61 protein-coding genes and 1 tRNA gene (2 of these 62 running past the window's edge) are annotated in these 53,453 nt (G+C 69.6%); 39 read left to right on the top strand and 23 right to left on the bottom strand.

From position 1 onward, the window contains the following. The 4 genes from ACGFZQ_RS41005 to ACGFZQ_RS40990 all read right to left on the bottom strand — a co-directional run. A protein-coding gene (locus ACGFZQ_RS41005; protein ID WP_393844697.1) for a tyrosine-type recombinase/integrase crosses the window boundary here: on the bottom strand, nucleotides 1–705 show its 5' portion. Its footprint begins 354 nt before the window's first position; 705 of the gene's 1,059 nt are visible here — the first part of the coding sequence; it begins with the start codon at nucleotides 703–705; the stop codon falls past the left edge of the window. Continuing rightward, on the bottom strand, nucleotides 650–1,405 hold the full coding sequence (gene xerC / locus ACGFZQ_RS41000) for a tyrosine recombinase XerC (RefSeq protein ID WP_393844696.1): 756 nt from the start codon (nucleotides 1,403–1,405) through the stop codon (nucleotides 650–652). Before xerC ends, ACGFZQ_RS41005 begins: the two co-directional genes overlap by 56 nt. A gap of 11 nt (nucleotides 1,406–1,416) precedes the next feature. Beyond that, a complete protein-coding gene (locus ACGFZQ_RS40995) occupies nucleotides 1,417–1,716 on the bottom strand; it encodes a helix-turn-helix domain-containing protein (protein ID WP_393844695.1) in 300 nt (99 codons plus the stop codon). A gap of 151 nt (nucleotides 1,717–1,867) precedes the next feature. After that, entirely contained in the window at nucleotides 1,868–2,431 is a 564-nt protein-coding gene (locus ACGFZQ_RS40990; RefSeq protein ID WP_393844694.1) for a helix-turn-helix domain-containing protein, read from the bottom strand. A 290-nt stretch (nucleotides 2,432–2,721) separates the two neighbouring features. Here ACGFZQ_RS40990 and ACGFZQ_RS40985 point away from each other — a divergent pair, with 290 nt between their 5' ends. The 5 genes from ACGFZQ_RS40985 (at nucleotide 2,722) to ACGFZQ_RS40965 (ending at nucleotide 9,906) form a co-directional block, all read left to right on the top strand. Continuing rightward, nucleotides 2,722–4,236, top strand: a complete 1,515-nt coding sequence (locus ACGFZQ_RS40985; protein WP_393844693.1) for a DnaB-like helicase N-terminal domain-containing protein — start codon at nucleotides 2,722–2,724, stop codon at nucleotides 4,234–4,236. 294 nt (nucleotides 4,237–4,530) lie between these two features. Next, nucleotides 4,531–5,820, top strand: coding sequence for a hypothetical protein (locus tag ACGFZQ_RS40980; RefSeq protein ID WP_393844777.1), 1,290 nt, complete (start codon nucleotides 4,531–4,533; stop codon nucleotides 5,818–5,820). A 313-nt stretch (nucleotides 5,821–6,133) separates the two neighbouring features. Next, nucleotides 6,134–6,475, top strand: coding sequence for a plasmid mobilization relaxosome protein MobC (locus ACGFZQ_RS40975; RefSeq protein WP_393844692.1), 342 nt, complete (start codon nucleotides 6,134–6,136; stop codon nucleotides 6,473–6,475). Next, nucleotides 6,472–8,199, top strand: coding sequence for a relaxase/mobilization nuclease domain-containing protein (locus tag ACGFZQ_RS40970; RefSeq protein ID WP_393844691.1), 1,728 nt, complete (start codon nucleotides 6,472–6,474; stop codon nucleotides 8,197–8,199). The genes ACGFZQ_RS40975 and ACGFZQ_RS40970 overlap by 4 nt, the downstream gene beginning before the upstream one ends. A 657-nt stretch (nucleotides 8,200–8,856) precedes the next feature. Then, complete coding sequence (locus ACGFZQ_RS40965) at nucleotides 8,857–9,906, top strand: hypothetical protein (protein WP_390002882.1); 1,050 nt, start codon at nucleotides 8,857–8,859, stop codon at nucleotides 9,904–9,906. A 61-nt stretch (nucleotides 9,907–9,967) separates the two neighbouring features. On the opposite strand, the gene ACGFZQ_RS40960 is transcribed toward ACGFZQ_RS40965, so the two are convergent. Then, nucleotides 9,968–10,654, bottom strand: a complete 687-nt coding sequence (locus ACGFZQ_RS40960) for a DUF317 domain-containing protein (protein WP_393844690.1) — start codon at nucleotides 10,652–10,654, stop codon at nucleotides 9,968–9,970. 495 nt (nucleotides 10,655–11,149) lie between these two features. On the opposite strand from ACGFZQ_RS40960, the gene ACGFZQ_RS40955 reads away from it, so the two are divergent. The 9 genes from ACGFZQ_RS40955 to ACGFZQ_RS40915 all read left to right on the top strand — a co-directional run bounded on the left by ACGFZQ_RS40955 (nucleotide 11,150) and on the right by ACGFZQ_RS40915 (nucleotide 16,964). Next, a complete protein-coding gene (locus ACGFZQ_RS40955) occupies nucleotides 11,150–11,380 on the top strand; it encodes a hypothetical protein (RefSeq protein WP_067022411.1) in 231 nt (76 codons plus the stop codon). Next, nucleotides 11,358–11,870: a DUF6879 family protein gene (locus tag ACGFZQ_RS40950; RefSeq protein ID WP_390002886.1), complete on the top strand. Its 513-nt coding sequence runs from the start codon at nucleotides 11,358–11,360 to the stop codon at nucleotides 11,868–11,870. Before ACGFZQ_RS40955 ends, ACGFZQ_RS40950 begins: the two co-directional genes overlap by 23 nt. A 27-nt stretch (nucleotides 11,871–11,897) precedes the next feature. Beyond that, the gene (locus ACGFZQ_RS40945; RefSeq protein ID WP_393844689.1) at nucleotides 11,898–12,743 is read left to right on the top strand and encodes a helix-turn-helix domain-containing protein; all 846 of its coding nucleotides are present in this window, start codon (nucleotides 11,898–11,900) and stop codon (nucleotides 12,741–12,743) included. Nucleotides 12,744–12,953: 210 nt separating this feature from the next. Then, nucleotides 12,954–13,229 (top strand): hypothetical protein, encoded by a 276-nt coding sequence (locus tag ACGFZQ_RS40940; RefSeq protein ID WP_393844688.1) that lies wholly within the window; start codon nucleotides 12,954–12,956, stop codon nucleotides 13,227–13,229. Next, a complete protein-coding gene (locus ACGFZQ_RS40935) occupies nucleotides 13,226–13,768 on the top strand; it encodes an NUDIX hydrolase (protein ID WP_393844687.1) in 543 nt (180 codons plus the stop codon). Before ACGFZQ_RS40940 ends, ACGFZQ_RS40935 begins: the two co-directional genes overlap by 4 nt. 386 nt (nucleotides 13,769–14,154) lie before the next feature. Beyond that, entirely contained in the window at nucleotides 14,155–14,955 is an 801-nt protein-coding gene (gene dapF, locus ACGFZQ_RS40930; protein ID WP_390002894.1) for a diaminopimelate epimerase, read from the top strand. After that, nucleotides 14,952–16,043 (top strand): ATP-grasp domain-containing protein, encoded by a 1,092-nt coding sequence (locus ACGFZQ_RS40925; RefSeq protein WP_393844686.1) that lies wholly within the window; start codon nucleotides 14,952–14,954, stop codon nucleotides 16,041–16,043. Before dapF ends, ACGFZQ_RS40925 begins: the two co-directional genes overlap by 4 nt. A 37-nt stretch (nucleotides 16,044–16,080) precedes the next feature. Beyond that, complete coding sequence (locus tag ACGFZQ_RS40920) at nucleotides 16,081–16,602, top strand: C39 family peptidase (protein WP_393844685.1); 522 nt, start codon at nucleotides 16,081–16,083, stop codon at nucleotides 16,600–16,602. Continuing rightward, nucleotides 16,602–16,964 carry a glutamate ligase domain-containing protein gene (locus ACGFZQ_RS40915; RefSeq protein WP_393844684.1) on the top strand — a complete coding sequence of 121 codons (363 nt, stop codon included), beginning with the start codon at nucleotides 16,602–16,604 and terminating at the stop codon, nucleotides 16,962–16,964. The genes ACGFZQ_RS40920 and ACGFZQ_RS40915 overlap by 1 nt, the downstream gene beginning before the upstream one ends. Nucleotides 16,965–17,037: 73 nt before the next feature. On the opposite strand, the gene ACGFZQ_RS40910 is transcribed toward ACGFZQ_RS40915, so the two are convergent. The 5 genes from ACGFZQ_RS40910 to ACGFZQ_RS40890 form a co-directional block, all read right to left on the bottom strand. Beyond that, nucleotides 17,038–18,243, bottom strand: a complete 1,206-nt coding sequence (locus ACGFZQ_RS40910; RefSeq protein ID WP_393844683.1) for a hypothetical protein — start codon at nucleotides 18,241–18,243, stop codon at nucleotides 17,038–17,040. Between the two features lie 463 nt (nucleotides 18,244–18,706). Then, a complete protein-coding gene (locus ACGFZQ_RS40905; protein WP_390002902.1) occupies nucleotides 18,707–19,342 on the bottom strand; it encodes a hypothetical protein in 636 nt (211 codons plus the stop codon). Beyond that, nucleotides 19,329–19,742 (bottom strand): hypothetical protein, encoded by a 414-nt coding sequence (locus ACGFZQ_RS40900; RefSeq protein ID WP_390002904.1) that lies wholly within the window; start codon nucleotides 19,740–19,742, stop codon nucleotides 19,329–19,331. Before ACGFZQ_RS40900 ends, ACGFZQ_RS40905 begins: the two co-directional genes overlap by 14 nt. Nucleotides 19,743–20,659: 917 nt before the next feature. After that, the gene (locus ACGFZQ_RS40895) at nucleotides 20,660–20,920 is read right to left on the bottom strand and encodes a hypothetical protein (RefSeq protein WP_393844682.1); all 261 of its coding nucleotides are present in this window, start codon (nucleotides 20,918–20,920) and stop codon (nucleotides 20,660–20,662) included. Continuing rightward, nucleotides 20,917–21,291 (bottom strand): hypothetical protein, encoded by a 375-nt coding sequence (locus ACGFZQ_RS40890; RefSeq protein WP_393844681.1) that lies wholly within the window; start codon nucleotides 21,289–21,291, stop codon nucleotides 20,917–20,919. Before ACGFZQ_RS40890 ends, ACGFZQ_RS40895 begins: the two co-directional genes overlap by 4 nt. A gap of 577 nt (nucleotides 21,292–21,868) precedes the next feature. Between ACGFZQ_RS40890 and ACGFZQ_RS40885 the strand changes: the two genes are divergently transcribed. Both ACGFZQ_RS40885 and ACGFZQ_RS40880 read left to right on the top strand, forming a co-directional pair. Continuing rightward, nucleotides 21,869–22,147, top strand: coding sequence for a CopG family transcriptional regulator (locus ACGFZQ_RS40885; protein WP_079661300.1), 279 nt, complete (start codon nucleotides 21,869–21,871; stop codon nucleotides 22,145–22,147). Then, nucleotides 22,144–22,569, top strand: coding sequence for a hypothetical protein (locus ACGFZQ_RS40880; RefSeq protein ID WP_393844680.1), 426 nt, complete (start codon nucleotides 22,144–22,146; stop codon nucleotides 22,567–22,569). Before ACGFZQ_RS40885 ends, ACGFZQ_RS40880 begins: the two co-directional genes overlap by 4 nt. Nucleotides 22,570–23,069: 500 nt before the next feature. Here the strand turns inward: ACGFZQ_RS40880 and ACGFZQ_RS40875 are convergent, their stop codons facing one another. The 3 genes from ACGFZQ_RS40875 to ACGFZQ_RS40865 all read right to left on the bottom strand — a co-directional run bounded on the left by ACGFZQ_RS40875 (nucleotide 23,070) and on the right by ACGFZQ_RS40865 (nucleotide 24,154). Next, nucleotides 23,070–23,471: a DNA-binding protein gene (locus tag ACGFZQ_RS40875; protein WP_393844679.1), complete on the bottom strand. Its 402-nt coding sequence runs from the start codon at nucleotides 23,469–23,471 to the stop codon at nucleotides 23,070–23,072. Further along, entirely contained in the window at nucleotides 23,468–23,716 is a 249-nt protein-coding gene (locus ACGFZQ_RS40870) for a hypothetical protein (protein ID WP_393844678.1), read from the bottom strand. The genes ACGFZQ_RS40875 and ACGFZQ_RS40870 overlap by 4 nt, the downstream gene beginning before the upstream one ends. A gap of 99 nt (nucleotides 23,717–23,815) precedes the next feature. Further along, nucleotides 23,816–24,154 (bottom strand): hypothetical protein, encoded by a 339-nt coding sequence (locus ACGFZQ_RS40865; RefSeq protein WP_393844677.1) that lies wholly within the window; start codon nucleotides 24,152–24,154, stop codon nucleotides 23,816–23,818. A 262-nt stretch (nucleotides 24,155–24,416) separates the two neighbouring features. On the opposite strand from ACGFZQ_RS40865, the gene ACGFZQ_RS40860 reads away from it, so the two are divergent. The 4 genes from ACGFZQ_RS40860 to ACGFZQ_RS40845 all read left to right on the top strand — a co-directional run bounded on the left by ACGFZQ_RS40860 (nucleotide 24,417) and on the right by ACGFZQ_RS40845 (nucleotide 30,043). Further along, nucleotides 24,417–27,227, top strand: coding sequence for a DEAD/DEAH box helicase (locus ACGFZQ_RS40860; RefSeq protein WP_393844676.1), 2,811 nt, complete (start codon nucleotides 24,417–24,419; stop codon nucleotides 27,225–27,227). Next, the gene (locus tag ACGFZQ_RS40855; RefSeq protein ID WP_393844675.1) at nucleotides 27,224–27,946 is read left to right on the top strand and encodes an SWIM zinc finger family protein; all 723 of its coding nucleotides are present in this window, start codon (nucleotides 27,224–27,226) and stop codon (nucleotides 27,944–27,946) included. The genes ACGFZQ_RS40860 and ACGFZQ_RS40855 overlap by 4 nt, the downstream gene beginning before the upstream one ends. A 23-nt stretch (nucleotides 27,947–27,969) precedes the next feature. Then, the gene (locus ACGFZQ_RS40850; protein ID WP_393844674.1) at nucleotides 27,970–28,458 is read left to right on the top strand and encodes a hypothetical protein; all 489 of its coding nucleotides are present in this window, start codon (nucleotides 27,970–27,972) and stop codon (nucleotides 28,456–28,458) included. 163 nt (nucleotides 28,459–28,621) lie between these two features. Continuing rightward, nucleotides 28,622–30,043, top strand: coding sequence for an ATP-binding protein (locus ACGFZQ_RS40845; protein ID WP_393844673.1), 1,422 nt, complete (start codon nucleotides 28,622–28,624; stop codon nucleotides 30,041–30,043). Between the two features lie 186 nt (nucleotides 30,044–30,229). Here the strand turns inward: ACGFZQ_RS40845 and ACGFZQ_RS40840 are convergent, their stop codons facing one another. The 5 genes from ACGFZQ_RS40840 to ACGFZQ_RS40820 are packed head-to-tail and all read right to left on the bottom strand — an operon-like array spanning nucleotide 30,230 to nucleotide 36,166. Beyond that, nucleotides 30,230–32,110, bottom strand: coding sequence for a copper resistance CopC/CopD family protein (locus ACGFZQ_RS40840; protein ID WP_393844672.1), 1,881 nt, complete (start codon nucleotides 32,108–32,110; stop codon nucleotides 30,230–30,232). Between the two features lie 50 nt (nucleotides 32,111–32,160). Next, nucleotides 32,161–32,919 carry an SDR family NAD(P)-dependent oxidoreductase gene (locus ACGFZQ_RS40835; RefSeq protein ID WP_393844671.1) on the bottom strand — a complete coding sequence of 253 codons (759 nt, stop codon included), beginning with the start codon at nucleotides 32,917–32,919 and terminating at the stop codon, nucleotides 32,161–32,163. Continuing rightward, complete coding sequence (locus tag ACGFZQ_RS40830; protein ID WP_393844776.1) at nucleotides 32,916–33,389, bottom strand: cupin domain-containing protein; 474 nt, start codon at nucleotides 33,387–33,389, stop codon at nucleotides 32,916–32,918. Before ACGFZQ_RS40830 ends, ACGFZQ_RS40835 begins: the two co-directional genes overlap by 4 nt. Continuing rightward, complete coding sequence (locus ACGFZQ_RS40825; RefSeq protein WP_393844670.1) at nucleotides 33,376–33,975, bottom strand: GNAT family N-acetyltransferase; 600 nt, start codon at nucleotides 33,973–33,975, stop codon at nucleotides 33,376–33,378. Before ACGFZQ_RS40825 ends, ACGFZQ_RS40830 begins: the two co-directional genes overlap by 14 nt. After that, nucleotides 33,968–36,166, bottom strand: a complete 2,199-nt coding sequence (locus tag ACGFZQ_RS40820) for a penicillin acylase family protein (protein ID WP_393844669.1) — start codon at nucleotides 36,164–36,166, stop codon at nucleotides 33,968–33,970. The genes ACGFZQ_RS40825 and ACGFZQ_RS40820 overlap by 8 nt, the downstream gene beginning before the upstream one ends. Before the next feature lie 136 nt (nucleotides 36,167–36,302). Here ACGFZQ_RS40820 and ACGFZQ_RS40815 point away from each other — a divergent pair, with 136 nt between their 5' ends. The 4 genes from ACGFZQ_RS40815 (at nucleotide 36,303) to ACGFZQ_RS40800 (ending at nucleotide 38,360) form a co-directional block, all read left to right on the top strand. Further along, nucleotides 36,303–36,947: an HhH-GPD-type base excision DNA repair protein gene (locus ACGFZQ_RS40815; protein ID WP_393844668.1), complete on the top strand. Its 645-nt coding sequence runs from the start codon at nucleotides 36,303–36,305 to the stop codon at nucleotides 36,945–36,947. 78 nt (nucleotides 36,948–37,025) lie between these two features. Then, complete coding sequence (locus ACGFZQ_RS40810; protein ID WP_393844667.1) at nucleotides 37,026–37,730, top strand: HdeD family acid-resistance protein; 705 nt, start codon at nucleotides 37,026–37,028, stop codon at nucleotides 37,728–37,730. A 94-nt stretch (nucleotides 37,731–37,824) separates the two neighbouring features. After that, on the top strand, nucleotides 37,825–38,166 hold the full coding sequence (locus tag ACGFZQ_RS40805; protein WP_393844666.1) for a hypothetical protein: 342 nt from the start codon (nucleotides 37,825–37,827) through the stop codon (nucleotides 38,164–38,166). 59 nt (nucleotides 38,167–38,225) lie between these two features. Next, complete coding sequence (locus ACGFZQ_RS40800) at nucleotides 38,226–38,360, top strand: hypothetical protein (protein ID WP_393844665.1); 135 nt, start codon at nucleotides 38,226–38,228, stop codon at nucleotides 38,358–38,360. 45 nt (nucleotides 38,361–38,405) lie between these two features. On the opposite strand, the gene ACGFZQ_RS40795 is transcribed toward ACGFZQ_RS40800, so the two are convergent. Continuing rightward, the gene (locus tag ACGFZQ_RS40795) at nucleotides 38,406–39,965 is read right to left on the bottom strand and encodes a helicase HerA-like domain-containing protein (RefSeq protein WP_393844664.1); all 1,560 of its coding nucleotides are present in this window, start codon (nucleotides 39,963–39,965) and stop codon (nucleotides 38,406–38,408) included. Between the two features lie 115 nt (nucleotides 39,966–40,080). On the opposite strand from ACGFZQ_RS40795, the gene ACGFZQ_RS40790 reads away from it, so the two are divergent. Together ACGFZQ_RS40790 and ACGFZQ_RS40785 are read left to right on the top strand one after the other, a co-directional pair. After that, on the top strand, nucleotides 40,081–40,377 hold the full coding sequence (locus ACGFZQ_RS40790; protein WP_003999914.1) for a type II toxin-antitoxin system VapB family antitoxin: 297 nt from the start codon (nucleotides 40,081–40,083) through the stop codon (nucleotides 40,375–40,377). A gap of 138 nt (nucleotides 40,378–40,515) precedes the next feature. Then, nucleotides 40,516–41,169: a LytR C-terminal domain-containing protein gene (locus ACGFZQ_RS40785; protein ID WP_393844663.1), complete on the top strand. Its 654-nt coding sequence runs from the start codon at nucleotides 40,516–40,518 to the stop codon at nucleotides 41,167–41,169. Nucleotides 41,170–41,306: 137 nt separating this feature from the next. Here the strand turns inward: ACGFZQ_RS40785 and upp are convergent, their stop codons facing one another. After that, nucleotides 41,307–41,942 carry a uracil phosphoribosyltransferase gene (gene upp / locus ACGFZQ_RS40780; RefSeq protein ID WP_351695636.1) on the bottom strand — a complete coding sequence of 212 codons (636 nt, stop codon included), beginning with the start codon at nucleotides 41,940–41,942 and terminating at the stop codon, nucleotides 41,307–41,309. 117 nt (nucleotides 41,943–42,059) lie between these two features. On the opposite strand from upp, the gene ACGFZQ_RS40775 reads away from it, so the two are divergent. The 8 genes from ACGFZQ_RS40775 to ACGFZQ_RS40740 all read left to right on the top strand — a co-directional run bounded on the left by ACGFZQ_RS40775 (nucleotide 42,060) and on the right by ACGFZQ_RS40740 (nucleotide 47,166). Continuing rightward, nucleotides 42,060–42,275: a hypothetical protein gene (locus tag ACGFZQ_RS40775; RefSeq protein ID WP_393844662.1), complete on the top strand. Its 216-nt coding sequence runs from the start codon at nucleotides 42,060–42,062 to the stop codon at nucleotides 42,273–42,275. Nucleotides 42,276–42,636: 361 nt separating this feature from the next. Beyond that, nucleotides 42,637–43,176: a hypothetical protein gene (locus ACGFZQ_RS40770; protein ID WP_351744556.1), complete on the top strand. Its 540-nt coding sequence runs from the start codon at nucleotides 42,637–42,639 to the stop codon at nucleotides 43,174–43,176. Between the two features lie 56 nt (nucleotides 43,177–43,232). Next, nucleotides 43,233–43,664 carry a tRNA adenosine(34) deaminase TadA gene (gene tadA, locus ACGFZQ_RS40765; protein WP_351695640.1) on the top strand — a complete coding sequence of 144 codons (432 nt, stop codon included), beginning with the start codon at nucleotides 43,233–43,235 and terminating at the stop codon, nucleotides 43,662–43,664. A gap of 77 nt (nucleotides 43,665–43,741) precedes the next feature. Next, a tRNA-Ser gene (locus tag ACGFZQ_RS40760) sits at nucleotides 43,742–43,826 on the top strand. A 262-nt stretch (nucleotides 43,827–44,088) separates the two neighbouring features. Beyond that, on the top strand, nucleotides 44,089–44,265 hold the full coding sequence (locus ACGFZQ_RS40755) for a hypothetical protein (protein ID WP_351695642.1): 177 nt from the start codon (nucleotides 44,089–44,091) through the stop codon (nucleotides 44,263–44,265). Nucleotides 44,266–44,287: 22 nt separating this feature from the next. Beyond that, nucleotides 44,288–44,581 carry a Dabb family protein gene (locus tag ACGFZQ_RS40750; protein WP_393844661.1) on the top strand — a complete coding sequence of 98 codons (294 nt, stop codon included), beginning with the start codon at nucleotides 44,288–44,290 and terminating at the stop codon, nucleotides 44,579–44,581. Nucleotides 44,582–44,787: 206 nt separating this feature from the next. After that, nucleotides 44,788–45,717, top strand: coding sequence for an RNA polymerase sigma factor SigF (locus ACGFZQ_RS40745; RefSeq protein WP_393844775.1), 930 nt, complete (start codon nucleotides 44,788–44,790; stop codon nucleotides 45,715–45,717). A 534-nt stretch (nucleotides 45,718–46,251) separates the two neighbouring features. Continuing rightward, complete coding sequence (locus ACGFZQ_RS40740; protein ID WP_382543045.1) at nucleotides 46,252–47,166, top strand: RNA polymerase sigma factor SigF; 915 nt, start codon at nucleotides 46,252–46,254, stop codon at nucleotides 47,164–47,166. 163 nt (nucleotides 47,167–47,329) lie between these two features. On the opposite strand, the gene ACGFZQ_RS40735 is transcribed toward ACGFZQ_RS40740, so the two are convergent. Beyond that, the gene (locus tag ACGFZQ_RS40735; RefSeq protein WP_393844660.1) at nucleotides 47,330–47,680 is read right to left on the bottom strand and encodes a hypothetical protein; all 351 of its coding nucleotides are present in this window, start codon (nucleotides 47,678–47,680) and stop codon (nucleotides 47,330–47,332) included. A gap of 22 nt (nucleotides 47,681–47,702) precedes the next feature. Between ACGFZQ_RS40735 and ACGFZQ_RS40730 the strand changes: the two genes are divergently transcribed. Further along, a complete protein-coding gene (locus tag ACGFZQ_RS40730) occupies nucleotides 47,703–47,945 on the top strand; it encodes a hypothetical protein (protein ID WP_351744562.1) in 243 nt (80 codons plus the stop codon). Nucleotides 47,946–48,059: 114 nt separating this feature from the next. On the opposite strand, the gene ACGFZQ_RS40725 is transcribed toward ACGFZQ_RS40730, so the two are convergent. Beyond that, nucleotides 48,060–48,263: a hypothetical protein gene (locus ACGFZQ_RS40725; protein ID WP_351695652.1), complete on the bottom strand. Its 204-nt coding sequence runs from the start codon at nucleotides 48,261–48,263 to the stop codon at nucleotides 48,060–48,062. 194 nt (nucleotides 48,264–48,457) lie between these two features. Here ACGFZQ_RS40725 and ACGFZQ_RS40720 point away from each other — a divergent pair, with 194 nt between their 5' ends. From ACGFZQ_RS40720 to ACGFZQ_RS40705, 4 genes are all read left to right on the top strand, one after another. Beyond that, nucleotides 48,458–49,033 carry a MarR family winged helix-turn-helix transcriptional regulator gene (locus ACGFZQ_RS40720; RefSeq protein WP_393844659.1) on the top strand — a complete coding sequence of 192 codons (576 nt, stop codon included), beginning with the start codon at nucleotides 48,458–48,460 and terminating at the stop codon, nucleotides 49,031–49,033. Between the two features lie 20 nt (nucleotides 49,034–49,053). Then, entirely contained in the window at nucleotides 49,054–51,600 is a 2,547-nt protein-coding gene (locus ACGFZQ_RS40715; RefSeq protein WP_393844658.1) for an MFS transporter, read from the top strand. A gap of 111 nt (nucleotides 51,601–51,711) precedes the next feature. Continuing rightward, nucleotides 51,712–52,533 carry a YceI family protein gene (locus ACGFZQ_RS40710; protein WP_351744572.1) on the top strand — a complete coding sequence of 274 codons (822 nt, stop codon included), beginning with the start codon at nucleotides 51,712–51,714 and terminating at the stop codon, nucleotides 52,531–52,533. 58 nt (nucleotides 52,534–52,591) lie between these two features. Further along, nucleotides 52,592–53,065: a PPOX class F420-dependent oxidoreductase gene (locus tag ACGFZQ_RS40705; RefSeq protein WP_393844657.1), complete on the top strand. Its 474-nt coding sequence runs from the start codon at nucleotides 52,592–52,594 to the stop codon at nucleotides 53,063–53,065. Nucleotides 53,066–53,171: 106 nt separating this feature from the next. On the opposite strand, the gene ACGFZQ_RS40700 is transcribed toward ACGFZQ_RS40705, so the two are convergent. After that, nucleotides 53,172–53,453, bottom strand: partial view of a TetR/AcrR family transcriptional regulator gene (locus ACGFZQ_RS40700; protein ID WP_393844774.1) — the end only. 453 nt of this gene lie beyond the right edge of the window; only the last 282 of its 735 coding nucleotides appear in the window; its start codon lies beyond the right edge, outside the window — the gene reads right to left on this strand; it ends in the stop codon at nucleotides 53,172–53,174.

Genomic DNA, 53,453 nt, shown 5'->3' with positions numbered 1-53,453 from the left:
CTCCTCAACCTCGGCCGTCTGTCCGGGCCGTTCGGAGCGCCAGCGTTCTACGAGGAAGTCGGCGTGCCCACGATCGCGGAAGGGGATGAGGTACTCGCCGATGCGCGCGACGTACACCAACACCCCGGCGAGGGCCTGGAACGCGCCGGTGGCCTCCGCACCTCCGTCAGCGGTCATAGGCCACAGCAGTCCGCCGACCTTGGCGGCCGTGTCCCTCAGAACGCGGCCGGTCAGGTGCTGGTAACGGCGGCGCATCCGGGCGGAGTTGCCGGGCTCCCAGCCCATGATCCGGTCGACCACGGCATCGGGGACGCCGAGGATGAGCAGCACGGTCGCCGCAGTGTGGCGAGCGTCGTGGAGGCGGCCGTCGCGGACGCCTGCAGCCTTCAGCAGGTCCTTCCACCGGTGGTAATCGGTGTTGGGGTTGAGCGGCTCGCCGGTCGGCGAGGTGAACACGTACCCCTTCTCCACCCACAGGTCACGGGCGAGGGCTCGCTCCCGAGCCTGCTCCTCCTTGTGCTGCCGGAGCAGCTTCAGTAGTTCCTCGGGAACACCGATCGGACGCTTGCCCGCCTTGGACTTCGTTCCCTTGGTCTCCTTACGGATGTTGACCTTCTGCGGGCAGTACCCGGGCTTACGGCCGCAGCGATCACCGCAGCCGTGCTTGTAACGAGGCCGCAGACGGCTCTGCCGGACACGGATCACATCGGCATCGAAATGGACGTCCTCCCACGTCAGGCCGAAGGACCTCGCCCTGACGCAGGCCGAGCGCCAGGGCGATGACCCACCGGGCGGTGTTGCGGTGCTTCCTGGCTTCCAGCAGGAGGCGCTGGACCTCCTCGATCGTGTAGGGCTCGACCTCCTCTTCCTCCAGCTTCGGCGCCTTGGCGATCGAGGCGGGGTTGAGGGTGATGTGCCGCCGCCGTACAGCCTCGTTGAGGGAGGTGTTCAGGGTGCGGTGGGCCTGGTGCGCGGTGCCGGCGGCGCTGCCGGCCTCCTGCATCGTCTTGTAGAGCCGCTCGATGTGCTCGGGCTCGAGCTTCTCCAGACGATGGGCGCCCAGGCCGGGGATGAGGTGGCGGTAGACGGCGACTCGGTAGCCGTCGATCGTGTACTCGCCGACGCTCGGCGCGGCGATGTTCTCCACCCAGTGCGTGAGCCAGGTCTGCACCGTCCAGTGCTGTCCGGCCTTACGGACGCTGCCGGCGTCGCGCTGGCGTTCCAGCTCGCGTACGACCTTGGTGATCTCGGCGCGCGTCTTGCGGCTGGCGTGGCGGCGGTCCGGGCTGCCGTCGTCCTTGACGCCGACGGTGACGCGGCCGTGCCAACGGCCGTCCTTGCCGAGGTAGATGGTGGAGGCGCCGTTGGGCTGCCGGGACGTGCGGGGCTTCTTCGGCTGTGTCATGCGCGCCCCGCTCAGGCTGCGGCGCCGAAGTCCGTGGTCCGATAGCGGCGGGCTAGGAATTCTCCGACCGCCTCGGCGGGTATGCGGCGCAGGCTGCCGATCTTGACGGAGCGGATCTCGCCGGACGAGACGTACTCGTACATCTTCGTCCGACCGATGCCGAGGCGGCGGGCGGCCTCCTCGACGGTGAGCCCGACGAGGGTGGGGTCGCCGGGTACGTCGTCCCGCTCGGGCATCAGGGCACGCAGGGCACCCTCGGGGATGCCGAGCAACTGAGCGATCTGGGTTACGGGCAGGGGGAACTCGGGCAAGAGGGCTCCTCACCCGGTCACGTACGGAGCGCCAACTCCGGTCGGACCGGTCGTGATGGTGTGGGTGGTTGGGCGGTTGCGCAGACGCGCGAAGGTGCCGCGGTGGTGGGCCCTGGGTGTTCGCAGCACCGAGGGCCTGGCGGCGGGTGGGTTACTCGTCGACGTCAGCGTCGGCGGGGGCCTGCGGGTTGAAGGCGTCGCCGAGCCAGCGGATCAACCGGGAGCGGGCTCCCTTGTGGCGGTGGAAGTCGCCGTTGGAGGCAGCGTCCAGTTCGTGGGCGAGCAGATTGCGGACCATGGTGTCCTGGTCCGGGTTGGCCTTGGTGTACTCCCGGAGCTGGTCCTGGATCGCGTCCATGGACTTTCCGAGGGAACGCCATTCCTTCCACAGCTCGACGTACTCGCCGACCAGCCGACGGATGATCGGGTTGGCCATCTGCCCTGGCGGACTGGCCAGTTCGTCGAGGGTCATGTCGAAGACCTTGCAGAAGCCGAGCGCCTCGTCGGTGTTGACGCGTCGGCGCGGCTTGCCGCTCTCGATGCGCCAGATCGCGGACTGGCCGATGGGGTGGCCCGCCTCGGCCATCTTCTCGGCCAGGGTGACCGAGCTCCAGCCGCGCGCCTCGCGCTCCAGCTTCACGCGCTCGGCGATGTTGTCCTCGACCGGCGGCCGCGCGTTCGTGGCACTCGCGTCGTCGCCCTTGCCGCTGGTCATCTTCACCTCCTCGTCGTACGGGCCTGCCGTACAGCTGCGGCCTAGGGTGAACCAGTTAACATCATTTGGAAGCCGAATGCAACTAGACGTCTCCCGAATGCTCAGGGTAGACTTATGGCGTCCGGCGGTGAACGCGGCTGGACAAGCAGAAACCCCCGGTGCTGGAACACCGGGGGCGAAGCGGAAACCCTCACAACCGCCCAACCATGACGATCTGGACCGGTGGCCGGAGTTGGCGCTCCATGTGGCCTGCCGGGAGAGGAGTCCTATTGACCCAGAGTACGGGTCACATGCACGAGATGCCATCCCACTTCGGATACGGCCCCACGCCGTCTCCGGACGAGTCTGCGCAGGCTCCTTTCAACCTGGAGGCCGAGAGCGCGGTGCTCGGCGCCTGCATGCACGACAGCGACGTCATCGACACGGTCCGGCCCATCCTGGGCGACGACGCCTTCTATCGCCCCGCGCACGAGACTGTCTGGCGTGCGCTGCTCGCCCTGCATCGCGAGGGCAGGCCGACTGACCCGATCGTCCTCAGCGAGCTGCTCCAGGAGCAGGGGGATCTGAAGCGTGTCGGTGGAGCCGTCTACCTGCACCAGCTCGCCGGTGCGCTCTACGACGCCGGCAGCGCGGAGCACCACGCGGAGATCATCCGCAAGAAGGCCAACCTGCGTCGCCTGCTCGCCTCCGCCGTACGGACCGTCCAGCGCGCCCAGGAGCCGGGCGCCGACCCCGACGAGATCCGCAGCGAGATCGAAGCGGAGGTGCGCGCCGAACGCGAGCGCGCGCTCGCCTCGGGCCACGGCCGCCTGTCCCGCTTCGCCAAAGACGGATGGACCTTCGTCAAGGAGACCGGCGCGCACGCCGAACCTCTGTGGGGAACGCGCGACAAGACGGTCTGGGCACCGGGTGAGAGCCTGATGATCGTCGGCGCACCCGGGGTCGGCAAGACCACGCTGGCCCATCAGGTGGTCTTCGCCCGCCTCGGCCTGTCGGAGACGGTCCTGGAGATGCCGGTCGCCCCCAGTAGGCGGGTGCTCTACCTGGCCATGGACCGTCCCAAGCAGATCGCCAAGGCCATGGCCCGCCGGGTCTTCGACGCCGACGAGAAGATTCTGCGCGAGCGGCTCGTGGTCTGGGAGGGCCCGCTGCCGGCCACCCTCGACAAGGAGCCCGACCTCCTCGCCGACCTCGCCGCCGCCCACCGGGCCGACACCATCGTGATCGACAGCCTCAAGGACGCCGTGAGCACGATGGTCGACGACGGCCTCGCGGTCGCCTTCCACAACGCCCGCAATCGCGCCCTGCGAGGCGGCGTGGAGATCATGGAGCTGCACCACCAGCGCAAGGCCACCGCCGACGCCCCGCGCGGTCAACGCCCCAGCCTGGACCAGGTCTACGGCTCCACCTGGTACGTCTCCGGCGCAGGCAGCGTCCTGTTCGTCACCGGCAAGGCCGGCGACCCTGCCGTCACCCTGCACCACCTCAAGACCCCCACCGGGGAGGTCGGCCCGCTTGACGTCACCCACGACCACGTGCGCGGCACCACCACGGTCGACCCCACCAAGGACCCCGCCGTCCTGATCCGCAACGCCCCGAACGGGATGACCGCCCGAGACCTGGCAGTCGCCCTGCTCGGCGGGGGCGACCCCGACCGCGCCGACGTGGAGAAGGCGCGACGCCACCTGACCCGCCTCGTCGACAGCGGCCTGGCAACCAAGGCCGACGGGATCGCCGGAGGAGCCGGAGGCGGGCAGCAGACCCGCTACTACGCCTCCTCGCGCCACCTCACCGCCGTCGGCTGAGGCCCACAGGCCCTCGCAAAGCGATCACGCGACCGTGCACGCGGCCCACTCGCTCAGATGTCTCCGTGAAGCGCTCACAGCGCGCACGCTCATCGCGAAACCGCAGGTCAAGCGATCACGCGAGCGTCCACGCCGTACACGCGCCCAAGCGATCACGCGCGGGGCCCCCTTTAGAAGGGGCCCCGCGTGTACGCCCCCTCCGTGAACACCCCTCACTCCATCGCCTTCCTCCCCTTGGAGACCGTCTGTATGACCCTCGGCAACACCGCACACGTAAGCGCCGACAGCGGCACCATGTCGCTCCTGCCTCACTGGACCACCTCGTCGGCGGCCGGCGCAGTCCTGCCCCTCGTCGTGGCCCTGCTCGCTGGATGGCTGCTGCGCCGACGCAACCGGACGCCCGGTGTCGGGGAGCGCCGTGCCACCGCTGCCATCCCGGTCGCCGCCGTCGCCGCGATCGGCTGCACCGCCTACAGCGCGGACACCAGCTGGCGGTTCGCCGCCGACTACCTCGACATGGGCAGCGCAATCGAGCGCGCCGCGATGTTCGCCGCCGCCGAGCTCGCCCTGTTCGCCACCGCGCTGATGGCCCGGCAGAACCTCAACGGCCCGAAGCAGGCGCCCGGCCTGCCCGGCACCCTCACCTGGGTGATCACCGCCGTGCAGATCGTGCCCGCCTACGCCGAGTCCGGCCCGGTGGGCGGCACCGTGCGGGCCTTCGTCGGCCCGGTCCTGGCGGCGATGCTGTGGCACCTGGCCATGGGCATCGAACTGCGCAACCGCAGCCCGCACGCCGACTCCCACAGCCTGACCGCCGTCCTCGCCCGGCAGATGCGGGAACGGCTGCTGGCCCGCCTGGGGATCGCCGACCGGGACGCGGACGCCACCCGGATCATCCGCGAGCGCGCCCTCGACCGGGCCGTCACCCTGGTCCTCCGGGCAGAGGCCATGACGCCCGAACGGCGTGCCAAGGGGCGAGGCCGGCGCCTCACTCGCCGCCTGCACCAGGCACTGGAGCAGGCCGACGTCGACCGCGACAAGCGCCAGGACGAGCTGCTGCTGCGCAAGCTCGCCACCCGGCAACAGGCCCTCGTTTTGGCCTCCATTCCCCTGCCCCGGCGCTGGCCCGCCCTTACCGCGGGCACGCCGAGCGGCTCCACGCCTGCCCACCCGCGCGCCACAGCGACGAGGCGGGCAGAGAGTCCGGGCCGCCCGTCCGAGAGCGATGCGGGCGATGACACGGCCCACCGGTCTGCCCGCCCGGAGCCCGAACCCCGCCCGCACCGGCCCGCCCGCACCACCACGAGCCCGGAACCGAATCCGGGCGAGGAACCGCCGGATGCCAATCCGGGCAAGGCCGCACGGGCGAAGGCAAAGAAGCCAGGCCCCAAGCCGCGCGCGACACGAGCCGTCCTCACCGACTACGCCCATCGCATCCACGACGAGACCGGACGCCTCTCCCGCGACCTGCTGGAGGACACCGTTCGCGAGGACGGCTACAGCGTCGCCAGCGACACCGCCGGAGAGGTCGTCCGCACCGTCAAGGCCGAGCTGAAGGCCACTCGCGCCGGCCACCCCCACTGAACCCGCTCCCCCCCCCACAACGCCCAAGGAAGACCGTCGAATGCGCGACTCGCACCACGAACTGCCCGCCAGCCAAAGGGAGATGACCGCCCCAACCACCAGCCCAGCAAGTTGTCCCGGGAGCAATGCTCCCGGGATTCCCGCCCCGGGGGTGGCGGGAACAGCCCGGCGCCAGGGGGCACCGGACCGTCAGGCTGCGACCGAGGGCGGACCGCAGCAGGGAAGGGAACGGCAGGCCGAGTCCCTTGCGAAGAGACGTCAGCGCCCGCGTCAGCCGACATCGCGCAAGCGCCTGCACCAGCCCAGCTGCCGCATGAACGACGCCGAGTTCAAGCGCTTCACTGACGCCGCCGCCCACTGCCAGATGTCCAACGCCGCTTTCCTCGCCTACTCCGTCGACAAAGCCGCCCGCGACCTGACCCGCACCGCCGCCGAGATCGCCACCGAACGAGAGGTCATCGACGAGCTGTTCGCCGCCCGCCGGCACCTGGGCCGCATCCACGGCCTGTTCAACCAGGTCGCCAAGGCCCTCAACTCCGGCGCCGACGCACCCCACCCGGACGCTGCGGCCGAGGCCGTCGGCAGCGCGGCCCGCCGCATGGAGGACGCCGCCGACGCCCTGCTCGCCCACCGCGACGGCGGTGCCCCGGCGTGATCCCCAGCATCCACAAGCGCGGCAGCGAGACCATCGGGCTGATCCGCTACCTGTACGGCCCCGGCACCGAAGAGGAACACATCGATCCCCACCTGGTGGCCGCCTTCGACCCGCTCACCCCCGACCCCGGCCGCGACCCGAAGACCACCTACGAGCAGCTTCAGCGCCTGCTCGACCAGCCCGTCAACGCCCTGCCCGTCGGCAAGCGCCCCGAGAAGCACGTGTGGCATCTGTCGGTGCGGGCTGCCCCGGAGGATCCGATCCTGACCGACGAGGACTGGGCGGCCATCGCCCGCCGCATGGTCGCCGCCACCGGCATCGCCCCCGACGGCGACGAAGCCGCCTGCCGGTGGGCAGCCGTCCGCCATGCCGACGACCACATCCACATCATCGCCACCCTCGTCCGCGACGACGGCCGCCGGCCCCGCCTGCACAACGAGGCCCGCCGCGCCCAGGCCGAAGCCCGCCGCATCGAAGCCGACTACGACCTGCGCCGCGTCCCACCCGGGGACGGCACCGCCGCCAAGCGCCCCACCAGCGCCGAACTCCACAAGGCCGAACGTGAGGGCAGGGAACAACCGGCACGCGAGGAACTGCGGGAGACCGTACGGCGGGCAGTGGCGGGAGCGACGAGCGAGGAGGAGTTCTTCGACCGCCTGGCTGCTGCCGGCCTGCTGATCCGCAAGCGCGTCGCGCCCTCCGGCGACCTGCTCGGCTACAAGGTCGCCCTCCCGGACAACCGCAACGGCGAGAAGGAGCCGGTGTTCTACGCGGGCTCCACCCTCTCCCCCGACCTGTCCCTGCCCCGCGTCCGCAAACGCTTCTCCGGCGACAACGACGCTGCCGACCGAAGCGACAGGGCACCGTCCGACCGAGCCTCCGATCCCGCGCCAAGCGGTCCGGCTACTGCGCGGCGCCGGGCAGCCACGGCGGTATGGCAGGCGGTGCTGGTCGTCGGCGACGGTGAGGACGCGGCGGTGGCCGCGCACATCGCGGCGGCCGGGGAGGTCCTGGATGCGCTCGCCAAAACCTCCGCCGCCCACACCCGCACCGAACTGCGCGAGGCGGCCTTCGTGTTCGAGCGGGCCACCCGCTCCCACATCAAAGCCGAGCGCGGGCACGACCGCGCCCTGCGCCAAGCAGCCCGCGATCTCGTCTACAGCGGGCCGGCGCTCGGCCGCGGGGAAGACGGGGCGACCACGGCGATGGTGATCGACATGGCGTTCTTCCTCGTCACCGCCGCCGCTCACTGGCATGCGAAGAAGGGGCACGCTCAGCAGGCAGCCGCTGCCCGGGAGGCCGCCGAGCACTTGCGCGCCGCCTATCAGGCCGCTGCCAACGTCCCACTGGGCGTGCTGCACCAGCGGGGTCAGCGCCTGTCGCAGTCTCTGCGCCAGAGGCAGACCGTCCACCTGCGTCAGGCGGTGCCGGAGTTGGCGGATCAGGTTCTCACCGAACCGGGCTGGCACGCCCTGGCCGCCACGCTCGCCGACGCCGAGAGCGCCGGCCACGACCCGGCGGCGCTGCTGACCGAGGCTGCCGGGCGGCGGGAGCTGGGCACCGCCGGGTCGATCAGCGACGTGCTCGTGTGGCGGCTGCGACGCATGGCCGACCTGCCCGCCGACGCCACCCCGATGCCCAACCACACCACCGCTGCGGCGAAGGGCGCAACTACTGCCCGGCCCTCGCCCAGCCGACACGACGGGCCTCGCAACGCACGGTAATCCGGGTATACGCCGGTGACCCTCTGCCAAGGCAGAGGGTCACCGGTAAAGCGGGTGGTCAGGAGGCGGGGAAGGCCGTCTGGATCGACATGGACCTCCCTGCTCCGCTGGTCAACGACCCGACGGTGACTGCTTGGAGACCGCTACGCGTGGCCAACGCACGATGTTGTCTACTCCGAAAGCCGGCGCGGCAAGGCAAAGTCGGGCAGCTCGTCGCAGCGGTGTGGAGCCGGTGGACACCGGCTCCATGACCTTGGAGGCAGGGTGCCGTTGGCGCCCGGTTTCACTTTCGCTAACTTGCCGATCACGTGACTATTAAGGGGAAGCGTGATCATCGCATTCTTACGGGGGCTGGTCTCCCTTCCGATCGGGGTCGTCGGTTTATGGATCCCCGTCCTCACGACGCGATATCTGCGTGCCCGGACGGCTTCCATGGCGGCAGACGAGCCCGCACGCGCTGGTACACCGTGGGCCTGGGTCCTGGGGCTCCGAAACGGGCGAGTCCGCGAGGCAAATCGGGTCTACGTACGGAACCTGTGTGCCTACTACGATTGCTCGCACCGGGATCTGTGCCAACACCTTGTGGTCCACATACCGTCCAGCCCGGTTGAACTGCGTCGACGTGCGCTGAACCGTCGAGACTCCTCGGTTGGCCACATGCTCTACGCCGCGCGCCACGCTTGTACGCGTTTTGGCTTCGAGACGGAGGCCGTCGACTGGCAGGCGATAGCTGGCGCGCAGTTACCTCCCCCAGCCCTGCGGAACTACGCCCGCGAAGCGGTGGGTGCCGTCCTGTTCCTGGTCTCGTCTGGGCTGCTGACGTGGTATGTCACCAGTCCTTCGGCTCCGCACTGGCTCAGCTCGTCACCGGCATCCACCACTGCGTCCGACCGGGCGGGGGCTGCTGGCGTTGTTGTCGGCTTCTACGGCATCCTTGCGGTGTGGTGGCTTCGCCGTCGATGGACGGCGCGCTGGCGTGCATTCAGATACTCGGGAGCGGACGCCCCGGTGTTCGTCGGCCTCGGGCTCCTCTTCGCCACATCGGCCTTGGCCGGTGCCGAAGCCGGTCCTGAACGCGCTCGCTTGCTCAGGGACGTGCACCGCATGGGCGCAACACTTGCCAAGGCGGTCGTTGTGACCGGCCGTTGTGCGGCGGGCATGGCGCCCCACAGCCGGCACGTGAACGCGACGATGCATACCGACACCGGGTCGTTTGCCCTCGGATTCGCGACCAACCGAGGTCTCGACCGCGCCACGCGTGTCCGTCTGCGGGGCGCGATGGAACCGCACACGCGTCGAGTGGCCGATGCGTTGTTCGGCTTGGTGGAACAACTCACCACGGGCAAGCCCGATGCACCGAAGGACTTGGCCGCCGCCGCGCTGCACATCGTGCAGGCATGCGCTCATGGTCGCTACCTGGCGCTGCTACCCGAGGAGCAGCTCGGTGAGGACCCCGGGCGCGACCGCGTCGACGGCCGTCGTCTTGCCTTGGTCGTCCTTGGCAGCCTCGCCGTCGCAGCAGCAGTCAGTGCAGTCACAGTGCGCCTCATCGGCTCGTTCTTGCCTGCGTGGTTCGGATTCGCCGTCTTCGCTGCTGTGTTTGCCGCGGCCCTGTTGTTCACTTACGGGCAGAACGGGGCTGCCGCCCGCGTCGCTCTCGTCCGCGACACTCTTGCTGTGCTTCCCGGCGGGGGCGGGGCGCCGTAGTCGCGGACTGTCTTGGCCATCACAAGGGCACAAGTTCAGGGGTCCGTTAGGGCGTGGATCGTCAACTACGGCGGACGACTGTGAGCCGCCCCTCGGCGCTCTTGGGCACGATTCGGCGGGGCACCGGGACCCGTGAGGCAAGCGATGACGTGAACGCGGCCACCAGGCCGTTCGGAACGCTGGCGCTGAAGCTGGCACACCACAGGTACGGGGCGCCGAGCACGGGTTCCGCCCACGCCTGCCAGCCCACCAAGTCAGGGCGCGGGTCGGCGTCCTGGATGAGCGGTGGCATCAGCTCCAGGGAGACGCAGCCGGAGAGACCGGGGTCCGTGGCGGTGGTGTGGGGGCGATCCACGTCGCGGAGCCAGCCTTGGGCACTGAGCGCGTTGAGCACCGTCTCGGCCCCGCCGAAGTCGGTATCGGGTGCCTCACGGGCGTCGATCGCCGCGAGGAGATCGGCGAGCGCCTCGTACGGGACGCCAGTGGTGAAGTACGCGTTCCACTCCGTCATCGCCGAGGTGGCGTGCGGACGGGCGCTCAACTGCCAGGCAACAGGCAGTCCGCCCAGCTCGAACGGGTAGGCCGCGAGGATCCACTCGGCACCGCACAGGTCGTCCGGGCTCACATACAGCAGGGTGTGGCGGGAAGTGGGCCACATGCGCCAGCCAAGGCCGGCCAAGGTGTCGCCGATCCGCTCGGCGAGCGCATCGTCGTCACCGGACAAGTGGCGCGGCGTGACCCAGTACACCGGGTCCGGCGAATCGGGACGGGAAGGATCGCTGGGATGGTGGGGGTACAGGGGCGCCTCCGTGCACTCGGGAGAGGTTACTGACCGTCGTTGACCTGGTGTTTCGGAAGGTCGTCCACGTTGACATGCCAACCCGCAAAGCACCAATAGTTTCGGGATCTTCCCTGTCTGCCTCCGGCAAACTGGTGAATCGCCTAAGTGATCCGCACGCATGCGTCCGTGTGTCGACCAGAGAGTCCTCACTCGACGGGCGATTTCAGCCGTTTCCCAGCCTGGGACGGCACCTCTTCTCCCGGACTCAAGGAAGGACGGACAGCAATCGAATCCGGCCATCCCTGGGGGTGCTGCGGCCGGTCCGCTCTTCATCGCTCTGACCCCGGCCGCGTAAGGTCAACTTCCGTGCGCCTGGCAAGTTTCGGCAAGTTCCTCGCTCCAAGGCCCAGCCACGGGCAAGCTCTGGCACAGAGATCGTTACCGGCATCCGAGGAGGACATCATGGCCCTGCGTAAGCTCGGTAAGGACCCGGAGAGTCCCAGTGGCGGCTCCCCCACCATCTACCTCGACGAGGAGAAGGACAGCTACCTCGTGCAGGGGTTGAAGGTGGAGGACATCGAGCGCCTCGGGCAGATGGACATCCCCGGCCATGAGTCGGTGGTGGAGATCCCCCGGCGCATGGTGCAGTTCTTCCTGGAGGTGAAGAAGGTTGACGAGGACCCCGACGTTTGAGGAACTGTTCCGCGACTGCCAGAGGACGGCCGTCCATCTGGAGATGCGCGACGCCTACATGAAGTCGGACCGGGCCTTCATCGACTGGAAGGCCGGCATGACACTCGACCCGGCCGAGCGCTGGGGGGACTGGCACAGCATCGTCACGGAGGCGACCTCCCGAGGCGTCGAGGTCCGCCGGGCCCGAGTCGTCTCGACTCCCGTCAGCGAGTACATCCGCTTCGAGTACGACGTGACGGATGGACTGAACATCGCCGCCGGCGAAGACGTGCGCTGGCTCTCCCGGCGAAATGCAACGGGCCTCGCACTTCCGGGCAACGACTTCTGGCTCTTCGACTCCAGTCTCGTTCTCGTCAACCACTTCGACGGCGAAGGCGAAAACATGGAGGTGGAACTCACGGACGGCCCCGAGGTGGCAAAGCTCTGCGAGTCGGCCTTCGAGGCCGTATGGGCGCGGGCAACACCGCACGCAGAGTTCCAGCCGGCCTGACAGCCCGAACAGCAACGTCGCAGCGACATGACATCGCCATCTTCGAGCGTTCTGGAAGCCCGCAGGGCCCTTGGGAAACGCCTGAGCGAAATCCGGCTCGAAGCCGGGCTCACCAAGCGAGCGTTGGCCAGCAGCCTCGGCTGGCACGAGTCGAAGTGCTCGCGCTTCGAGAGCGGCACGCGTCCGCCCTCGGAGCGCGACCTTCGTGCGTGGGCCGCTGCTTGCGGCGCACAGAGCGCGGCCGAGGATCTCGTCTCGACAGCCCGCGGCATCGAGGGCATGTACGTCGAGTGGCGCCGGATGGAGCGCACCGGCCTGAAGCAGGCCCAGGAGTCAGTCCTCCCCTTGTGGGAACGCACCCAGCGCTTCCGTATCTACTCGCCGTGGCTCATTCCCGGCCCGGTGCAGACGGCCTCGTACATCACCGCACTGCTCACCTCTATTCGCGACCGCCGCGGCCTCATTGATGACGTGCCGGCGGCCGTCAAGGTGCGTGTGGAGAAGCAGCGAATCGTGTACGGCAATCACACCTTCGCGATCCTCCTTGAAGAGGGAGCACTCCGGAAGCGCATAGGCGGGACGGATGTAATGGCCGGCCAACTCGGCTATCTGCTCAGCGTTATGGCGCTGCCTTCGGTGAGTATCGGCATCATTCCTGAGGACGCCGACCGTTCCAGCCTCTGGCCCGTCGAGGGCTTCTTCCTGTACGACGACCACACCGTCCACGTCGAACTCGTTTCGGCCCACCTCGCCGTCACGCAGAAGCACGAACTTGCCATGTATGCCCAGACGTTCACGGATCTGGCCGAACTTGCCGTCTACGGCCCGGCGGCGCGCGAACTCATCACGGCAGCCATCGAATCCGTGGGGTGAATGCCGGGCAAGTTCCGGCACACTCGTAGAGCCCCTCCTGTCGCCCTTCTTAGCGTTACTGGCACGGCCGGAAACGCGTACTGAAGGGGCGAGACGGTGATCACTGTGGCAAGTAGTGGCAAGGCATCGAGAGCAACCGACAGCGCGGGTACCGAAGTTCTCCCAGTCGCCATCGAGACCATTTCGGAGAGCACCGAGGCAGCCCTCTCCATGCAGATGGCCACCTCCACCCGCAAGGACATGAACACATCCCTGCCGGAGATCATCGGACACCTCAACCTTCTACTCGGTGAGGATCTGGGGGCAGACGAGGACCAGGACGTGCGGGACCTGCTCCGCAAGGGATACCGACTCCTCGACCTGCAGAACCGGCCGACCGCGGAGACCCCGTCGTTCGGCGTCTTCATCTACCTCCGGGATGCCGCCGACGTCACGCGAAGGCTCCTGTGGATCTACACACAGCGCCACGGGCTCGGTGCCCCGTGAGTATCCGGGAGGACCAGATCGTCCGGGAGCTGTCCCACTACATCTACGAGCACCCTGACGAGCAGATGGCGCTGATGCCGGTGTACGACGCCGCCCGCGACCACGCACGGCGCGGAACCTGCACCCACAGCCGGCGCTGCCCCCTCGTGACGACGGGCGCGGTCGTCGTCGACGAACACAATCGCGTCCTGTCCCTGCGGCATGGAGGAGCCTTCGCCCTAGCCGAAGCAGAGCCGGAGGAACAGGACAACTCGCTCGGAGGTTCAGCCCTACGTCTACTGGCCGAGGCGGTCGGCATCCGGGACGTGTGGACGGAACCCGACAGCGATGGCCCCTTCCTGATCGACGTGACCAGAGCGGGGCACCACAGGTACGGCCCCCGCCTCCGGATCGGCTTCAGATACCTCTTCCGGGCCCACTCCGGCGCCATCGCTCCGATGGTGATCGAAGCCGGCGCAGCGGCCTGGATGCCCCTCGGGGAGATCGGTATCCCATCAGTCCGCGACCGCCTTCACGACCACCTGGTCGGCGCCCCGTGAGCCCCCGGAAGCAACAAGTCTGCTACGTGGCAAGCCTCTTGGCACTCGGCGGCTCGATCCTCCTTGCCATCTGGAGAGGCTGAATGTACAAGCACCGCACCACCGAACCGGCCTCCGTGCCTCCTCCCCTCGGCACCATCCCCGGTTACAGGCAACCAAGCGATGTCCACATAGGCGATTTCGTTTTCCTCGACGGGTCGTACCTGCGGGTCCGCGACATGAGGTCCGCAGGCACCGCGGGGCGCCGGGTCCTGATCTTCGACGGGCACTCCCCGTGGGTCATGAGGGAGTCGGCCACCACGTATCGGCCCGTCGAACTCCTCTGACCCGAAGCCCCATTCAGCCATCACGAGAACTGTCACCTCACGCCAGCGAGGAGCTTCGCCATGCGCTTCCGCAAGATCCACGGAGCGGGGAACGACTTCGTCCTGTTATCCGACCCCGCGCCGGACGGCGAGAAAAACTGGCCAAAGGAGGCCGAGCGCCTCTGCGCCAGACGAACCGGCGTAGGCGCGGACGGCCTCGTCATCAGCAGCCTGATCAGCATCAGCCCGGTCGTCCTCGAAGTCGGCTGCTTCAACGCTGACGGCTCGATCGCGACGATGTGCGGTAACGCTCTGCGGTGTACTGCCTGGGCCGCCCACCACGACCACGGCTTCCGCGAGATGAGCCTCCGCATGGCGGGGGTGATGCACGAGGCGATCGTGAGCGATGACTCCGTGTGGGTCACCGCCGAGGTCGGCGCGGTCCACCCCCGACGCGTTCAGACCATCATCAACGGCAAGCCCACTTGGTTCGACAGCGCCCACACCGGCACCGAACACGTCGTCGCCATCGTGGACGACGTGGACGCCATCGACGCGGTACTCGTCGGACGCCTCATCCGCCACCACGCCGACCTTGCCCCGCTGGGGACGAACGTCAACTTCGTAGAGGCCGCCGGCAGGCAAGCGCTGAAGATCCGCACCTACGAGCGCGGCGTCGAGGCGGAAACTCTGTCATGCGGGAGCGGAGCCGTCGCGGCCGTAGTCATCGCCACCCTGCGCGGACTCGTATCGCCGCGTGCCGTCACCGTCCACAACCGCGCCGGGGAGCCGCTCACGGTCCGGCCACATCCCGACCGGCCGAAGTGGACCCACTGGGTCGGCGGACCGGTCACCAACACCTTCGAAGGGGTCCTCGCATGACTCAGTTCCTCGGCTCCAGCTCTGGCCTCGCGGTACAGGAAGCCGCCCAGGACCTTCGCGCCTGGCAGCGCGACCACGAGGGCCTCGGTGTCGCCCTCGTCTACGGGCCGGTGTCAGCAGAGGACCGGCTCTACCATTCGAAGTGCCCCGTGGATCAGCGTTCCGTGACTGCCCTGTCCGAGGCTCTCGACGACATCGGTGCCCGCTGGAAAGTGCTGAACCCCTGCGAGCCGGACTTCATCACGGAGTTGGCCGGGTACGACGTGGCCCTCTCGAACCTTCACGGCCCGTACGGGGAAGACGGGAGGCTGCAGGGCCTGCTCGACTACCTGCGCGTGCCGTACTGCGGCAGCGGAGTCGCAGCGTCCGCGGTGGCCGCCGACAAGATCCTGTGCAAACGCGTGATGCTGAGCCTCGGCATCCCCACGCCGGGATGGTGGGTGTGGTCCGGCGGCCCGATGCACTGGAACGGGCAGGCAGCGATGGTCAAACCGCCCTTCGGCGGCTCCAGCGTGGGCATGAGCCTGGTACGCGAACAGGCGGACCTTCCCAGGGCGCTGGCGGACGCTGCCGGCGAGGAAGGCGACGCCGTACTGGTCGAGGACTACCTGACCGGCGTACCACTAACCGTGGGACTCCTGGAACTACCCGGAGGCGCGGTCGTCGTACTTCCCCCGCTGGCCACCGAAGCCACCGAGGCGGAGTTCTACGACGCCGACACGAAGCTCGACGTGGAGTCGAGGGGCGCCGTAGCCGTACGGGCAGCCGAGCTGTCACCCGAGGTGCTGGCCAAGGTCACCGAGCACGCCACGACGCTGTGGGACGGGCTCGGGCTGCGTGGATCGGCGCGCGTCGACTTCATCCTCACCCAGGACGACCAGCCATACGTGCTGGAGGTCAACAGCACGCCGGGCATGTCCCGTGACAGCAACTTCGTGGTGGGAGCCGCGATGGTCGGACTCACGCACACAGATGTCGTAGTGGCGATGTTGCACGAGGCGTTGACCCGACCGCCATACGATGTTCCTCTGCCCACTCCCGCGTTCTCCAGCACCACACTGACTCGGGAGGCTGCCGTCTCACCGTAGGAGCCCGCCCACCGTGTCGCGCGTCCACGATGTCCCCATGTGCCGACAGCTCATCGCCCCCGCGGAATGGGATCTGCATGGAGGCTGGGCGCTCGGGGACAGGCTGGAATGGTCCAACCGGGCGTGCGGCCTCGCTTCGCTGAGAATGATCCTCCTCGCCTACGGGCGCGCGGCACCCACGGTCACAGAGCTACTGAAACTCGCGGTCAAGCACGAGGTTCTGACCCCGCGCGGGGCGCTCCACGCGGGGATCGCGAGCCTGGCCACCGACCTCGGCGTCCCGGCGACCGCAGAGCCGGTCCTGGTCGAAGACCTGACGAGGCGGCTCGACGACGCCCCGCTCATCGTCTCCGTGACCGAGCAGTTCCCCGACGACGGCCGGGCAGGCGGCCACCTCGTCATCCTTCGTGGCTACGAGGACGGCCCCGACCCGACGATCCAGTTCCGAGACCCGTCGGCCTGGGGCCAGACCCACGATCGAGTCCCCCTCAGCCGCGTATCCGCTTCCTATACCGGCCGCGCGATCACCTTCGCGCCCCTGCACAACGGAGAATCTTGATGCCCGAGACAGACGGCGACACGACCGAGGCCGCAGGCGGCCGGAGGATCGCCGTACTCGGAGAGATGCTGGAACTGGGCGACGAAGCCGTCGAAGCGCACCGCGAGGTCGGGCGCATGGCGGCCGAGAACGGCGTCGATCTCGTCGTCGCGGTCGGCGACGCTCTCGCCAAGCAACTTGCCCTCGCGGCGGGAGCGGCGGGCGTACCGGACATCGCGATGGTCGGTGACAACGCCACCGCCGCCGCTTACCTGAAGTCCATCATCCGCCCCGGTGACGTCGTTCTGGTGAAGGCGTCCCGCGGCGGTCAGCTGTGGCAAGTCGCGCAGGCACTCACAGGACAGCCTGTTACGGGGTTGTGAGTCTTCCTCAACCCCAACGCGTGGCTCAACGCCCTGCCCGTGACCTGAACGCCCCATCCACCCTTCAAAGCGGCTACGCCGCAGGCAATTCCTCGGAAGGTTCCGGTTCAGCTGACAGGCTGCCAATAGTGAGACCCAGCATAAGAGCCCCTTCGAGCGCCGCGAGGATGCTCAAGAGCTGACTCTTCTCCTCAGGCGTCCCGTAATCAGCGTGCTTCATCTTCTGCAACTGATTCCGAATGGAAACCAATGAAATAGCGATCACATCGTGGATAAAGTCGGGCCCTTGACCATCATCGTTCTCGCTAGCCTCGCGTGGCGTGATGGGGTCGCCGCCATAAACAAAGCATAGGGCTTCCGCGCGCTTGGTCGGGCGCCTTTGCCCTTGCACTTCGTGCGTCAGATCCATCCCATCCGGAAGGTTGACATCCACCCAGGCCAGAACTTCTGCAGGCTTGAAGCTTTCTCGCATGATGCGATCAAGCAACTCGATGAGAGAGTTGGCGGCCTGGGAAACGCCGTCCTCCGAGAATCGAAGAGCATCTCGCGCGCCTCGAATTTTCCTTACAAGCGGAGAATTTCTGCGCTCCACACGCTTGACCGAAGCCTCCGCCACCATGGAGCGAAAGCTGGCCACGAGGTCGTCTATGCCTTCTGGCGCCAGCGTCGCAAGATCAGATTCGTTCGCACCCGTCACTTCCATGGGAAGAGCGGCGAGGACCTTCTCCCCGAGGAAGTCGTCGAGCGACACCAGCATTTCGACGGCATTCACCGCGAGAACATTGGCTGGCTGGACACCCTTGAGCTGATTTTGTGAAGAAATCTTGACAGCGTCATTCCATGCCACAACGAAAGGAGTGAGTGCGCGCACCCCGCGTCGAACGGCCAGCGCGACCACAGCGCCATCTTGCTTCAGGGAATCAATGAAGCGCTTATACGTTGCCGCCCCCAGAAGGCGCTCAGCGAAGCTGCTGTAGTTCTGGTTCTTAAACCGCTCCACCCAGCGTTGCAGCTGCTCACCTTCGCATTCATCAACGAAGGCTTGGACCATTTCCTTCAGCCGCTCTTCCGTAACCTCCGAAAAACAGTCTTCAACCCGTTCCTGCCACGGCCGCGGGTCACTGTCGTTGGTCAGCGCCTTGCACAGCGAGACGAAAGCCTCCATCAAGAGCACGGCAGATTCACTGATACGCAGTGTCTCGAGCAGCCCAGGATCCAACGTCCGCGTGCAGGCAGCAAAGCTGGACTGGTAGACGGTGACAGGTATGGGTTCTTGCACTGTGCCTCGCCTCACTCTGACAAGTACGCGCGCTCATCAAAGAAAGTACCGATGTACGCAACGATGCGGTACGGAATTTCGGACGGAGCTGCCGACGAGAACCGGCAGGGTCTCCTGTGAGTGGACTGTACGACACGCCACTGACATCGCTGAGTAGCCGTCAGATACCCGTGCTGTGACTCGACATCGACCGGCTCAGCATCTGCTGGCGGGGCGCATCGATGCGCCGAGCAACTGGGACCGACCCGAGGACATGCCCGAAATCACGGGGTTGGAGGTGGGGAACGCAGGCATCCCGGTACTGGCAGAGCGGGCCGAGCTCGACGCAGCGAAGTTCCTCCAGCAGCTATGCGAGCTGTAGCAGCGCGTGCTTGAACACACCACGGCGTCTGGGAGATTGGCAGCGGCGCCCGCGCCATACGCCGGGCATCGCCTGCCTACGGTGAGCCCCGCCAGCCCGTGACTACGCCCTGGACCTCTTCGCCGCGGCGCGAGCCGAATTCGCGTTGGCGGCTGCGTTGAGTCGGGCCAGATGCGCGCGTTGCGAGACTTCGCCCCCGTAAGAGGACCAGCCGTACAGAGACGCAAGCAGTTCGGCTGCAACAGCTGCGGCTGCCGTCAAGCCGGCCATAGTCCTGGACATGGACGCAGGGGGCCTGGCAACCAACCGACCTCGGCTTTGCGCAGCCGTGATGGCACATTGCTCCGACCAGAGCTCGAAGACCTGAGCGAGACGGGCGAAAAAGGCGGCCGCCGCGGCCAAGCAGGCGTAGAAGGCGACGAGCCCTCCGCCGATGCGGGCAGCGATGCCCGGAGCCGGTTCATGGTCGGTCCAAGGCCAGCCCATGACCGCATAGACGACGGCCAGACCAGCCGAAGCGGAAACCCATGCAGCCACGATCAGAGATCCCAGGACGCCCTCGTAGTCATCCTCATCCTCGTCATCCTGCTCGGGCTGTCGCTTCGTCGGCGCCGGATTGCCGGACGTCTTCTTTCCGTAGGGCGGGAGAAAGACCTGCCAGAGGCCACCGTGGACGTCGCCGCCCACGAACGTGCCCGAGCCGTGGTTGTGCTGTTCCCGGTGCTCAGTGTCCGCCATCTGGCGCCCCGCCGTAGTTGAAGGCCAGGCCACCGTGGACGTCACCACCGATGAACGTTCCTGTTCCGGTGTTGTGCTGGTTCCAGACCTTCGAGGCCGCCGGAGTGGGCACCGCGAGTTCGTCCACCTCACTCATGGCGTCGTTGTGCTCGGCAAGGTATTGAGCGATGAGCTGCGCCCAGGCGGTCGCTGCGAGCGCCTGAACCTCTACAGAGGGTGAGGTGAGCTGCGCGGCGGTGTCATCCACTGCTTGGGCAGCCGCTCTCTGCTGATCCGGAGTGGCCAGGCGGAAGAAGTGCGCGACCTTCAGGCGCATCTTCTCAGCGCCCGACGTGGCTATGGCTGCGACGAGCGTGCCGGCCGCACCGGTGGCCACGGCCATTAATTCGGCGTCATACATGATCGAGATGTCTCCCCGTTCGTAGTGGCGTACCGCAGCAGAACCTACCGGGCACCACTGACACTCCGAGGGGACAATCCGCATACACAGACTCCGAGAGGGCCACGCACCCAGCCAGGCGACACCGGCTCCTGATCGGCACGTCGCTGCGGCTCGAATGCGGCGCCTGACCAGGTAGAACACCGGGGACCTTGGTCTCAGTTCTGGTCTCATTCGCCCCCGTCCGGCGCCGTTCAAGGGCGCCGCTGCCACCCTCTCCACCCCAGGTCAGAACGCCCCCGTCCCCCACCGAACCCCCAGACGAAGACTTGGAAAGCGTGTTGGGGGCAACCCCTCACGAGTTCGAATCTCGTATCCTCCGCAGCCGCCTGAACAGGCGAAACGAAGCGGCCCCGCTGATCACAGCGGGGCCGTTTCGTTGTTCACTCAAGCACCGTTGTTCTGGTTTTTGTCCACAGGGGTGTTTCCGGGACTCAGATGGCATGGGCGGGCGATAGCGGGCCCTGAACCAAAGAGCTGATCAACTCGCCATAGCGAAACTGGCTCTCTTCGTCCTGCTCGTTGTCCTGGCCTTTGTCCAGTGCATCGCCGGCCGCCGGCGTTCACCGCCGTACGCGCCCCCCTCCGAGCCGCTCCCCAAGTCCCCACGAACGCCCCCGGACGGCCGCGCGGTGTCGGCAGGACGGTCAACGGACACCGTGGCCCCGGCAAGACCTTCCTGTTGGACGTCACCATCCGCGCTGTCGGGGGTTTTCGTGCGACCGAAGCCGCCGACGCGGAGCCGCTCGACGGATCAGCAGCGCACCGACCATCCACATGCGCCCACCAACCCGTTCCATGCCGGCGTCACCCCGGAGGGTGGGACGTTCGCGCGGCCTGCCCTCCGATGTCGCACTCGGCCCGCCGACGGCCAGCCCTCAGTCCCATCGCCTCGCGAACTCGGCTCCGGCCAGCAGGTCGACGATCCGCACGATCGGATCATCGAGCCCCATGGCCACCAACACATCGGCGGGAAGGACTACGTACTTGCCCTTCTCCTTCGTGACACGGCAGGGGAAGCGGCCCGCCCTCACCAGTCCGCACGCCTTCGCTGCGTCGACCCCGAGGAGATCTGCCACCTTGCGGAGTGGCATTGGCTCGCCCAGCCACTGCGACAGTCGCCTTGCGCTCGGGTTCACTCGGCTTCCTTCTGCAGTCCGTCGAGTTCGTCGGGCTCCCCAGCGGGCACCTGCCCCGAACCCGAGGCGAGGAACGCGGCCAAGAGCCCGAGGCGGTGCAAGGTAGCGCCCATGCGTTCGCCGCTGATGCGCTCCCCCAACAGAGAGTCCACCTCACCGACGGACTGGATGTCCGACTCGTTGCGGATGGGCGAGTAGTCGTCGTCAAGGAGGCTCGCACGGTCGACAAGGCTGTGCGGATCCGTCGTACGCTCGGCCGGATCAGACCGCTCCACCGCCCAGCCGGCGGCATTGGCAGCCCGGATGACCTCATCACGGACGTCGTCGGCTTCAGCGGCCAGTGCCAGCCCGTACAACGCGCCGACGAGCATGGCTGACCTCACCTCTGCGGCATCGACGCAGAGCCTCCTTGAGACTCTCGCGGCCGACCTTCCGCAGGTAGGGGATGATGAAGTACAACGCGAGCAACTGGCCACGCTGAGCCAAGTTCGGCACGTCGCTTCGGGCATCGCGCCCCACGCACCGCCACAGCGCATCCCTCACAGCAGCACCAGCATCCCGTGCCGCCGCTTCCTTCGCCTCCGAGAGCGTGAGGTGCTCGCCGACCGAACATCTCTCCCCGGGTACATGTGGACAGACCAACTGTCCACCGAGCAGCTGCGGAACCTTTAGCTCGATCGACCTGAAGGCGTCTGCCGAAGGCAGCAGGGACATGGGCTCTCCTCCTGTCGTTCCGTCACCGGCAGGAGGCTCACCACCGCGAAGGACAACCATCCTCATCCGACGCAGCATGCGCTGATGAGAGTGAACGGCACGCGGTGGCCGAGTGAAGCGGTACGAATCGGCGCTCACGCATGGGCAGGGCTCACGGATTGGCCATCAGCCTGCTTGCCCTGCGGGTCACGGCCAGCTGGTAGGGGCATTCACACCAAGAGTATGGTGACTTGTATGGCGACCAAGAAAGTAACGGTGACGATCCCCGAAGATCTCCTGGACGAGATCCGCGCCGAGGCGGCTGAGCGGGGACTTTCGGCGTACGTCGCCGAAGCATTGCGATTCAAGCGCGATCGGGACCGGCTGCTGGAACTGGTCGACTGGCTGCAGGAAGAACACGGCGCGGTCACCGAGGACGAGCGCGCGGCAGCACTCTCGGAGCTGGAAGATCTCGACGCCGAGCACGAGCGTCGCCTCACCGCCGGAGGACACAACGCCGGAGAGGCCGCGTGACCAAGCGAGCCAGTGAGCACGGGCAGCGGCCACTGCGTGCCTTCGTACTCGACTGCGAAGCCCTGTCCCTCGCTGTGCGTGGCGACCGGAAGATGATCGCCTGGCTCGATCTCGCAGCACGAGGCGAAGCCGAAGTGGTCACGTCGCCCATGACGCTGGTGGAGGCTTACGACGGCAGGACCACCGAGCAGCGCTGGGACTGGGTGCTCTCCCGGCTCAAAGTCGCCGACATCGGGAAGGACGAGGCCCGCCAGGCCCGCCGACTCCTGTCCGATGCCAAGCTTCACGGCCACAAGTACGCGATCGACGCGGTGCTCGCCATCATCGCCCGACAGCAGAAAGGGCAGGTCACCATCTTCACATCGGACGTGGACGACCTGGAGAAGCTGGTTCCGGAACCGATCGTCGTCAAGCGAGTATGACCGGCGCCCCGGTCTCAGTTCTGGTCTCATTCGTCGCCGTCCGGCGCCGTCCACCATCCGTCCGATGGCCTACTCCACCCCAGGTCAGAACGCCCCCGTCCCTCCCCGAACGCCCAGACGAACATTTGGAAAGCGTGTTGGGGGCAACCCCTCACGAGTTCGAATCTCGTATCCTCCGCAGCCGCCTGACCTGGCGAAACGAAGAGTCGGACCACTTAATGCGGTCCGACTCTTCGGCGTCCCTTGGGTGCAGTTTCGGTTGCATTTATGAGCGACATTTAGGGCATACCGTCAAGCAGGGGAGGCGCACGCTCAATTCAGCGGTAGTCGCCGCCCTGAGCTGCCAGCAGGCGTTGCGCCCTGACAAGCTTTGATGCCGACGGCAGTCATGCCCCCCGCATCCGTCGACGCCTTATTCACCCGTCGCGGGCTGACCTGCGGCGACTCTGGTTCTCGGCGGATCCACGCGATCTATCCACGGTCTCGGGACGATGTCGCGGTCATAGCCCGATCATCCGGACCTTGCTGCCGCACAGCCGGGTCATGTCATCGACATCCGACGTGAGGATGGCGCTGGGGCCAGGCTGACGCAAGGCCGCTTCCGCGACGGTGGCGTCGATCGCGTACTTGTGTCCGTGCAGACCGGCACCCTTGAGCAGTTGTGCCGCCGCTTTGGCCGCTGCCTCCGTGACCGGCTCCACCTTGACCCGGGAGAGCGCCCACTGCAGTCGGGGCAGATTCACCCTGGAGTGGCTCACCTCCACAATGGTGTTGGCGCTGACGACAAGGTCCGCTCCCATGTCGTGGAACACCTGGAACATCGCCAGAACCTTCCGGTCCTGCGCCACCCAGGCCGACAGCCCCTCGCTGTCCAGGACGACGGTCTCAATGTGCCCGCTCACGCGGCGCTCGCGCCGCCGGCGGCCGACGTCGTACCGAAGATCCGCGCCCGCGCCTCGGCCAGCTCTTCCTCACTGAAGGCCCCGTACTCGTCTGTGTGGCTGCGCAGGTCGGCCCCCAGAAGCTGGTGCCGGATCTGTCTGGCGACCGCTTCGGCCACGTAGCCGGAGATGTTGTCCGTGATCTTCTTCAGCTCCGCCACCTGCTCGGTGGGGAGTGTCACCGTGATGCGCGTGGTGTCAGCCATAGCTGTAAGCATACTGCGGTATGCGCGCTACGTGCTCTCCGTTTCCCGCAGTCGGTTCGGCCAGCGGCAGTCGGGGCGACTGTCCGTTCGAGCGGGGGCTCAGTTGGGCACTTGTGCGACGCGCCAGTTCAGCGGGCCCAGTAGCGGTATACCTCGATCCACTGCGAGCCCTCGGGGGCGGGTTCCGGCAGCGGCAGGTTCAGAATTCCGATGTCCTGTCGGACCGCCCCCCAGGCAGCGGGCGATCACGCACCCGTCCTCGGCCAGATCGACACCGACCACGCTCACGTCGACGCCGAGAACAGTCGTGGTGAACGGCACGGCAAGGTATTCCTCGATCATCGTGAAGAAGCCGGTGAGCTGCTCATCCTCGCCGTAGGCATCGATGGTGGCCTCTTCGATCAACGCCATCAGTGCGGCCGGGTCCCAGGTGCTCATGGCCTCACCGTAGCGCCGCAGCATACGGTTGAGGACCGGTGTGTTCAGCAGCGGCATAGCCGCCGTGGCCCCGTCGCCAGCAGTCAAGCCAAGGCCCGCGGTTGCCAGCGAGTGACGTTGCCTGGTGGGGTTCGGTAGTGAGCGGGTCTGGAGAGTCCGGCAAGCGACTGGGCGGAAGAGAGTGGCACGAGTCGTCGTACGAGAGCCGAGTACGGGCGCGAGGAGCGCACCGCCGCTGGCCCGGCAGGAGACATCCGCCTTCGTGAGGGAGCTGCTCGGCGCCGGCTGGGCAGCGGTGTTCCTGCCCGGTGAGCCCGCCCGCCTTGGGCGGCTGCTGCTGTGGAAGCCGACCGGGGCAGCAGCTGGAGACAGTACGGCGCCCACCGGCCTTGAGACCGAGGCGGTGGAGCTGGTCCTGCCGCACGGCCGCTCGGTCAGGCGGCGCAGGGTCGAGGGTTACGCGCTGCCTGTCGCCGTCGCTGTCTCCGCCCTGGTCGATGCGGAGCCGACGCATCCCTCCGGCGCCGCCTGGCAGGCCGCCACTCGTTTCGCGCTGCGGATGCTCGCCGACGGCCGCCTCCACCCGGCCATCACCCCCGCCGGTTACGACACCTGGCAGGTGGGTCCCTGCACCGCCGCTCAACGCCAGACGCTGGACGCCCTGGCCGCCGCCTTCCCGCCACACGCCCACTGCCTGCCCGAGCCAGGCCCTGCGCCGGTACGGATCGCCGAACCAGCTGCGCTGGTACGCCAGTTCTGCGACGCAGTCGCCGATGATCTGGTCCGCACGCCGGCCGCGCCGCTCGCCATGGGAGCGCTGCCGTACGCCTGGCGCGAGGCCCGTGCCGTGCCCGCCTTGCGTGAATGGGCCGAGGAAACCCAGGTGGCACTCACCGCGGAGGTCCGTGTCTCCCTGCGCGTCGACGTACCCGAAGGACGCCGACGGCAGTTCCGGGCCGTCCTGCAACTGCACACCGCGGCGGACCCGGCGCTCGTCATCGAAGCCGCACGGCTGTGGAGCGAGCCGACCGAAGTGGAGCGGCTGCTCGGCCCGCGCGCCGAGACCGAGACCCTGCTCGCCCTGCGCCGCGGCGCCCGCGCCTGGCCCCCGCTGGGGAGGCTGCTCGACGATGCCGCTCCCGACCAGCTCCGGTTGACCGACGACGAAGCGTTCGAGCTCCTCGGGGACGCCACGGACGCGCTGCGCGCCGCCGGTGTCGAGGTGCACTGGCCGCGCGAACTGGTCAAGGCACTCACCGCGACCGCGGAGATCGGGCAGCGCACCGCCCCCGGTTCCACCGTGGCCGGCCTGCTGGACACCGAGGCCCTCCTCGACTTCCGCTGGCAGGTCTCCCTTGGCGGCGAGCCGCTCACCGAGGCCGAGATGGATGCCCTCGCAGAGTCACGCCGTCCCCTCGTCCGGCTTCGCGACCAGTGGGTGGTCGCCGACCCGAGGCTGGTGGCCCGCGCCAAGCGCCGCCGGATGGAACCGCTCACCCCCATGGCGGCGTTGAGCGCCGCGCTGACCGGCGAGGCCGAGCTGGACGGTGACCACCGGGTCCCCTGTGCGGCAGTCGGTGCGCTCGGCGACTTGGTCGCTCGTGTCCGCGACCCCGAGTCCCGCACCCCCGTGCCCCAGCCCGCCGCTCTCAAGGCCACGTTGCGCGAGTACCAGAAGCGGGGCCTGGCCTGGCTGGCCGAGATGTGCGCACTCGGCCTCGGCGGCTGTCTCGCCGACGACATGGGCCTGGGCAAGACCATCACCTTGCTCGCTCTGCACCTGCACCGCCAGAGCGACCCCACCACCGCGGGCCCCACCCTTGTCGTCTGCCCGGCCTCCCTGCTCGGCAACTGGCAGCGCGAGGCCGCCAGATTCGCACCGCTCACCCCCGTACGCCGTTTCCACGGTGGCGACCGCCACCTCAAGGACCTGGCCTGCGACGAGATCGTCCTGGTCACCTACGGGGTGCTGCGCCGCGACCGCGAAGTGCTTGCCGAGACAGCCTGGTCGCTGGTGGCCGCCGACGAGGCCCAGCATGTCAAGAACCCCTACGCCGTCACCGCCCGCGAGCTTCGCGCCCTGCCCGCCCGCGCCCGCGTCGCTCTCACCGGCACACCCGTGGAGAACAACCTCTCCGAGCTGTGGGCCCTGCTCGACTGGACCACCCCCGGGCTCCTCGGCACGCTCACCGCCTTCCGTGACCGGCATGCCCGCGCCATCGAGGCGGGCGAAGATCCCGAGGCAGCCGAGCGCCTGTCCCGTCTTGTACGTCCCTTCCTGCTGCGCCGCAAGAAGTCCGACCCCGGCATCGCGCCCGAACTGCCGCCCAAGACCGAGACCGACCACGTCGTCCCGCTGACGGCCGAGCAGACCAGCCTGTACGAGGCACAGGTCCGCGAGACCATGGCGAAGATCGCGGAGTCGGAGGGCATCGCCCGACGCGGTCTGGTGCTCAAGCTGCTCACCGCGCTGAAGCAGATCTGCAACCATCCCGCCCAGTATCTGAAAGAGCACAGCCTGTGCCAGTCCACTCCCCTGCGTGGCCGCTCCGGCAAGCTCGACCTGCTCGACGAGCTTCTCGACACCATCACCGCCGAAGGCGAATCCGTGCTGGTCTTCACGCAGTACAAACAGATGGCGGCTCTGCTGGAGAAGCATCTCGCCGAGCGCGGCGTCCCCACACTCTTCCTGCACGGTGCCACCCCCGTCGCGCGGCGCGAGGCGATGGTGGACCGCTTCCAGCGCGGTGAAGTGCCGGTGTTCCTGCTGTCGTTGAAGGCGGCGGGCACCGGACTCAACCTCACCCGCGCCACTCACGTCGTGCACTACGACCGCTGGTGGAACCCGGCCGTCGAGGACCAGGCCACCGACCGCGCCTACCGCATCGGCCAGGACAAACCCGTCCAGGTGCACAAGCTCCTCGCGGAAGGAACCGTGGAGGACAAGGTGGCGAAGCTGCTCGAAGCCAAGCGCGCCCTCGCCGACGCCGTCGTCGGCTCCGGCGAGGCAGCCCTGACCGAACTGTCCGACGCCGACCTCGCCGAACTCGTCGCCCTGGGAAGCCAGTCATGAGCCCCGCTGTCCCCGGCCCGCGCCGTGCGCCCGCCCGCGGCAAGCGAGCCTTCGCCGCGACCTGGTGGGGCCAGGCATGGGTGGCCGCCCTGGAGGACTCCACCCTGGACGCCGGACGGCTCTCGCGCGGACGCACCTACGCCCGCAAAGGCATGGTCGGACCGGTCACCGTCGCTCCGGGCAAGGTCAACGCCGCTGTCCAGGGCAGCCGCCCGCGCCCGTACCGTTCCTCGGTCCACCTGCCCGTCCTCACCGGCCCTCAGTGGGACACCCTGATCGACACGATCGCGGCCCGCGCCGGGCATCTCGCAGCACTTCTCGACGCCGAGATGCCCGCCGGACTCGTCGACGACGCCCGGAACGCGGGCGTCCCACTGCTCCCACTGCCCACCGAGCTCGATCCGGAGTGCTCCTGCCCCGACTGGGGATACCCCTGCAAGCACGCCGCCGCGCTCTGCTACGCCATCGCCGCCACCATCGACACCGACCCGTTCGTGCTCTTCGCACTGCGCGGCCGCGGTCGCGAGGAGGTCCTCGCCCAGCTGCGCGCACTCCGTACGGCGGCACAGGAGTCCGCCGCCCCACCGGCACCGGTCGGCACGCCGGCCGCCGCCGCGTACGCCCACTGGGCCGAAGAGCCCCCCGAACTGCCCGAACTCCCGGAACCCGCCGCCCACACCACAGCCCTGCCCGTCCCCCCGCCACCGGCACCGGCCTGACCGCCGCGGACCTGGAACGCCTCATGGCCGACGCCACCGCGCGCGCCGCCCGGCTCCTCGCGGGCGACACCGCCGACCTGCACCTGACCCAGCACCAGGACGCCGTCCGCATCGCCGCGAGCAACCCCGGACCCGAGTGGTTCCACCACCTGATCCAGAACACCGGCACCAACCCCACTGCCTTCGCACGCCTCACCCGCGCCTGGCGCCACGGCGGCCCCACGGGCATCACCGTCGCCGAACAGCCCTACACCCCCGACCCGACGGTGATGAAGGCCACCCGCACCGCTCTGCACACGGCCCTCGCCGAGATGACCGACTCCCCAACCCACCTCAGAGCCTGGCGCAACCGCCTCACCCTCCCCCACCACGGCATCCAGCTGCGCCTGGGCCCCGACGCCCGCTGGTACCCCTACCTACAGGACGACGACGGCGAATGGTGGCCCGCGGCACCAGCCGACAGTGACCCGGTCACCGCGCTCACCGCGGCCTGGTCGCAGAACGGGGAGTAAGGAGGCGATTCCCCGCTGACCAGGAACCACGAGCAGAAGCTGGACACACTCACGCTGCTTCACTTCCCTAACGGTGGCGGCCGCTCCGCGACAGCGAACTCATGAGAATGGTAGCGATGTGGATAGTATCTCTATCGACACTATCTCTTGCCGGAGGCTTGCTGTGCGTCGATTCATCGGGCGGGACCGTGAGCTGAACGTGCTCGGCAACGCCTTGCAGGCTGTCCGCGATGCCGTCGGGTCGGCGAATCCGGGGCAGTGCGTCCTCATGCGAGGAAGGCGGCGCGTCGGCAAGTCCAGCCTCGTCGAGGAATTTCTCCGGCGCACCCGGACGCCGAACCTTTTCTTCACCGCGGCGGGCGGCACGGCTCAGGACGAACTGGCGGAGTTGCTGGACGCCGTCGCCAGATCCACCCTCCCGGAGCGGGGACTGTTCACGGCGGAGGCCCCGGCGCAGTGGAACGCGGCGTTCAGGCTGCTTGCCGAGATCCTGCCCGACGACAGCCCGAGCGTGATCGTCATCGACGAGGTTCCGTATCTCATGGACCGCATCGACGCCTTCGAGGGCATGCTCCAGCGGGCGTGGGACCGGCTGCTCTGCCGTAAACCCGTACTGCTCCTCCTGGTCGGATCCGACCTGTCGATGATGGAGGCGCTGAACAGCTACGACCGCCCCTTCCATCAGCGGGGCCGGGAAATGGTCGTGGGACCGCTGAACCCTGCCGACATCGGCGAGATGCTCGGTCTTGAGCCGGCAGCCGCCTTCGACGCCGCCCTGGTCACGGGCGGTCTGCCGCTCATCTGTGCGGAGTGGCGGCCAGGGGCGGTTGTCTGGGAGTTCCTCCGTGACTCGTTGGACAACCCGATCTCGGCGCTCCTGGTCTCGGCAGAGCGCTCACTGGCCGCCGAGTTTCCGCCGCAGGCGATGAGCAGGGAGGTCCTGCGGGCCATCGGAAGCGGGGAGAGGACCTTCACCAACATCGCGCGCGCCGCCGGCGGTATCGCCCACACCACTCTCACCAGGGCCACTGAGGTTCTGACCGAGAAACGAGTCGTGGCCGCCGAGCTGCCGCTCTCACTGCGGCCCTCGAAGGAACGCCGCTACCGAGTGGCCGACCCGTACCTGCGGTTCTGGCTCGCGTTTCTGGACCCGCACATGGCGGAGATCGAGCGGATGCGCGGAGATCTCACGCTGAGCCGGATCAAGGAGCAGTGGACGAGTTGGCGGGGCCGCGCGATCGAGCCTCTCGTCCGGGAATCACTCGCCCGTCTTCTCCCGGACGGGCTCCTGCCCACCACCCCGGCGATCGGCGGGTACTGGACCCGCAGCAACGACGTCGAAATCGACCTCGTGGGCGCCGACCGTCAGCCGGTGGCCAAGCAGTTGCTCTTCCTCGGCTCTGTCAAGTGGCTGGAGAATTCCGCGTTCGACAGCCACGACCTTGCCTCGCTCCAGAAGCATCGGGCGGCGGTCACCGACGAGCCGGTACCGCTCGTAGCGGTCTCGCGCAACGGGACCAGCTGTTCCGGGCTCGACGCGACGTACGGACCCGAGGAACTGCTCGGCGCCTGGCGAAGGGCGTGAGCAACGGCTGAGCTCATTCGGTTGCAGCTCTGGTGGCGTTCACCTCCGTCCGGCGTGGTCCGGAGGAAGCCGGCCCGAGTGCCCCGCCGCGGCTCAGAACGGACCGGGCCCACCCTCTCCGGGCACGACGTCGCCTGCGCTCCTTCGCGCCGTTGTCGCGGTCTCTCGCCGCGTTCCGGCCCCCAACTACCCGGTGATCCGTATCTTCTTCGCCACCGTCACCTGGTCCAGGTCGGACACCCGTACCGTCAGGTTCATCGTCCACTCGCCCGCGATCGGGAGGTTGACGGAGTTGGTGGCCCAGTAGCCGCCCCGGTCGGTGAGGTTGGCCGGGAGGGGGCCGATCTTCTGGGCGGTGAGGGTGAAGGAGAGGCGGAGTTCGGGCACGGCGGAGATGCCGTTGTCGGGGCCGAAGACGACCGCCTGCACGGAGTTGTCGCCGACCCGGCCGGGGTCCAGGGTGATCTGTACCTTGCCGTGGCCGTTCGGGGTACCGACGTCGAAGGGGACCATGGCGACGGAGGTCGTCGGGATGCCGCCGGCCGTGCCCGTGCCCGCCGCGGCGGCCTCGGCGGCCGCGCGGCCGGGCAGGGTGCCGGTCAGGATCGTGGTGATGACCAGGACGGCGACGCCGATGGCGACTTCGGCGCCGACCGAGCGGCGCAGCGCCCGGTGGTCCGGCGTGGGGGCCGGCTCCTCCGAGGTCGGTGGCGTCTCCGGGGGCGGCGCGCCGACCGTCTGCGGGACGCGCTCGCGGGCCGTCGCCCCGGCCGCGGCCGGGGCGCCCGCCAGCTTCGCCGTCCAGCGGCGGGACTGGGAGGCCGCCGCCAGCAACAGGGTCACGGCGATGAGTTTGACGAGCAGGAGACGGCCGTACGTCGTGTCGGTGAGCGCCTGCCAGGAGCCCAGCCCGCGCCAGGACTGGTACACGCCGGTGACCACGAGGACCGTCACCGAGGCGAAGGCCACCCGGGAGAAACGGGCGACGACGACGGCGGGGAGGGGCGTGGCGGTGGCCCGGTGGAGGGTGATGAGGAGGGCCGTGAGGCCGCCCAGCCACAGCGCCATCGCGAGGAGGTGCAGGACCGAGGACGTGATCGCCAGGGGTACCTGGATGCCGGCCGAGGCGTGCTCCGCCGTCGCCCAGGTCAGGGTCAGGGCGACGGCGAGGGCGGCGGCGGTGCCGAGGAACGGGCGGGACGACGGGCGGAGCCGGTGCTCGCGCTTGCGGAGGAGGAAGACGTACAGGCCTGCCGTGATCGCCAGGAGGGCGACCCTGGCCAGCAGGATCAGGCCCGGGCGGCCCGTCGCGGTCCTGGCGAGCGCGGAGAGGTCGAAGGCCGTCGCCGGGGAGGTGCCCTCCTCGTAGGGGGAGCGGAGGACGAAGAGGAAGAGGGTGGCGGCCAGCAGGGCCCACCAGGCCGTCCGGATCGGTTTGCGGAGCGGGGCCGGGTCCGGCGGGCGGCACAGGGCTATGAACGCCACGGTGCCTATCAGCAGCGCCACGGCGAGGTACGCGACATAGCGGCCGATGTTGTAGAGGCTGCCGGTGGCCGGGTTCTCGACCGGGCCGGTGGGGACGGCCGCCGTGGTCGCCGACGGTTTGCCCACGGAGAAGGTGAGGGCACCGGAGACGGGGTGGCTGTCCGCCGACACGACCCGCCACGCCACGGTGAACGTGCCGGTGCCGAGCTTCTTCGGGAAGGTGATCCGGGCGGTGTCCGAGCCGGCGGGGCCGTGCTCGGGGTCGCCGGTGTCCACCCGGTGGTTGGTGGGGTCGTACACCCGGAACGAGTCGTCGAGCAGGCCGACGGACTCGGTGAAGGTCAGGGTGACGGACCCGGGCGACGACTTCAGTACGGCGCCGTCGGCGGGGTCGCTGCCGCGCAGGGCCGCGTGCGCGGAGGCGGGGGCTGCCGACGCGAGGAAGAGGGCGGTGAGGAGGGTGCCGAGAAGGACGACGGTGCGCAACGCTCCGCGTGGGGCTGCCCTGTGGAGGGGTGTCGTGCACCGCCGGCCGTGTTCTTCGCTCACGTCACCGTCCTGAGTTCGGAAGCAGGCGTTCATGGGTCATACGGATGGGGGGCGTGCAGCACTCATTGTGCTGAAGGGCGCCGTCACCACGTCGGCCGGGCGGACACACCTCCGTCCACCACCAGGTCGTGGCCGGTGATCCACGACGCCAGCGGGGACGCCAGGAAGACCACCGCGTCCGCCACGTCCTCCGGGCGGCCCAACCGGCCCGTCGGTACGGCCTCCTGCCATCTCCGCACCCCCTCCGGCCAGGCGTCCGCCAGGCCCTCCCGGTCGATCAGGCCCGGGGAGACCGTGTTGACGCGGACACCGAGGCGGCCGTACTCCAGGGCCGCCGCTCGCGCGTGCATCACCACCGCCGCCTTCGCCGTGCTGTAGTGCGCGTGGCCGGGGGCCGGGTGGGTCGCCTCGATGGAGGCGATGTGGGTGATCGTGCCGCCCTCGGGCTGGGTACGCATGATGTCGGCGGCGGCCTGGGTGCAGGCGAAGACGCTGCCGAGGTCGGTGTCGACGACCGCACGCCAGTCGGCCGCGGTCATGCCGGGCAGGGGCTGTACGGGTTGTACGGCCGCGTTGTTGACGAGCGCGGTCAGCCGGCCGCCGCCCCAGTCCGCGGCCTCCTGGACGATCCGGTGGCAGGTCGCCTCGTCGGTCAGGTCGCCCTGCACGACGACCGCTCGGTCGCCGATGGCCGAGGCGACCTCGTGCGCGGCCGTCACCGCCGTACGGCAGTGCACGGCCACCGCCGCGCCCTCCTCCGCGAGGCGCAGCGCGACGGCCCGGCCGATGCCGCCGCTCGCACCCGTGACCAGGGCGATCTGTCCGTCCAGTAGAGGGGTCATGGACGGCAGAGTCCCGTGATACGGGCGGCTTCGGAGGGGTAACGCGCCGTGAGGCGGGCCGCGTTCCCGTGTTCGTACCCCTCGAAGGTGAATCCGGGGGCCATGGTGCAGCCGAACAGGGTCCAGGCGCCGGGCGGTGCCACCCGGGCGCCCATCCAGGTGCCGGCCGGGACGGTGAGCTGGATCTGCTGGCCGCCAAGGAGGTCCGGGCCGAGGACGGGGGTGCGGGTGGTGCCGTCGGGGGCGAGGAGCAGGAGGTTCAGGGGGTCGCCCAGGTAGTGGTGCCAGATCTCGTCGGTGGGGAGGCGGTGCAGGGCCGAGAAGTCGTCGGCGGTGAGGAGGACGACGATCGCGGTGCCCTCGGGGCGGCCGTCGGCCCGTTCGGGACCGGCCCAGGTCTGCCGGAACAGGCCGCCCTCGCGGGGGATCGGCTCCAGGTCGTAGTGGGCGATCAGGTCATCGGGGGTCAGCATCCGGGAAGGCTACCGCCCGGGGGAGAAATGCCAGTTGAGCGTGCTTTTCGGGCAGATGGACGTCGGGGAGGTCGATCTCGGGGAGTACGACGGCCGGGCCGGGCGTGAAGCCCTGGCGGACGAATCGGGCTATCGCCTTCTCGTTGCGGACGTCCGGGTCGACGACGATGCGGTGGCGGTCGAGGGTGCGCAGGGCGAACTCCGTGAAGGCGGAGAGGAGGGCGTCCGTCCAGCCGGCGCGGGGGCCCTGCGGTCCGGCCGGGGCGATGAGGACGTGGATGCCGATGTCGCCGGGGCGGACGTCGTAGCACTCGCTCACGCGGTCGGCCTCCGGCTCGTACGTCTGGAGGAGCGCGACCGGGGTGTCGTCCTTCCCGGCGAGACGGGCGAGGTAGGCGTGGTGGGTGTCGAGGGTGGCCATATGGGCGTAGATCTCGGCGACCTGGGCCCGGGTGAGGCCGGTCATGCCCCAGAAGGCGGCGCGTTCCTCGCTGACCCAGGTGTGGACGACGTCCGCGTCCCGCTCGGGGTCGAGGGGGCGGAGGCGGACGGTGCCGAAGCCGTCGACGGTGTGTTCAGACATCGGTTTCCTCTACGAGTTCCAGTCGGTCCCAGTCGGTGCTGACCGGGGCCAGCTCGCCCTTGAGCCACAAGGCGAGTTGGTCGGTGTGGTGCGGTGCGCCGGGGACGCCGTCCGCGCCGAGCGGCACCACCCAGAGGCTGTTGTCGCGGTCCGCCAGGTCCCACACGTACCGGGCGGCCGGGCCGCGCGCGGAGAGGTCGGTGAGACCCGGGACGGCGGAGGTGCACAGCACGCAGTCGTGGTCGCCGGACAGGGCCGGTCCGTCGTACGACGGGTCGGGCAGCGCCTGCCAGGGGGCGAGGCGGTGGGTGTCGCCCCAGGTGCCGGTACCGGTACCGGCGGGTCCGCCGGCGGCGACCTCCTCGACGGCCATACGGACGACGGCGGGACGGTCGACGCCGTACAGCTCCTCCGCCCTCAGGAGGTGCTCCAGGGCGAAGGCGATACGGGGGGTGAGGGCCAGCCAGGGGAGCAGGGCCTCGGGGTGGGCGGGGGGTTCGGCGAGGGCGGCGAAGGCGGGGTGGGCGGCGAGGTGTCGTACGACCGCGGTGCGTACGGCCGCGTAGGCGGCGGCGCCGGTGCTGTCGGCGTCCATCCGGCGGTCCCAGGCGAGGAGCCGGCCGCGGAGTTCGGCGGCCCCGGGGGTGAGGTCGTCGAGGGCGGCCAGGTGGTCGAGGAGGGGCGCGGCGGAGGCGAGGTGGGTGTCGGTGTGGATCGCGGGCAGGTCGGCGGCGGACCAGGTGCGGCGCTCGTCGAGGAGGGTGCGGATGCGGTCGGCGCGGTGGGGCGGGGCGAACTCGACGCCGAGGGGGGTGGCCGGGCCGCGCTGGTTGGCCATCACGGCGACGCCGTCGGTGAGGTCGCCGTACGGCATCTCGTGCCAGCCCTGCCAGGCGTGGCCGGGGAGCCAGGCGGGGGCGAGGCGGGTGCGGTTGGTGCGGGAGCGGATGGGGACGCGGCCGGCGACGCGGTGCAGGGTGCCTCCGGCGGTGTCGGCGGCGTGGACTACGTTGACGGGCTCGGTCCAGGCGTCGAAGGCGCGGTCGACGTCGGTGACGTGGCGGGCCCGGAGGAGGGGGAGGAGGGCGCTGAAGCCGAGGTCTTCGGTGACGCGGGGCGGGTAGCGGAGCGCCAACGCCTCGGCTCCGCCATCGGCGTGTGTCTTCCCACCCGCACCATCCGTGCGAGTTTCGTGGTCAGGTGCGGGTGGCCCCTGCGGGGGCTGAGCGCCGTCGGCGGCTGCCGGGTCGGGGGCCGGGTGGGGTTGGTCGGTTGTGGTCGCTGTGATCAGCGGGCCCCGTTCGGTCTCGAGCACCTCGATGCGCAGCGGTGGGTTCCCTGCCACCTCCACCGTCTCCGTGTGCCGTTCGGCCCGATGCCAGGTGCCGTCCGGGTTCAGGGCCTCCACGCCCCGCTCCGTGCGCCGCAGGCGCTCCCGGTAGAGGTCCTGGTAGTCGGCCATCGCGTTGGTGATGGACCAGGCGACCGTGCCCGTGTGGGCGAAGTGGGCGATGCCGGGGACGCCCGGGACGGCCAGGCCGATCACGTCGAACTCCGGGCAGGAGAGGCGGATCTGCTGGTAGACGCCGGGCGCCTCGATGAAGCGGTGCGGGTCGCCGGCGAGCAGTGCCCGGCCGGTGGTGGTGCGGGAGCCCGCGAGCAGCCAGCCGTTGCTGCCGGAGGTGCCCGGGCCGTCCGTGGCGAACAAGGCGACCGCGTCCTCCCCCAGGTGCCGTATCGCCTCCTCGCGCCACAGCTTGGCCGGGAAGCCGGCGAACAGGATGTGGGTGGCCAGCCAGACGCCCAGGGGGTGCCAGGGCTCCCAGACGCCGGGGGTAAGGCCGGTGCGGGCGAACTCGGGCGTGCGGGCCGCTCCGGCCGCCAGGCCCTCGTTCACCCCGGCCACGTACGCGCGTACCCACTCCGCCGTCTCCGGGTCCCGTCTCTCCAGCGCCTCGAAGCAGCGTCTCGCGGTGTCCGCCAGGCGGGCCCGGCGGGCGAACACGTCCCAGGCGACGGCCGAGGGACCGAGGAAGGACGCCGACGTGCCCTGCGCCCGGTGCCGTTCGACCTCCAGTTGCCAGGCCCGGTCGTGGGCCGTGACCCGGCCCTGCGCACGGGCGAGTTCGCGGGCGTCGGCCGCCCTCAGGTGCGGGATGCCCCAGGCGTCTCGGTACGTCGTGATGGTCACTCTGCGACACCTCTTGTCTAAGGTTAGGCTTGCCTAAGCTGAATCGTGGAGGAATCGTACGTGAGGGGTGCGGGAGCATCGGAGGCCGGGCCGCCGCGGGCGCGCGCGGCGGGTCCGGGCACGGGATCATCGAGCCATGGACGCCAACGCCAAGGCCAAGCCCGCCACCGAAACCGACACCGGGGCCAACGCCACGACTCTGCACCTCGCCCAGGACCCCGCGGCCGACGAACTCCTCAGCCGCAGCAGGCTCGCCGCGCTCACCGGCATGCTGCTCGACCAGCAGGTCCCGATGGAGTGGGCGTTCAAGGGGCCGGCGACCATCGCACAGCGGATGGGGACGGACGACCTGGACGCGCACGAGATCGCCGCCCAGGGCCCCGAAGCCTTCGCCGCGTTGCTCTCCGAGAAGCCGGCGGTGCACCGCTACCCCGGCTCCATGGCCAAGAGGATCCAGCAGCTGTGTCAGTACCTCGTCGAGCACTACGACGGTGACGCCGAGGGCATCTGGCGCGACGTCGACAGCGGGGCGGAGCTGCTGAAGCGGCTCCAGGAACTGCCCGGGTTCGGCAAGCAGAAGGCGCAGATCTTCCTGGCGCTGCTGGGCAAGCAGCTGGGAGTACGGCCGAAGGGGTGGCGGGAGGCGGCGGGGACGTACGGGGAGGCGGAGTCCTTCCGGTCCGTGGCCGATATCACGGGGCCCGAGTCACTGGCGAAGGTACGCGCGCACAAACAGGAGATGAAGGCGGCGGCGAAGGCGGCGAAGGCCGGGGAGAAGTAGCCGGGGCGGTCCGGGTTTCGTCACCCGTTCGGCCGCTCCCTGATGGCAGGGGTGCTCCCGTCGGTTTCAGCTGGAGGCATGAGCGAGCCTCCCAGCACCGGCCCCGCCGACGACGACCGCACGGCTCACACCGCCCCGGCCTCGGCCTCAGTCCCGGCGTCCGCCTCCGCCCCAGTCTCCGCGCCCGCGCCCGCCTACCGGCATGAGCCCGAACCGCCCTTCGAGGGGCCCCTGCACGCCCTCTCGAAGGCCGCCTGGCAGACCGTGCTGCTCACCGGGATCGCCTCCCTGATCCTGGGCGTCCTGGTCCTCGTCTGGCCGGGCGCCTCACTGCTCGCCGCCGGTGTGCTCTTCGGTGTCTACCTGCTGATCAGCGGCATCTTCCAGCTGGTCGCCGCGTTCGGCACGCACAAGACGACCTCGCTGCGGGTGCTGGCCTTCATCAGCGGCGCGCTGTCGATCCTGCTGGGCCTGTTCTGCTTCCGCGGCCCGCTGGAGTCGATCCTGCTGCTCGCCCTGTGGATCGGGATCGGCTGGCTGATCCGCGGCATCACCCAGACGATCGCCGCCGTGCACGACCCCGGGATGCCCGCCCGCGGCTGGATGGTCTTCCTCGGCATCGTCACCTTCATCGCCGGCATCGTGCTGATCGTCTCGCCGTTCGAGTCGGTCGCCGTACTGACCCTGGTCGCCGGCATCTGGCTGGTCGTCGTCGGCATCGTCGAGATCATCTCCGCGTTCGGCATCCGCAGCCGGGCCAAGCACATCCCGCGGGCAGTGTGAACGGCGTCAACCTCGCGCCCCGCCGGTACGCCGAGCGAGCGGATCTCGCGCCCGGCGCGATGAACACCGTCCGCCGCGTGGGGAGATGACCGCCATGAGCAGCGGCTCCCGCTCCGGCCGCCCGCAGCCAGGACACGCCTGGCTGCGGGCGCTCGCGCTGCTGCTCGCCCTGCTGCTGGCCGGCGCCCCGACGGCGGCCGGGGCCCTCGCGGCGACCGCTCCGGCCGCCTCCGCCGAGACCGCCGAGTACGACGTCCTCGACACTCCGCTACGGCTCCCCGCCCGCGCCGTCCACCGCGCCGACGTGCCCCAGCGCCCCGCGCCGCTCCCGGACGCGGCGCCCGCCGACCCGCCCGACCACCACCGCCCGTGCCCGACGGCACCGCGGCCGCCGTACGCCACGCCCCTGCTGCGCACCGTGGTCCTGCGCTGCTGACCGACCGACAGGTCCCACAACTCCCCCAGGTCAGCCGGCACTACGCAAGGAACACAGCCATGTCCACAGACCCGTACGCGGTCCTGCGCGCCCTGCTGCGCGCGGAGGCCGTTCGCAGCGCGCCGAAGCCGGAGACGGCGGCGAAGGTGGCGGAGCCGCCGATGCCGCGGCCGCAGGAGCAGAAACACGGTTGACGTCGTGCGCCGGGCGGCCCGTGCGGGGCGCCCGGTGCACCCGGATCACCTGCGCCGGCGCGCCGTACCGAACAGCGACCGGGTGATCTCGCGGCCGAGCTGGGTGCCCACGGAACGGGCGAGGGACCTGAACATCCCGCTGCTCACGACTTGTTCGACGAGCGAGGGTTCCTCTTCGGGCGAGGATTTCCCCGCACGGGTCGCGGCCTTCGGCCCGGCGGCCGGGGTCCGCCGCAGCTTCTCGTACGCCGACTCCCGGTCCACAGCCTGTGCATAACGTCCGTGGAGGGCGGACGTCCGTACCGCCTCGTCGAGTTCCGCCGCGTCGACCGGCCCCATCAGGGACTCGGGGGCCCGCAGCCGGGTCGCCGCGACCGGCGTCGGGGCGCCCCTCTCGCTGAGCACGGTGACCACGGCCTCACCGGTGCCGAGACCGGTGAGCAGCTCTTCGAGGTCGTACGACGACTTCGGGAAGGTCTGGACGGTCGCCCGCAGCGCCTTCTGGTCCTCGGGGGTGAAGGCACGGAGCGCGTGCTGGACGCGGTTGCCGAGCTGGGCCAGGACGTCGGACGGTACGTCCTTGGGGGTCTGCGTGACGAAGAAGACGCCGACCCCTTTCGAGCGAATCAGGCGCACGGTCTGGGTGATCGATTCCAGGAACGCCTTCGAGGCGTCGTTGAACAGCAGGTGCGCCTCGTCGAAGAAGAAGACCAGCTTCGGCTTGTCGGCGTCGCCGATCTCGGGGAGGTCGTGGAAGAGGTCGGCCAGCAGCCACATCAGGAAGGTCGAGAAGAGGAGCGGCTTGTCCTGTACGGCGGGGAGTTCCAGGACCGAGACGACGCCCCGGCCGTCCGGTGCCGTCCGGAGGAGGTCGGCCGTGTCGAACTCCGGCTCGCCGAAGAAGTCGGCCATGCCCTGCGCCTCGAAGGCGGTCAGCGACCGCAGGATCACCCCGGCCGTGGCCGTGGACAGCCCTCCGATGTCCTTCAGTTCGGGCCTGCCCTCGTCGGAGGTGAGGAAGGCGACCACCGCACGCAGGTCCTTGAGGTCGATCAGCTCCAGCCCCTTGGTGTCGGCGTAGTGGAAGATCAGGCCGAGGGACTGTTCCTGGGTCTGGTTCAGCTGGAGCACCTTCGCCAGCAGGACCGGGCCGAAGCTGGTGATCGTGGCGCGGACCGGGATGCCGTGGCCGAGGCCGCCGAGCGCGAGGAACTCGGTGGGGAAGCCGGTCGCCGCCCACTGCTGCCCCACCTCCCCCGCCCGGCCCAGGACCCTCTCATCGCGCTGCCCGGGCCGGGCGATGCCCGACAGATCGCCCTTGACGTCGGCCAGGAACACCGGGACGCCCTGCGCCGAGAGCTGCTCGGCGATCAGCTGGAGCGTCTTGGTCTTGCCGGTGCCGGTGGCGCCGGCGACCAGGCCGTGCCGGTTGAGCACGGGGAGCGGGATACGGATCGGCGCGTCGGGACGGCACCGCCCGTCCCAGAGGAGGGCGCCGAGGTCCAGCGCCTCACCGGTGAAGGCGTACCCGGAGGCGATCGCGGCGGCGGCCGGAGGCAGCGGCGGGAGCGGGTCACCTGTTCCGGCGGCTTCACCGGCACTCATCATCGGACCCCCTGTTCCCTTTTTGCCTTTTTGATGACCTTTACGGTGGCTTTTCCAGCGTCGCACTCGGTCGCCATGGCTGCGCCCGGAACGTCAGGACCGGTAGGCTTTCCGTGTGATCTTCAAGCGCATCGGAAACGGCCGGCCGTACCCCGACCACGGCCGGGAGAGCACCCGGCAGTGGGCGGACGTCGCGCCGCGCCCGGTCCGCCTCGATCAGCTCGTGACGACCAAGGGGCAGCTCGACCTGGAGACCCTCCTCGCCGAGGACTCGACGTTCTACGGCGACCTCTTCGCGCATGTCGTGAAGTGGCAGGGCGACCTGTACCTGGAGGACGGGCTGCACCGCGCGGTCCGCGCCGCCCTCCAGCAGCGCCAGGTGCTGCACGCGCGCGTGCTCGAACTGGACTGACCCGGCCGTGTCGGCCGACCCGGCCGACACCCGCTCGTCACCCGCCGTTTCACGCCGGTTGCCCCTTTCGGGTTGGACCGTGCGGCGTCGGATGATCATCTATTAGTCAACGCACCCGTGGCGCACTACGCTGCGCTCATGAGCATGCTGACTCCCCCCGGCATGGGCGGCCAGTACCGGATCACTGGGGACAAATACCCACGCATGCGCCCGCGCCGGCGGCGTGCCCGGCTCGTCCTCTCCATGGTCGCCTCCGTCGCCGCGCTCGGCCTCGTCGGCTGGGGCACCCTGCAGCTCATCGACGTCTTCACGGGCGGCGACAAAGAGGCTGCGGCGGCCGGTGGCACGACGTGCGTGAAACAGGCCGCCGCGAGCGCGGAGCCGGCGGCCGGTGCCTCGTCGGCGGCGCTGCCGAAGCCGGCCCAGATCACGGTGAACGTCTACAACGCCACGACCCGTACGGGCCTGGCAAAGGACACCGCGGACGAACTCAAGAAACGCGGCTTCAAGATCGGCGACGTCGGCAACGCGCCGGCGAAGTTCGACGCGAAGGTCAAGGGCACGGCGATACTGCTCGGACCGGCCTCGGCCCTGCACACGTCCCTGCCGGTGCTGGCCACGCAGCTCACGGCACCGGACCAGCGCACGGAGGCGGGCCGCAAGGGCGCCGCCGTGGACATGATCCTGGGCAACGCCTTCAAGACCCTCACGCCCCAGGCGACGGCCGCAAAGGCCATCACGGCCCTCTCACACCCCGAGCCGAAGGCGTCGACCGCGAAGAAGGGCTGCTGAGAGCCGGCCCGAGCGCTGCCGCCCCGAAGAGCGCCCCGTAAGGGGCGCGGGGAACTGCGCGACCGGCCCGCCACGAACCCGCGGCCGCCAACACACCCGCACCACTACGGCGCCAAGGCGGCCAAGGCGTACGGCTCCTACTCGGCCGCCCCGTACAGGCGGTCGCCCGCGTCGCCCAGGCCCGGGACGATGTAGCCGTGTTCGTTGAGGTGGTCGTCGACGGCCGCCGTGACGACCGTGACCGGCGTTCCCGCCAGCTCCCGTTCCATGACCTCGACGCCCTCCGGCGCGGCCAGCAGGACCACCGCCGTCACATCGTCCGCGCCCCTCTTGATGAGCTCACGGATCGCCGCGACCAGCGTGCCGCCCGTGGCCAGCATCGGGTCCAGGACGTACACCTGGCGCCCGGAGAGGTCCTCCGGCATCCGCGAGGCGTACGTGGACGCCTGGAGCGTCTCCTCGTTGCGGATCATGCCCAGGAAGCCCACCTCCGCGGTCGGCAGCAGCCGGACCATGCCGTCCAGCATGCCGAGCCCGGCCCGCAGGATCGGCACCACCAGCGGGCGGGGACGGGCGAGCTTGACGCCGGTCGTGGGCGAGACCGGGGTCTGGACGTCGACCGCCTCGGTCCGCACGTCCCGCGTCGCCTCGTAGGCGAGCAGGGTGACCAGTTCGTCGGCGAGCCGCCGGAACGTCGCGGAGTCGGTGCGCTGGTCGCGCAGGGTGGTGAGCTTGTGGGCGACCAGAGGGTGGTCGACGACGTGGAGACGCATGCCCATAACAGTAACCGCGTCCGCGTACACCTCGCCGCTGGCCCGCGCCGGTCCACGCTGGCATCAAACCCCCCGTCCGGGGGAAAGTGGGAGTGACCGGACTGGGGTGGTGTGACCGTGTCTGATGTCCCTGAGCTGCCTGATCCTCCCGAGCCGTCCGACCGCGCGTACGGCGCGCCGGAGGGCGAGACGGAGCCCGAACGGCGTCGCCGCCGGGCCCGGTTCCTGCGCGAACTCGCCGAGGCCAGGGCACTGCGCGACCGGGTCCAGCCCCGCCGGGCCAAGACCGCCCGGCTGCGACACGCCATGCGTATGCGGACGTTCCGCTGGTAGAAGTCGGTAAAACCGTAAGAACGGTAAGAGTCGTAAAGCCGATCCTTCGGCAAAGATCCACTGCTTGTGGCGCGTTGCGGTCCGTCATGGGGAAGGCCGTGCGTGGACCGCGGGAAAACCCGCGTACGATCCGCAGGTGGCGGCAACGAGTGCGCTGGTGATTCCGTACGCGGGCACCTGGATGCCTCTTTGCATACGTGCGAACAAAACTGCCAGACACAGGGAGCCGAAGACGTCCCCTGAACGCCTTGTTTCTGCCACGATTCCGAGTGGGTGGGGCTCGGAGCCCAGCTCTCCCCGCCCAGAACCTCCGCCGGGGGGACCCCCAACCGGCACGCCTAAGACCAGTGGGAGAGTCACGGTGTACTTCGCCGCACTGCTCGCGCGCACCGAAGACGGGTGGGAAGCGAGCGACACAGAGCTCGACGATGTGGAGACCCTGTCGGACCTGGCCGACCTGGCCAGGGAATCGGCGTCGGACGCCGACGACACGGTGCTCGTCTTCATCGAGCAGGAAGACGCTTGGTTCGGCGTCGTGCGCGTGGACGGCGAGGAGGACCCCCGGGTCTTCGTCTCCAGCGCAGCCGCCGCCGCCCGGAGCTCGTACGGCGAGCTCCTGCTCACCGACGAACTGCTCGGAAGGGAGCCCAAGGACGAAGACGACGACTTGGACGCCCTCGACCTCGACGGCACCGAGGACGGTGAGCCGGAGGCCGAGGACGGCGAGGACAGTGACACGGACACGGACATGTCCGCCGTGCCGTCCGGCCCGGTCGGTGACATCCGGATCCTCGACGACCTGGGCGTGAGCGCCAAGGAACTGCTGGCGCTCAGCGACGACGCGCTCAGCGAGATCGCCGAGGCCCTGGGCGCCGCCGAGGTCCTGGAGACCGTCCGCTGACCTTCCACGAGGCAACCGGGTCTCCGGACCCGGTACGCGACCGCTGGCGGGCCGCTATGCGGCTCGCCCTGGACGAGGCCGGACAGGCCGTCCGGGGCGGGGACGTCCCCGTCGGCGCCGTCGTGCTGTCCCCGGACGGTACGACGGTGCTCGCGGCCGGTCACAACGAACGCGAGGCCACCGGCGACCCCACCGCGCACGCCGAGGTCCTCGCCCTGCGCCGGGCCGCCGCGGCGCTCGGGGAGTGGCGGCTCACCGGCTGCACCCTCGTGGTCACGCTGGAGCCCTGCACCATGTGCGCCGGCGCGCTGGTCCAGTCCCGTGTGGACCGGCTGGTCTACGGCGCCCGCGACGAGAAGGCGGGCGCCGCCGGCTCGCTCTGGGACGTCGTACGCGACCGGCGCCTGAACCACCGTCCCGAGGTCGTCGAGGGCGTCCTGGCCGAGGAATCCGCCCGGTTGCTCACGGAATTCTTCCGGGACCGCTGAGGGCCGCTCCCAGCGCCGCTCCCGGGCCCCGAATAGCGATTTCAGAGCACGGCCCCCGGTGCTGTAAGGTCTCTCTCGGTAGCGTGTCCGAGCGGCCGAAGGAGCTCGCCTCGAAAGCGAGTGTGGCGCAAGTCACCGAGGGTTCAAATCCCTCCGCTACCGCTGGAAAAGGGCCCCGTCGAAAGACGAGGCCCTTTCTGCGTCCGTCGCCGGACACATCCGCCGGACACCTCCCGCCGGGCACACCTCCACCCCGCGCGCATCTCCGCCGCACGCCCCCCGTCGCGCCCCTGGACCTGGCAACGGGCCTCGACCAGCGGGCCGTTGGTCCCCAAGGGGGGCGTGAAGGTTACACTCACCGCCGGCAGCAGGGTCCACAGGCTACGCAGACACGCCGGCAGAGGCAGGCACAGGGGAGGCCGCGGTGGCGGTGAATGCCAAGAAGATCGCCACGTACGTGCTCGTGGTCTTCGCGCTCTACGTGATCATCACAGACCCGGCCAAAGCGGCCGATTACGTCCAGATAGGATTTGAGGGCATTTCGGACGCGGCCAAGGCCATCGGATCGTTTATGACCTGGCTCGTCAACGGAGCCAAATAGCGCACCACCCACGGGAGCAACCATGATCCGCCACCTGGTCCTCTTCAAACTCGACGAGGGTGTCGAGCGGGACGATCCGCGGGCCGTCGCGGGCGCCGCGGCGTTCTCCGCGCTCGGCACCCAGATCGAGGAACTGCGCTTCTGGGAGTGCGGCTGGAACATCACCGAGCGCCCCATCGCCCACGACTTCGCGATCAACTCGGCCGTCGAGGACGGGGACGCGCTGAAGCGGTACCTGGAGCACCCGGCCCACCAGGCGGCCGCGGCGCAGTGGCGGGAGTTCGCCACGTGGGTGATCGCCGACTACGAGTTCTGAGCCGTACCGCACCCTCCGGACAGCCGTATGGCACCTTCTGGAGACAGGCCCTCCGCCGGGAACAGCGGGGGGCTTTTCTGCGTCTTATGCCCCAACTTGCCGTTTTTCACTCTCAACACGACGTTATGCGGTGCTTGCGCACAGTGCACATGTCTTGTGATGCTATGACCGCTTTTGACGGATGATTGACCGATGAAGAGGTGGCGTTGACCGTGTCGGCCAGTTCTGCGCCGCCCCAGGAAGAGGCGCCCGCCCCCGCTCCCCCCACTGCCCAGCCCCCGACCCAAGGACCCGCCCAAGGACCCGCCCAAGGACCCGCCCAAGGACCCGTCCAGCCCCCCGCCCAGGCGCCCGCCCCACCCCCGGAGAAGCGACGGGGCGCCGACACCCGGGCGCTGACCCAGGTGCTCTTCGGTCAGCTCAAGGACCTCAAGCCGGGCACTCCGGAGCACAACCGGGTGCGCGCGGCGCTCATCGAGGCGAACCTCCCGCTCGTGCGCTACGCGGCCGCCCGTTTCCGCTCCCGCAACGAGCCGATGGAGGACGTCGTCCAGGTCGGCACCATCGGGCTGATCAACGCCATCGACCGCTTCGACCCGGACCGGGGCGTGCAGTTCCCGACGTTCGCGATGCCGACCGTCGTCGGCGAGATCAAGCGCTACTTCCGGGACAACGTGCGCACCGTGCACGTCCCGCGCCGGCTGCACGAGCTCTGGGTCCAGGTCAACAGCGCGACCGAGGACCTGACCACCGCCTTCGGGCGCTCCCCCTCCACCGCCGAGATCGCCGAACGGCTGCGGATCAGCGAGGACGAGGTGCTGTCCTGCATCGAGGCCGGCCGGTCGTACCACGCGACCTCCCTGGAGGCCGCCCAGGAGGGCGACGGGCTGCCGGGCCTGCTGGACCGCATCGGCTACGAGGACCCGGCCCTGGACGGCGTGGAACACCGCGACCTGGTCCGCCATCTGCTGGTCCAACTCCCCGAGCGGGAGCAGCGGATCCTCCTGCTGCGCTACTACAGCAACCTCACCCAGTCGCAGATCAGCGCGGAGCTGGGCGTCTCCCAGATGCATGTCTCCCGCCTGCTGGCCCGCAGCTTCCAGCGGCTGCGCTCGGCGAACCGCATCGAGGCCTGAGCCCCGCAGCAGACCCCGCCGCGGATCCCACCGCGGGCCCCCGCCGCGGATCCCACCGCGGGCCCCCGCCGCGGATCCCACCGCAGGCCCCGGCCGCGGATCCCACCGCGGGCCCTCGCCGCGAACCCGCCGCCGAGGCCCTGCGCGCGCCGCCCGAGGCCCTCCGTACGCGCCGTCGCATGCGCCGTCGCATGCGCCGTCGCATGCGCCCGTCGCAGGACCCGTTACCGGTCCGAGACACGCCCCGGCCTGCTTCGTGCGGAAGAAACCGCAAGCAGGATCGAGCCATCACCGTCGCGAGCGAATCGCTCACCAGCGCACTTCCCGACAGTTGGGGGTCGAAATAGCGTCAGACCCCCTGCATCCAGGGCGGATTCACATTTCCCATGTCGACATGTCACTACAGCGTGTTGCCGACATGTGACATTCTGCGGGAAGCGCGTTTGCCGGGGCTTCGGCTCCGGTATTCAGGTGAAGGCGCCGTTCCTCGTGAGGGGCGTCGCCGCGACCGTCCCGCGACCCAAAGGGGGTGGCATGTCCGCAGACCAGGGCAGCTCGAAGGTGCTTACGCTCACGAAGAGCGAGGCAGCGCCCAAGGAGCTCGACGCCATCGACGTGCTCGACAGCATCGACGGCGCCCCGGCGCTGGAGACCCCTCCGACCCCGGAATCCCCGGTGGCCTCGGGAAACCTCGACACCCGCACCCTGTCCCGCTCCCTGTTCCTGCGCCTCGCCGCACTCGATGAGGACAGTCCCGAGCGTGCCTACGTCCGGGACACCCTGATCGAACTCAACCTCCCCCTCGTGCGCTACGCGGCAGCCCGCTTCCGCAGCCGCAACGAGCCGATGGAGGACATCGTCCAGGTCGGCACCATCGGCCTGATCAAGGCGATCGACCGCTTCGACTGCGAACGGGGCGTGGAGTTCCCGACGTTCGCGATGCCGACGGTCGTGGGCGAGATCAAGCGGTTCTTCCGCGACACCTCCTGGTCGGTACGCGTCCCGCGCCGCCTCCAGGAGCTGCGTCTGGCCCTCACCAAGGCCAGCGACGAGCTCTCCCAGAAGCTGGACCGCTCCCCGACGGTCACCGAACTGGCCGCCGTCCTGGGCGTCTCCGAGGAGGACGTGGTCGACGGTCTGGCCGTCGGCAACGCGTACACCGCCTCCTCCCTCGACTCCCCGGCCCCCGAGGACGACGGCGGCGAGGGCTCGCTGGCCGACCGCCTCGGCTACGAGGACACGGCCCTGGAGGGCGTCGAGTACCGCGAGTCGCTGAAGCCGCTGCTGGCCAAGCTCCCGCCCCGCGAGCGCCGGATCATCATGCTCCGCTTCTTCGCGAACATGACCCAGTCCCAGATCGGCGACGAGGTCGGCATCTCCCAGATGCACGTCTCCCGCCTGCTGACCCGCACCCTCGCCCAGCTCCGCGAGGGCCTGATCTCGGACTGAACCCGCCCCGACGGGTTCCTTACTGACGGAGTGTCAGCCACACTGGCGCGATGCTTCTCCGTAGGACACCGAGTGGCCGCCGAGGCGCCGTCACAGCAGCCTCGGCGGCCGCCGTCTGCCTGGCCTCGGCACTCACGGCGTGCGGAGGCGGTGGCAGCGGCGGCTATACGGCGGTGGGAGCGGCGGGCGCGGCACCGGGGGCACCCGGGACGTCGTCGAGACCGACGGGGTCGGTGACGCTGGTCCCGCTGGACGGTTCCTCGGCGGGGGCGGCCAACGGCTCACCCTCGGCGGAGGACGGCCGGTCCGCGGCAGCGGCCGGGCCGGCCGACCCGGCGACCTCTGCCACGACGCCGTCACCCGCGTCCTCCGGCCATGACGGCACCCGGCCCCGGCGGTCCGATCCGCCGGCGCCGAACTCACCACGGCCGACCGCCACTTCGCCCACCGCCACCACCCCCGGCGGCACTTCACCCGCCGCCCTCACCTGGAGCACCCCCGCCCGTGAGCCCACGGACAAGCGGTGGTGCGAGAAGGTGACCGTCGAGTTCCGCAACTCGGGCGGTACGGCGGTCCGTTCCGGCACGGTCACCCTCGGCACGCACATCATCGACCTGCTGGGCATCGACTGGGCGACGATCGGGTCGACGGAGTCCCTGCCGGCCCCGGTCGCCCCCGACTCCCGTACGAGCGCCACCTGGACGGTATGCGTGGACGACTGGCGCGTCCCCCTGGGCATGCATGTCGAGACCCGGGTCGTGGCGGTCGACTGGAGCTGAGCCGGCGCGTCCGTACGGGCATGACGAAAGCCCGGGGCAGTGGACCCCGGGTTCTCCGTCGCGCCGCCGCCCCGACCCTCGTATCACCCGAGGGGCCGAGCGCGCGGCGAGTGACTACTTGAGTGCCAGCCAGGCCACCGCCGCGACCACGACGACCACGGCGACGACGCCGAGGATCAGGCCGATGCGGGGGCCGCCGGAGGCGGAGGGGGATGCCGTCTGCTGGGAGGTCTGCGGGGCCTCGTCGACGAACGCACGGAACATCTGGGTGCTGCCGGCGGGGTCGTAGTTGCCCTGGGGGCCCTGGGTGTTAGCCATGCCCCGAGACACTAGCGAATCCGGTGGTCCGGCCCAAGTGGGGGGCCGTCCGGAAGCACAACCCACCCCACCTGGGTGTTTACGTTCGCAATACTTGCCTTTGCCAAGTTTTTATCCCTGCCTTCGCCCATATATTTGCCTGTGGCAACCAAGCAGTTCTATGGTTGCCCCAAGCAACGAATACGGGAGGTGTGATGGCGGAGCAGGCGCAGTTCGAGGAGCTGGCGCGTCAGCTCAGCGCCGTCGGAGCTGTGAAGCGGGACCTCGCGCGGATACTGCCGCACGATTGCCCGGCCGGTTCCGCGGCCGTGCTGACGCTGCTCGGCCGCTACGGATCCATGCGCATGAGCAAGCTCGCCGAGCTGCTCGCCGTGGACATGTCCGTGACCAGCCGGCACGTGGCGCATGTCGCCGAGCGCGGCTGGATCGAGCGGTCCCCCGACCCGGCGGACAAGCGTTCCCGCATCCTGCACCTCACCCCGGCGGGCGAGGCGACCCTCCAGGACCTGTCCCGGCGCAGCACCGAGCTGCTCACCGAGCGGCTGGGCGACTGGAGCGACGAGGAGGTCGACCAGCTGATCCGGCTGATGACCCGGCTCCGGGACAGCTTCGGCGACTGCCGGACCGTGCACCCGCGTCTGACCGGCTCGGCCCCGGCCGAGCCGGTCCCGGGGGATCCGAAGGCCGCCGCCACGGCCACGGTCGCCTCCGCCGCCCGCGCCCCCACCATCGCCCCGGTACTCGAACAGACCACCCGTACACCCGCGTAAGACGTAAGAAAAGGAAGCCCATGGCAACGACCACACCAGCCGGTGTGCGGGCCCATGCAAGGCACGGGGGAGGCTCCGTCGAGCAGGCTGCCCCGATGACGCACCGGCAGATCATGGAAGCGATATCCGGGCTGCTGCTCGGTATGTTCGTGGCGATTCTGTCCTCCACGATCGTCACCAACGCCCTGCCGCACATCATCACCGACCTGGGCGGCGGCCAGTCCGCCTACACCTGGGTCGTCACCGCCTCCCTGCTGGCCATGACCGCGACCACCCCGCTGTGGGGCAAGCTGTCCGACCTGTACAGCAAGAAGGCGCTCGTCCAGATCGCCCTGGTCATCTACGTGCTGGGCTCCGCGGCCGCCGGTCTGTCGCAGAACGCCGGCATGCTCATCGCCTGCCGTGTCGTCCAGGGCATCGGCGTCGGCGGTCTGTCGGCCCTCGCCCAGATCGTCATGGCCGCGATGATCTCGCCGCGCGAGCGCGGCCGTTACTCCGGCTACCTCGGCGCGACCTTCGCCGTCGCCACCGTCGGCGGCCCGCTGCTCGGCGGTGTCATCACCGACACCTCGTGGCTGGGCTGGCGCTGGTGCTTCTACGTCGGCGTCCCCTTCGCCGTCGTCGCGCTGATCGTGCTGCAGAAGACCCTGCACCTGCCGGTCGTGAAGCGGGACGTCAAGGTCGACTGGTCCGGCGCGTTCTTCGTCGCCGCCGCCGTCTCGCTGCTGCTGGTCTGGGTCACCTTCGCCGGTGACAAGTACGACTGGATCTCCTGGCAGACGTACGCCATGATCGGCGGCTCGATCGTGCTCGGCCTGATCTTCGTGCTCATCGAGTCGAAGGCCAAGGAACCGATCATCCCGCTGCGGCTGTTCCGCAACCGCACCATCACGCTGGCCTCGCTGGCCTCCCTGTTCGTCGGTGTCGCGATGTTCGCCGGCACGGTCTTCTTCAGCCAGTACTTCCAGCTGGCCCGCGACAAGTCGCCGACGATGTCCGGGGTCATGACGATCCCGATGATCGGCGGGCTGTTCCTCTCCTCCACCGTCTCGGGGCAGTTCATCACCCGCACCGGGCGCTGGAAGGCGTGGCTGGTCAGCGGTGGCGTGCTGGTGACGGCCGGTCTCGGCCTGCTCGGGACGATCCGGTACGACACGGACTACTGGAAGATCGGCATCTTCATGGCCCTGCTGGGTCTCGGCATCGGCATGATGATGCAGAACCTGGTGCTGTGCACGCAGAACCAGGTCGAGCCCTCCGACCTCGGGTCGGCCAGCTCCACGGTCACCTTCTTCCGTTCCCTCGGTGGTGCGGTCGGCGTCTCCGCGCTGGGCGCGGTGATGGCCCACCGGATCACGCACTACGTGACCGAGGGCGCCGCCGCCCTCCCGCACAAGTACCAGGCCGCCCTGGCCGGTTCCAGCTCGTCCAGCGACAGCCTCCCGGACCTGAGCAAGCTGCCGGTCCCGCTGCGCACCCTCATGGAGAGCGCCTACGGCCACGGCATCGCCGACGTCTTCCTGATCGCCGGTGGCCTCGCGGCCTTCGCGTTCCTGATCAGCCTGTTCATCAAGGAGGTTCCGTTGAGGACCAAGGGCGCACTCGCCCAGGCCGCCGCCGACGAGCAGGGCATCGAGGCCGCTCCGGCCGCCGCCCCTGCCGCCGCCGTCCCGGCTCCCGCCGAGGAGACGGTCCCCAGCTGGGCCGCCCCGGTCGTGAGCGGCACCACGGACGCCGGTACGGAAGCCACCCGGCAGTTCGCCGCCGTGGCGACCATCGCCGCCCCCGAGCAGTCGGCGGGCTCCGGCGGCACCCCGGTGCACGGCTTCGTGCGCGGCGCCGAGAGCGCCCCGGTCGCCCAGGCCGCGGTCACCCTCATCTCCCTGTCCGGCCGCCAGCTGGGCCGCTCGGTCGCGGGCTACGACGGCTCCTACCGCCTGGACGCCCCCGGCGCCGGCTCGTACGTGCTGATCGCCTCCGCCGACGGCTACCAGCCGCAGGCAGCCACCGTCCTGGTGGGCGAGGACCCGCTGCCGTACGACATCCTGCTCAGCGGCACCAGCGGACTGAGCGGTGTGGTGCGGGGTGCGGGCAGCGCGCTGCCGGTCAAGGACGCGATGGTGATCGTCACCGACGTGCGCGGCGACCTGCTGGCCACCGCGGCCACCGGTGACCAGGGCCAGTTCGTCTTCGGCGACCTGGTGCCCGGTGTGGTGACGGTCGCGGTGAACGCGGCCGGGTACCGCCCTCGCGCCCTGCCGGTCCAGATCGGCACCACCGGGGTCACCCGGATCGAGGTCGACCTGGACGCCGGAGCCCAGCTCCAGGGCGTCGTACGGGCCCCGCACGGGCCGCTGGCCGACGCCCGCGTCACCCTCGTGGACGCGGCCGGCAACGTGGTCGGCACGTCCACCACCGGCCTGGACGGCGCGTACGCCTTCGCCGACCTGGACGGCGGTGACTACACCGTCATCGCGACGGGCTACCCGCCGGTCGCCACGGCCCTGAACGTCACCGGCGCCGGTGTCGACGGGCACGACATCGAACTCTCCCACCCCGGCGAGTAGTTCACCCCGGCCCGGGGCAGCGATGGTTCATCGGCTGCCCCGGGCCGTCGCAATCTGTGCAATTTATAGGGCTATTAACGCCTCTAGATCGGTTTTCAGGGAGAATTCGGGATGGGACTCACCGCCAGGATCCGCACCCGGGACGGATGGGCCGTGTCGCACGCGGTCGTCACGGTGACCGACATGACCGGCACGCAGGTGCTGCGCGCCGAGGCCGACGACGAGGGCACGGTACGGGACCCGAACCCGCTCGCGCCCGGGGCGTACACCGTCATCGTCACCGCCGTGGGCTACGCGCCCGCCGCCTCCAGCGCCATCGTCACCGCCAGCGGCCGGGCCGAGGTCGGCAAGGTCACGCTCGCCCGGCAGGGCGGCACCGAGCTGCCGCCGCCCGGCCCGTGGACCGTCGACCCGGCGCACTCCACCATCGCCGCGGTCGCCCAGCACCTGGGCATCTCCAGCGTCCGCGGCCGCTTCACGGACTTCACGGCGGCCATCGAGATCGCCCCCGACGACGTCACCAAGTCCCGCGTCCAGGCCGTCATCCGGGCCGCCTCCATCGACACCGGCAACGGCATGCGCGACACGCATCTGCGCTCGGCCGACTTCCTGGACGTCGAGCGCCACCCCGAGCTGACGTACACCTCGACGGGTCTGACGGTGGCCGGCTCCGACCGCTGGACGGTCCACGGCGAGCTGGCCATGCGCGGTGTCGTACGACCCGTCGACCTCCACCTCGCCTACCTGGGCACCGGCGCCGACCCGTGGGGCGGCACGCGGGCCGCGTTCCGCGCGACGGCCGAGCTGCACCGCGAGGACTTCGCGATGAACTACAACCAGGTCGTCCAGGCGGGTATCGCGGCCATCGGCACGACCCTCAAGGTCGAGCTGGAGATCCAGGCGGTGCAGGGCGAATCCCTGCCGCAGGCGTAGGCACACCAGGGACAGGCAGAGGCAGGCGGGGCGGGTCCCGTCGGCCTAGGCTGACGCCATGGCACCGAACATCGCGACGAACACCACCGTCTCCCTCGACGAACTGCTGGACTTCGTACGACCCCGCCACCGCGCGATCCTGCTCACGCGCCGCGCCGACGGCAGCCCCCAGGGGTCGCCGCTGACCTGCGGGGTCGACGACTCCGGACGGATCGTGGCCTCCACGTACCCCGAGCGGGCCAAGACCCGGAACGCCAAGCGGGACGAGCGGGTGAGCGTGATCGTCCTGAGCGACGACTGGAACGGGCCGTGGGTCCAGGTCGACGGCCGCGCGGAGGTGATCGACCCGCCGGAGTCGGTGGAGCCGCTGGTGGAGTACTACCGGAACATCGCCGGTGAGCACCCGGACTGGGACGAGTACCGGGCGGCGATGCTGAAGCAGGGCAAGTCGATCATCCGGGTGACGCCGGAGAAGTGGGGGCCGGTGGCCACGGGCGGGTTCCCCGCGCGGTTGGCTTCGCCGGAGGCCTAAGGGGGTGGGGGGTGCGTGTCGGTTCGCGGCTGCGGGTCCGTTGTGGCTGGTCGCGCCCACGCGGCGGAGCCGCATATCGGACACAGCCCCGCGCCCCTAGGTGGGACTAGGCGCCCTTCGCCACCATCGCGTCGATTCCTGCGATCAGCAGGTCCAGCGCGAAGGTGAAGTCCCTGTCCAGCATTTCGGCGACCGTGTCGCCGCCCCTCGCGGCCATGAGGTCCTTGGACTCCTCGATGATCTCGGCCGTCTCCGGGGCCTCGGTCACCGCGGTCATCGTGGTGCTGAAGTACTCGTCCGGGGTCAGGCCGGCCGCTGCCACCCGCTCGGCGAAGTGGCCCTCGATCGTGCCGTAGCCGTAGACGAACTGGAAGACGGCCGAGATCGC

Source organism: Streptomyces sp. NPDC048254 (assembly GCF_043201895.1).
GTDB lineage: Bacteria > Actinomycetota > Actinomycetes > Streptomycetales > Streptomycetaceae > Streptomyces.
Note: the sequence above shows the minus strand (reverse complement) of the source record. Positions and strands in the feature narration are given on the sequence as shown.

What these genes read in the sequence shown, in the direction of transcription:
- ACGFZQ_RS40945 (WP_393844689.1), top strand. Translation starts at nt 11,898, where the DNA reads ATGACATCGCCATCTTCGAGCGTTCTGGAAGCCCGCAGGGCCCTTGGG.
- ACGFZQ_RS40785 (WP_393844663.1), top strand. Translation starts at nt 40,516, where the DNA reads ATGAGCATGCTGACTCCCCCCGGCATGGGCGGCCAGTACCGGATCACT.
- ACGFZQ_RS40955 (WP_067022411.1), top strand. Translation starts at nt 11,150, where the DNA reads ATGGCCCTGCGTAAGCTCGGTAAGGACCCGGAGAGTCCCAGTGGCGGC.
- ACGFZQ_RS40705 (WP_393844657.1), top strand. Translation starts at nt 52,592, where the DNA reads ATGGCACCGAACATCGCGACGAACACCACCGTCTCCCTCGACGAACTG.
- ACGFZQ_RS40710 (WP_351744572.1), top strand. Translation starts at nt 51,712, where the DNA reads ATGGGACTCACCGCCAGGATCCGCACCCGGGACGGATGGGCCGTGTCG.
- ACGFZQ_RS40980 (WP_393844777.1), top strand. Translation starts at nt 4,531, where the DNA reads ATGTCGCTCCTGCCTCACTGGACCACCTCGTCGGCGGCCGGCGCAGTC.
- ACGFZQ_RS40975 (WP_393844692.1), top strand. Translation starts at nt 6,134, where the DNA reads ATGAACGACGCCGAGTTCAAGCGCTTCACTGACGCCGCCGCCCACTGC.
- tadA (WP_351695640.1), top strand. Translation starts at nt 43,233, where the DNA reads ATGCGGCTCGCCCTGGACGAGGCCGGACAGGCCGTCCGGGGCGGGGAC.
- ACGFZQ_RS40920 (WP_393844685.1), top strand. Translation starts at nt 16,081, where the DNA reads ATGTGCCGACAGCTCATCGCCCCCGCGGAATGGGATCTGCATGGAGGC.
- xerC (WP_393844696.1), bottom strand. Translation starts at nt 1,405, where the DNA reads ATGACACAGCCGAAGAAGCCCCGCACGTCCCGGCAGCCCAACGGCGCC.
- ACGFZQ_RS40890 (WP_393844681.1), bottom strand. Translation starts at nt 21,291, where the DNA reads ATGCTCGTCGGCGCGTTGTACGGGCTGGCACTGGCCGCTGAAGCCGAC.
- ACGFZQ_RS40900 (WP_390002904.1), bottom strand. Translation starts at nt 19,742, where the DNA reads ATGTATGACGCCGAATTAATGGCCGTGGCCACCGGTGCGGCCGGCACG.
- ACGFZQ_RS40885 (WP_079661300.1), top strand. Translation starts at nt 21,869, where the DNA reads ATGGCGACCAAGAAAGTAACGGTGACGATCCCCGAAGATCTCCTGGAC.
- ACGFZQ_RS40905 (WP_390002902.1), bottom strand. Translation starts at nt 19,342, where the DNA reads ATGGCGGACACTGAGCACCGGGAACAGCACAACCACGGCTCGGGCACG.
- ACGFZQ_RS40870 (WP_393844678.1), bottom strand. Translation starts at nt 23,716, where the DNA reads ATGGCTGACACCACGCGCATCACGGTGACACTCCCCACCGAGCAGGTG.
- ACGFZQ_RS40810 (WP_393844667.1), top strand. Translation starts at nt 37,026, where the DNA reads ATGAGCGAGCCTCCCAGCACCGGCCCCGCCGACGACGACCGCACGGCT.
- ACGFZQ_RS40800 (WP_393844665.1), top strand. Translation starts at nt 38,226, where the DNA reads ATGTCCACAGACCCGTACGCGGTCCTGCGCGCCCTGCTGCGCGCGGAG.
- ACGFZQ_RS40750 (WP_393844661.1), top strand. Translation starts at nt 44,288, where the DNA reads ATGATCCGCCACCTGGTCCTCTTCAAACTCGACGAGGGTGTCGAGCGG.
- ACGFZQ_RS40940 (WP_393844688.1), top strand. Translation starts at nt 12,954, where the DNA reads ATGCAGATGGCCACCTCCACCCGCAAGGACATGAACACATCCCTGCCG.
- ACGFZQ_RS40915 (WP_393844684.1), top strand. Translation starts at nt 16,602, where the DNA reads ATGCCCGAGACAGACGGCGACACGACCGAGGCCGCAGGCGGCCGGAGG.
- ACGFZQ_RS40740 (WP_382543045.1), top strand. Translation starts at nt 46,252, where the DNA reads ATGTCCGCAGACCAGGGCAGCTCGAAGGTGCTTACGCTCACGAAGAGC.
- ACGFZQ_RS40795 (WP_393844664.1), bottom strand. Translation starts at nt 39,965, where the DNA reads ATGAGTGCCGGTGAAGCCGCCGGAACAGGTGACCCGCTCCCGCCGCTG.
- ACGFZQ_RS40865 (WP_393844677.1), bottom strand. Translation starts at nt 24,154, where the DNA reads ATGAGCACCTGGGACCCGGCCGCACTGATGGCGTTGATCGAAGAGGCC.
- ACGFZQ_RS40805 (WP_393844666.1), top strand. Translation starts at nt 37,825, where the DNA reads ATGAGCAGCGGCTCCCGCTCCGGCCGCCCGCAGCCAGGACACGCCTGG.
- ACGFZQ_RS40720 (WP_393844659.1), top strand. Translation starts at nt 48,458, where the DNA reads ATGGCGGAGCAGGCGCAGTTCGAGGAGCTGGCGCGTCAGCTCAGCGCC.
- upp (WP_351695636.1), bottom strand. Translation starts at nt 41,942, where the DNA reads ATGCGTCTCCACGTCGTCGACCACCCTCTGGTCGCCCACAAGCTCACC.
- ACGFZQ_RS40840 (WP_393844672.1), bottom strand. Translation starts at nt 32,110, where the DNA reads ATGAACGCCTGCTTCCGAACTCAGGACGGTGACGTGAGCGAAGAACAC.
- ACGFZQ_RS40925 (WP_393844686.1), top strand. Translation starts at nt 14,952, where the DNA reads ATGACTCAGTTCCTCGGCTCCAGCTCTGGCCTCGCGGTACAGGAAGCC.
- ACGFZQ_RS40725 (WP_351695652.1), bottom strand. Translation starts at nt 48,263, where the DNA reads ATGGCTAACACCCAGGGCCCCCAGGGCAACTACGACCCCGCCGGCAGC.
- ACGFZQ_RS40825 (WP_393844670.1), bottom strand. Translation starts at nt 33,975, where the DNA reads ATGTCTGAACACACCGTCGACGGCTTCGGCACCGTCCGCCTCCGCCCC.
- ACGFZQ_RS40850 (WP_393844674.1), top strand. Translation starts at nt 27,970, where the DNA reads ATGGCCGACGCCACCGCGCGCGCCGCCCGGCTCCTCGCGGGCGACACC.
- ACGFZQ_RS40815 (WP_393844668.1), top strand. Translation starts at nt 36,303, where the DNA reads ATGGACGCCAACGCCAAGGCCAAGCCCGCCACCGAAACCGACACCGGG.
- ACGFZQ_RS40965 (WP_390002882.1), top strand. Translation starts at nt 8,857, where the DNA reads ATGCTCTACGCCGCGCGCCACGCTTGTACGCGTTTTGGCTTCGAGACG.
- ACGFZQ_RS40985 (WP_393844693.1), top strand. Translation starts at nt 2,722, where the DNA reads ATGCACGAGATGCCATCCCACTTCGGATACGGCCCCACGCCGTCTCCG.
- dapF (WP_390002894.1), top strand. Translation starts at nt 14,155, where the DNA reads ATGCGCTTCCGCAAGATCCACGGAGCGGGGAACGACTTCGTCCTGTTA.
- ACGFZQ_RS40855 (WP_393844675.1), top strand. Translation starts at nt 27,224, where the DNA reads ATGAGCCCCGCTGTCCCCGGCCCGCGCCGTGCGCCCGCCCGCGGCAAG.
- ACGFZQ_RS40715 (WP_393844658.1), top strand. Translation starts at nt 49,054, where the DNA reads ATGGCAACGACCACACCAGCCGGTGTGCGGGCCCATGCAAGGCACGGG.
- ACGFZQ_RS40990 (WP_393844694.1), bottom strand. Translation starts at nt 2,431, where the DNA reads ATGACCAGCGGCAAGGGCGACGACGCGAGTGCCACGAACGCGCGGCCG.
- ACGFZQ_RS40835 (WP_393844671.1), bottom strand. Translation starts at nt 32,919, where the DNA reads ATGACCCCTCTACTGGACGGACAGATCGCCCTGGTCACGGGTGCGAGC.